The sequence below is a fragment of the Halopelagius fulvigenes genome (genome assembly GCF_042662625.1).
Lineage (GTDB): Archaea > Halobacteriota > Halobacteria > Halobacteriales > Haloferacaceae > Halopelagius > Halopelagius fulvigenes.
In genome coordinates this window covers 76,445-127,514 of record NZ_JBHSXH010000009.1, presented here as the reverse complement: position 1 = coordinate 127,514, position 51,070 = coordinate 76,445, and the positions used below count along the sequence as shown (strand labels likewise).

Annotated in this window: 55 protein-coding genes and 1 tRNA gene; 34 read left to right on the top strand and 22 right to left on the bottom strand. The window is 67.3% G+C overall.

Annotation, left to right across the window (positions count from 1 at the left end):
• Together ACFQEV_RS02890 and ACFQEV_RS02885 are read right to left on the bottom strand one after the other, a co-directional pair.
• The coding region (locus tag ACFQEV_RS02890; protein WP_379694510.1) for a DUF4960 domain-containing protein at positions 1–685 on the bottom strand (685 nt) is incomplete at its 3' end.
• A 224-nt stretch (positions 686–909) separates the two neighbouring features.
• Positions 910–1,338, bottom strand: coding sequence for an ester cyclase (locus tag ACFQEV_RS02885; protein ID WP_379692498.1), 429 nt, complete (start codon positions 1,336–1,338; stop codon positions 910–912).
• 176 nt (positions 1,339–1,514) lie between these two features.
• On the opposite strand from ACFQEV_RS02885, the gene ACFQEV_RS02880 reads away from it, so the two are divergent.
• The 4 genes from ACFQEV_RS02880 (at position 1,515) to ACFQEV_RS02865 (ending at position 4,157) form a co-directional block, all read left to right on the top strand.
• Complete coding sequence (locus ACFQEV_RS02880; RefSeq protein WP_379692497.1) at positions 1,515–2,591, top strand: aldo/keto reductase; 1,077 nt, start codon at positions 1,515–1,517, stop codon at positions 2,589–2,591.
• Between the two features lie 4 nt (positions 2,592–2,595).
• Positions 2,596–2,778 (top strand): hypothetical protein, encoded by a 183-nt coding sequence (locus ACFQEV_RS02875; RefSeq protein WP_379692495.1) that lies wholly within the window; start codon positions 2,596–2,598, stop codon positions 2,776–2,778.
• Between the two features lie 68 nt (positions 2,779–2,846).
• Complete coding sequence (locus tag ACFQEV_RS02870) at positions 2,847–3,638, top strand: GHMP family kinase ATP-binding protein (RefSeq protein WP_379692494.1); 792 nt, start codon at positions 2,847–2,849, stop codon at positions 3,636–3,638.
• 81 nt (positions 3,639–3,719) lie between these two features.
• On the top strand, positions 3,720–4,157 hold the full coding sequence (locus ACFQEV_RS02865) for an SHOCT domain-containing protein (RefSeq protein ID WP_379692492.1): 438 nt from the start codon (positions 3,720–3,722) through the stop codon (positions 4,155–4,157).
• 110 nt (positions 4,158–4,267) lie between these two features.
• Here the strand turns inward: ACFQEV_RS02865 and ACFQEV_RS02860 are convergent, their stop codons facing one another.
• Complete coding sequence (locus ACFQEV_RS02860; RefSeq protein ID WP_379692490.1) at positions 4,268–5,797, bottom strand: heme-binding protein; 1,530 nt, start codon at positions 5,795–5,797, stop codon at positions 4,268–4,270.
• 136 nt (positions 5,798–5,933) lie between these two features.
• On the opposite strand from ACFQEV_RS02860, the gene ACFQEV_RS02855 reads away from it, so the two are divergent.
• Positions 5,934–6,458 carry a PadR family transcriptional regulator gene (locus tag ACFQEV_RS02855; RefSeq protein ID WP_379692489.1) on the top strand — a complete coding sequence of 175 codons (525 nt, stop codon included), beginning with the start codon at positions 5,934–5,936 and terminating at the stop codon, positions 6,456–6,458.
• A 4-nt stretch (positions 6,459–6,462) separates the two neighbouring features.
• Here the strand turns inward: ACFQEV_RS02855 and ACFQEV_RS02850 are convergent, their stop codons facing one another.
• Entirely contained in the window at positions 6,463–8,277 is a 1,815-nt protein-coding gene (locus ACFQEV_RS02850) for a site-2 protease family protein (protein WP_379692487.1), read from the bottom strand.
• A 113-nt stretch (positions 8,278–8,390) separates the two neighbouring features.
• On the opposite strand from ACFQEV_RS02850, the gene ACFQEV_RS02845 reads away from it, so the two are divergent.
• A complete protein-coding gene (locus ACFQEV_RS02845; RefSeq protein ID WP_379692486.1) occupies positions 8,391–8,933 on the top strand; it encodes an LURP-one-related family protein in 543 nt (180 codons plus the stop codon).
• Between the two features lie 16 nt (positions 8,934–8,949).
• On the opposite strand, the gene lysS is transcribed toward ACFQEV_RS02845, so the two are convergent.
• Both lysS and pyrH read right to left on the bottom strand, forming a co-directional pair.
• A complete protein-coding gene (gene lysS / locus ACFQEV_RS02840) occupies positions 8,950–10,611 on the bottom strand; it encodes a lysine--tRNA ligase (protein WP_379692485.1) in 1,662 nt (553 codons plus the stop codon).
• Positions 10,612–11,331 (bottom strand): UMP kinase, encoded by a 720-nt coding sequence (gene pyrH, locus ACFQEV_RS02835; RefSeq protein ID WP_379692484.1) that lies wholly within the window; start codon positions 11,329–11,331, stop codon positions 10,612–10,614.
• Between the two features lie 166 nt (positions 11,332–11,497).
• On the opposite strand from pyrH, the gene ACFQEV_RS02830 reads away from it, so the two are divergent.
• The 3 genes from ACFQEV_RS02830 (at position 11,498) to ACFQEV_RS02820 (ending at position 14,192) form a co-directional block, all read left to right on the top strand.
• Positions 11,498–12,310 carry a molybdopterin synthase gene (locus ACFQEV_RS02830; RefSeq protein ID WP_379692482.1) on the top strand — a complete coding sequence of 271 codons (813 nt, stop codon included), beginning with the start codon at positions 11,498–11,500 and terminating at the stop codon, positions 12,308–12,310.
• Positions 12,311–12,622: 312 nt separating this feature from the next.
• Positions 12,623–12,886, top strand: a complete 264-nt coding sequence (locus ACFQEV_RS02825) for a DUF7123 family protein (protein ID WP_379692481.1) — start codon at positions 12,623–12,625, stop codon at positions 12,884–12,886.
• A 166-nt stretch (positions 12,887–13,052) separates the two neighbouring features.
• Entirely contained in the window at positions 13,053–14,192 is a 1,140-nt protein-coding gene (locus tag ACFQEV_RS02820) for a site-2 protease family protein (protein ID WP_379692480.1), read from the top strand.
• Between the two features lie 25 nt (positions 14,193–14,217).
• Here the strand turns inward: ACFQEV_RS02820 and thiL are convergent, their stop codons facing one another.
• Positions 14,218–15,105: a thiamine-phosphate kinase gene (gene thiL, locus ACFQEV_RS02815; RefSeq protein ID WP_379692479.1), complete on the bottom strand. Its 888-nt coding sequence runs from the start codon at positions 15,103–15,105 to the stop codon at positions 14,218–14,220.
• Between the two features lie 146 nt (positions 15,106–15,251).
• Between thiL and ACFQEV_RS02810 the strand changes: the two genes are divergently transcribed.
• From ACFQEV_RS02810 to ACFQEV_RS02765, 10 genes are all read left to right on the top strand, one after another.
• Positions 15,252–16,289 carry a lysylphosphatidylglycerol synthase transmembrane domain-containing protein gene (locus ACFQEV_RS02810; RefSeq protein ID WP_379692477.1) on the top strand — a complete coding sequence of 346 codons (1,038 nt, stop codon included), beginning with the start codon at positions 15,252–15,254 and terminating at the stop codon, positions 16,287–16,289.
• Between the two features lie 143 nt (positions 16,290–16,432).
• On the top strand, positions 16,433–16,705 hold the full coding sequence (locus ACFQEV_RS02805) for a HalOD1 output domain-containing protein (RefSeq protein WP_379692475.1): 273 nt from the start codon (positions 16,433–16,435) through the stop codon (positions 16,703–16,705).
• Between the two features lie 149 nt (positions 16,706–16,854).
• Positions 16,855–17,310 carry a 30S ribosomal protein S19e gene (locus tag ACFQEV_RS02800; protein WP_379692473.1) on the top strand — a complete coding sequence of 152 codons (456 nt, stop codon included), beginning with the start codon at positions 16,855–16,857 and terminating at the stop codon, positions 17,308–17,310.
• A gap of 109 nt (positions 17,311–17,419) precedes the next feature.
• Entirely contained in the window at positions 17,420–17,782 is a 363-nt protein-coding gene (locus tag ACFQEV_RS02795) for a DNA-binding protein (RefSeq protein ID WP_379692471.1), read from the top strand.
• A gap of 7 nt (positions 17,783–17,789) precedes the next feature.
• Complete coding sequence (locus tag ACFQEV_RS02790) at positions 17,790–18,380, top strand: DUF7411 family protein (protein WP_379692469.1); 591 nt, start codon at positions 17,790–17,792, stop codon at positions 18,378–18,380.
• A gap of 55 nt (positions 18,381–18,435) precedes the next feature.
• Positions 18,436–19,365 carry an EamA family transporter gene (locus ACFQEV_RS02785; RefSeq protein ID WP_379692467.1) on the top strand — a complete coding sequence of 310 codons (930 nt, stop codon included), beginning with the start codon at positions 18,436–18,438 and terminating at the stop codon, positions 19,363–19,365.
• An 89-nt stretch (positions 19,366–19,454) separates the two neighbouring features.
• Positions 19,455–19,631: a glycine zipper domain-containing protein gene (locus tag ACFQEV_RS02780; RefSeq protein WP_379692465.1), complete on the top strand. Its 177-nt coding sequence runs from the start codon at positions 19,455–19,457 to the stop codon at positions 19,629–19,631.
• Between the two features lie 78 nt (positions 19,632–19,709).
• Positions 19,710–20,909, top strand: coding sequence for an outer membrane protein assembly factor BamB family protein (locus tag ACFQEV_RS02775; RefSeq protein ID WP_379692463.1), 1,200 nt, complete (start codon positions 19,710–19,712; stop codon positions 20,907–20,909).
• 54 nt (positions 20,910–20,963) lie between these two features.
• The gene (gene hisS / locus ACFQEV_RS02770; protein ID WP_379692462.1) at positions 20,964–22,259 is read left to right on the top strand and encodes a histidine--tRNA ligase; all 1,296 of its coding nucleotides are present in this window, start codon (positions 20,964–20,966) and stop codon (positions 22,257–22,259) included.
• 59 nt (positions 22,260–22,318) lie between these two features.
• A complete protein-coding gene (locus ACFQEV_RS02765; RefSeq protein WP_379692461.1) occupies positions 22,319–23,746 on the top strand; it encodes a sulfatase-like hydrolase/transferase in 1,428 nt (475 codons plus the stop codon).
• A gap of 1 nt (position 23,747) precedes the next feature.
• On the opposite strand, the gene ACFQEV_RS02760 is transcribed toward ACFQEV_RS02765, so the two are convergent.
• Positions 23,748–25,202, bottom strand: a complete 1,455-nt coding sequence (locus tag ACFQEV_RS02760) for a sulfatase (RefSeq protein ID WP_379692459.1) — start codon at positions 25,200–25,202, stop codon at positions 23,748–23,750.
• Positions 25,203–25,379: 177 nt separating this feature from the next.
• On the opposite strand from ACFQEV_RS02760, the gene truA reads away from it, so the two are divergent.
• From truA to ACFQEV_RS02745, 3 genes are all read left to right on the top strand, one after another.
• Positions 25,380–26,198 carry a tRNA pseudouridine(38-40) synthase TruA gene (gene truA, locus ACFQEV_RS02755; protein ID WP_379692458.1) on the top strand — a complete coding sequence of 273 codons (819 nt, stop codon included), beginning with the start codon at positions 25,380–25,382 and terminating at the stop codon, positions 26,196–26,198.
• Between the two features lie 65 nt (positions 26,199–26,263).
• Positions 26,264–26,911 (top strand): HAD family hydrolase, encoded by a 648-nt coding sequence (locus ACFQEV_RS02750; protein WP_379692456.1) that lies wholly within the window; start codon positions 26,264–26,266, stop codon positions 26,909–26,911.
• Between the two features lie 32 nt (positions 26,912–26,943).
• Positions 26,944–27,192 carry a hypothetical protein gene (locus ACFQEV_RS02745; RefSeq protein ID WP_379692455.1) on the top strand — a complete coding sequence of 83 codons (249 nt, stop codon included), beginning with the start codon at positions 26,944–26,946 and terminating at the stop codon, positions 27,190–27,192.
• Between the two features lies 1 nt (position 27,193).
• Here ACFQEV_RS02745 and ACFQEV_RS02740 read toward each other — a convergent pair whose 3' ends face one another.
• Both ACFQEV_RS02740 and ACFQEV_RS02735 read right to left on the bottom strand, forming a co-directional pair.
• Positions 27,194–28,549 carry a M28 family peptidase gene (locus ACFQEV_RS02740; protein WP_379692453.1) on the bottom strand — a complete coding sequence of 452 codons (1,356 nt, stop codon included), beginning with the start codon at positions 28,547–28,549 and terminating at the stop codon, positions 27,194–27,196.
• A gap of 47 nt (positions 28,550–28,596) precedes the next feature.
• Positions 28,597–29,259 (bottom strand): RNA 2'-phosphotransferase, encoded by a 663-nt coding sequence (locus tag ACFQEV_RS02735; RefSeq protein WP_379692452.1) that lies wholly within the window; start codon positions 29,257–29,259, stop codon positions 28,597–28,599.
• Between the two features lie 112 nt (positions 29,260–29,371).
• Between ACFQEV_RS02735 and ACFQEV_RS19875 the strand changes: the two genes are divergently transcribed.
• The 3 genes from ACFQEV_RS19875 to pepF all read left to right on the top strand — a co-directional run bounded on the left by ACFQEV_RS19875 (position 29,372) and on the right by pepF (position 31,904).
• The gene (locus ACFQEV_RS19875; RefSeq protein WP_464391808.1) at positions 29,372–29,527 is read left to right on the top strand and encodes a DUF7563 family protein; all 156 of its coding nucleotides are present in this window, start codon (positions 29,372–29,374) and stop codon (positions 29,525–29,527) included.
• A gap of 152 nt (positions 29,528–29,679) precedes the next feature.
• Positions 29,680–29,886: a hypothetical protein gene (locus ACFQEV_RS02730; RefSeq protein ID WP_379692450.1), complete on the top strand. Its 207-nt coding sequence runs from the start codon at positions 29,680–29,682 to the stop codon at positions 29,884–29,886.
• A gap of 218 nt (positions 29,887–30,104) precedes the next feature.
• Positions 30,105–31,904 (top strand): oligoendopeptidase F, encoded by a 1,800-nt coding sequence (gene pepF / locus ACFQEV_RS02725; RefSeq protein WP_379692449.1) that lies wholly within the window; start codon positions 30,105–30,107, stop codon positions 31,902–31,904.
• Positions 31,905–32,099: 195 nt separating this feature from the next.
• On the opposite strand, the gene ACFQEV_RS02720 is transcribed toward pepF, so the two are convergent.
• The 3 genes from ACFQEV_RS02720 to ACFQEV_RS02710 all read right to left on the bottom strand — a co-directional run bounded on the left by ACFQEV_RS02720 (position 32,100) and on the right by ACFQEV_RS02710 (position 33,445).
• Positions 32,100–32,567 (bottom strand): hypothetical protein, encoded by a 468-nt coding sequence (locus ACFQEV_RS02720; RefSeq protein WP_379692448.1) that lies wholly within the window; start codon positions 32,565–32,567, stop codon positions 32,100–32,102.
• A 272-nt stretch (positions 32,568–32,839) separates the two neighbouring features.
• Positions 32,840–33,118, bottom strand: a complete 279-nt coding sequence (locus ACFQEV_RS02715; RefSeq protein WP_379692447.1) for a hypothetical protein — start codon at positions 33,116–33,118, stop codon at positions 32,840–32,842.
• Between the two features lie 253 nt (positions 33,119–33,371).
• A tRNA-Lys gene (locus ACFQEV_RS02710) sits at positions 33,372–33,445 on the bottom strand.
• 82 nt (positions 33,446–33,527) lie between these two features.
• Here ACFQEV_RS02710 and ACFQEV_RS02705 point away from each other — a divergent pair.
• Entirely contained in the window at positions 33,528–34,814 is a 1,287-nt protein-coding gene (locus ACFQEV_RS02705; protein WP_379692446.1) for a M20/M25/M40 family metallo-hydrolase, read from the top strand.
• Here the strand turns inward: ACFQEV_RS02705 and ACFQEV_RS02700 are convergent.
• Together ACFQEV_RS02700 and ACFQEV_RS02695 are read right to left on the bottom strand one after the other, a co-directional pair.
• Positions 34,799–35,491 carry a DUF7119 family protein gene (locus tag ACFQEV_RS02700; RefSeq protein ID WP_379692445.1) on the bottom strand — a complete coding sequence of 231 codons (693 nt, stop codon included), beginning with the start codon at positions 35,489–35,491 and terminating at the stop codon, positions 34,799–34,801. The genes ACFQEV_RS02705 and ACFQEV_RS02700 overlap by 16 nt on opposite strands.
• A 93-nt stretch (positions 35,492–35,584) precedes the next feature.
• Entirely contained in the window at positions 35,585–35,755 is a 171-nt protein-coding gene (locus ACFQEV_RS02695) for a hypothetical protein (protein WP_379692444.1), read from the bottom strand.
• Positions 35,756–36,068: 313 nt separating this feature from the next.
• On the opposite strand from ACFQEV_RS02695, the gene ACFQEV_RS02690 reads away from it, so the two are divergent.
• From ACFQEV_RS02690 to ACFQEV_RS02675, 4 genes are all read left to right on the top strand, one after another.
• The gene (locus tag ACFQEV_RS02690; protein WP_379692443.1) at positions 36,069–36,383 is read left to right on the top strand and encodes a DUF8134 family protein; all 315 of its coding nucleotides are present in this window, start codon (positions 36,069–36,071) and stop codon (positions 36,381–36,383) included.
• Between the two features lie 88 nt (positions 36,384–36,471).
• The gene (locus ACFQEV_RS02685) at positions 36,472–38,244 is read left to right on the top strand and encodes a nitrite/sulfite reductase (protein WP_379692442.1); all 1,773 of its coding nucleotides are present in this window, start codon (positions 36,472–36,474) and stop codon (positions 38,242–38,244) included.
• 182 nt (positions 38,245–38,426) lie between these two features.
• Positions 38,427–39,401 (top strand): phosphotransferase, encoded by a 975-nt coding sequence (locus tag ACFQEV_RS02680; protein WP_379692441.1) that lies wholly within the window; start codon positions 38,427–38,429, stop codon positions 39,399–39,401.
• A gap of 37 nt (positions 39,402–39,438) precedes the next feature.
• Complete coding sequence (locus ACFQEV_RS02675) at positions 39,439–39,726, top strand: DUF6360 family protein (protein ID WP_379692440.1); 288 nt, start codon at positions 39,439–39,441, stop codon at positions 39,724–39,726.
• A gap of 243 nt (positions 39,727–39,969) precedes the next feature.
• On the opposite strand, the gene ACFQEV_RS02670 is transcribed toward ACFQEV_RS02675, so the two are convergent.
• The 3 genes from ACFQEV_RS02670 to ACFQEV_RS02660 all read right to left on the bottom strand — a co-directional run bounded on the left by ACFQEV_RS02670 (position 39,970) and on the right by ACFQEV_RS02660 (position 42,073).
• Entirely contained in the window at positions 39,970–40,386 is a 417-nt protein-coding gene (locus tag ACFQEV_RS02670) for a hypothetical protein (protein ID WP_379692439.1), read from the bottom strand.
• Positions 40,387–40,458: 72 nt separating this feature from the next.
• Positions 40,459–40,656, bottom strand: a complete 198-nt coding sequence (locus tag ACFQEV_RS02665) for a CopZ family metallochaperone (protein WP_379692438.1) — start codon at positions 40,654–40,656, stop codon at positions 40,459–40,461.
• 118 nt (positions 40,657–40,774) lie between these two features.
• Positions 40,775–42,073 (bottom strand): PKD domain-containing protein, encoded by a 1,299-nt coding sequence (locus ACFQEV_RS02660; protein WP_379692437.1) that lies wholly within the window; start codon positions 42,071–42,073, stop codon positions 40,775–40,777.
• 243 nt (positions 42,074–42,316) lie between these two features.
• On the opposite strand from ACFQEV_RS02660, the gene ACFQEV_RS02655 reads away from it, so the two are divergent.
• From ACFQEV_RS02655 to ACFQEV_RS02645, 3 genes are all read left to right on the top strand, one after another.
• Positions 42,317–42,910: an AsnC family transcriptional regulator gene (locus ACFQEV_RS02655; RefSeq protein ID WP_379692436.1), complete on the top strand. Its 594-nt coding sequence runs from the start codon at positions 42,317–42,319 to the stop codon at positions 42,908–42,910.
• Between the two features lie 90 nt (positions 42,911–43,000).
• The gene (locus tag ACFQEV_RS02650; protein WP_379692435.1) at positions 43,001–45,613 is read left to right on the top strand and encodes a heavy metal translocating P-type ATPase; all 2,613 of its coding nucleotides are present in this window, start codon (positions 43,001–43,003) and stop codon (positions 45,611–45,613) included.
• Between the two features lies 1 nt (position 45,614).
• A complete protein-coding gene (locus tag ACFQEV_RS02645) occupies positions 45,615–45,800 on the top strand; it encodes a hypothetical protein (RefSeq protein ID WP_379692434.1) in 186 nt (61 codons plus the stop codon).
• 61 nt (positions 45,801–45,861) lie between these two features.
• On the opposite strand, the gene ACFQEV_RS02640 is transcribed toward ACFQEV_RS02645, so the two are convergent.
• From ACFQEV_RS02640 to ACFQEV_RS02625, 4 genes are read right to left on the bottom strand one after another with little or no spacing between them, the layout of a single operon-like run.
• Entirely contained in the window at positions 45,862–46,653 is a 792-nt protein-coding gene (locus ACFQEV_RS02640) for a DUF7260 family protein (RefSeq protein ID WP_379692433.1), read from the bottom strand.
• Positions 46,654–46,698: 45 nt separating this feature from the next.
• Complete coding sequence (locus tag ACFQEV_RS02635) at positions 46,699–47,892, bottom strand: ABC transporter substrate-binding protein (protein ID WP_379692432.1); 1,194 nt, start codon at positions 47,890–47,892, stop codon at positions 46,699–46,701.
• A 58-nt stretch (positions 47,893–47,950) separates the two neighbouring features.
• Entirely contained in the window at positions 47,951–48,766 is an 816-nt protein-coding gene (locus ACFQEV_RS02630) for an ABC transporter ATP-binding protein (protein ID WP_379692431.1), read from the bottom strand.
• A 56-nt stretch (positions 48,767–48,822) separates the two neighbouring features.
• Positions 48,823–49,932, bottom strand: a complete 1,110-nt coding sequence (locus ACFQEV_RS02625; RefSeq protein WP_379692429.1) for a FecCD family ABC transporter permease — start codon at positions 49,930–49,932, stop codon at positions 48,823–48,825.
• A 616-nt stretch (positions 49,933–50,548) separates the two neighbouring features.
• Here ACFQEV_RS02625 and ACFQEV_RS02620 point away from each other — a divergent pair.
• Positions 50,549–51,070 (top strand): FGGY family carbohydrate kinase (locus ACFQEV_RS02620; RefSeq protein WP_379692428.1); only part of this gene is annotated, 522 nt, incomplete at its 3' end.

Here is a 51,070-nt window from a genome sequence, read left to right as displayed (position 1 = left end):
GCGCGTCGCCGCCGAGGAGGGCGAGGGCGTTGCGGAGAATTCGTCGCTGCGCCTCCGCGGCCTCGAAGTCCCGCCCGGGGAGGAAGGCGACTTCCGAGCCGACGCCGTACGTATCACCTTCGCCGACGCGCCACGCGAACGCCGCCTTCTGCGCGACGTGGAACGCCTCGCCGCGAATCGTCGAGGCGAGTACGTCGCCGGCGGCCGGGAGTGACCCCTCGTACCGCGCGAACGGCCGCGCCGCCTCGGCCGGTTGGGTGTGGAGTTCGCGGAGGGGAAATCCCTCGAACAGGGGGTGGTCGTCGAACGTGCGCTTCTTGAGGAGTCCGCTCGGGTCCGCCGGCGTCTCGGCGCCGACGGCGTCCGGCGCGACGGGGTCGATGCCGAACGGTTCGACGGCCGAGAGGGCCCGGAGCGTCAGGAGGAGACCGTTTCCGGCCTCGAGAAACGCCGTCACGGCGTCGGCGCAGGCGGCCGCCTCGCCTCGAACCGGGTCGAACGGGCCGTCGCGGTGCCACCACGCGGCGTCGAACCGAGAGAGCGAGCGTTCGCCGGCGGCGACGTCTCCGAGCGCGACGCTCTCGACGGCGGCGACGGAGCGTTCGCACCACTCGCGGGCGGCGCGTTGTTCGTCCGTGAGTTCGTCCGCGTGCAGGAACGCGACGCGAACGGGGAGTTCGTCCATCGTCGCTGTCGTTCGAGGGGACGAGGTATTAACTCGTGGAATAGTACCCACCTTTTTGCGCCGAGTAGTCGCGCGGAGTGTGGCCCGAGGCAGGAAAAGCCGGTGCAAAAGGGCCGACGTCGAAGACGGCTCGGTCGGCGAACCGCTCACGGGTGCTCGGCGGTACTTCGGCGTACCGCTTCTCTCCCAAACCGCTCGACACAGCCGAAGTAGATACGAACGCTCTATGCGGGCAGTAGGTCGTGCCCGAGTTGGCTGAGCATGCCGAAGATGTCGAAGTTCGCCCACCGTTCGGCGACTTTCCCATCTTCGATACGGACGACGTTGATGCCCATGATGTCGATGCGGTTGCCGGTGGGTTCGATTCCCATGAACGAACCCTCGTGAGTTCCCGTCGCCCGTCCCCAGAACGCGACTAGGTCACCCTCGGCGATGTATCGGTCGACGGTGAAATCGAGGTTCGGGAACGCCCGGTGGTATCCCCGGATGAACTCCTTGAACTCCGAGAGCGGTTCCGCTCCGTCATCCGTCGGGTCGTGGTACACCTGACGTTCGGTGAGGATGTCGTCCATCGCTCCGACGTTCCCCTCGTTCCACACCACCTCGACGTAGCGGCGAGCGACTTCCTTCGGATCTGTGTTTTCGGTTGCCACGTCTATCGTACGCTCCGAGCGACGAAAAACATAGACGCAGATACCACCTGCACCGCGGCGATGTAATCGGCATCCGTGGCGGACCGTTCGAGATACGACTCGTACCGCGAGGTACGCTTCGCGCACCCGAGGCGCAAAAAGGTGGGCTAAAGTGACCCGAATACCAAGCACGCGATATGAACTACCGGACGCTGGGCGATTCGGACGTGGAGGTCAGCGAAGTCGGATTCGGCGCGTGGGTCGTCGGCACCGACTGGTGGGGCGACCGGTCGAAGCAGGACTCCATCGACCTGATTCACCACGCGATAGAGCGGGGCATCACCTACTTCGACACCGGCGACGTGTACGGCCACGGCCACAGCGAGGAAGTCGTCGGCGAGGCCATCGCGGAGTACCGCGACGACGTGACGCTGGCGACGAAGGTGGGCTACGACTTCTACAACAACCCGCAGGCGGGTCACGGCGAACTCCCGAAGGAGATTACCGGCGAGTGGATTCGCTCTGCGACCGAGAAGAGCCTCGAACGCCTCGACACCGACCACGTCGAACTGCTCCAACTCCACAACGCGAACGCGGACGAGGTGGACGAGGACGTGTTGGAGGCCCTCGACGAACTCCGCGAGGAGGGCCTCGTCGACGCCGTCGGCTGGGCGCTCGGCCCCTCCATCGGCTGGCTGGCCGAGGGCGACATGGCCATCGCAGAGGAGTTCGACTCCGTGCAGCTCGTCTGGAACCTCTTCGAACAGGAGGTCGGCAACCACTTCCTCGACACCATCGAGGAGACGGGCTCCTCGACGAGCCTCATCCCGCGCGTGCCGCACTCCTCGGGCCTCCTGAACGAACAGGTGACGCCCGAGACGGGCCACGACTTGGACGACCACCGCGGGTTCCGCCCCGACGCGTGGTACGAGACGGGCTGGGAGAAGATAGAGACGCTCCGCTTCTTGGAGCGAGACGGCGAGCGAACGATGGGGCAGGCCGCAATCGCGTACCTGCTGAGCCACAACGCCGTCGCCAGCGTCACGCCGACGTTCCACACGCGGGAGGACATCACCGAGTGGGCCGCCGCCTCGGAGGTGCCGAAACTCTCCGAGGAGGAGATGACCCGCGTCGCCGACCTGTACGAGGACAACTTCGGCATCGACCGCGACGACGGGATGGACGAACTCCGCTCGTCGGTCGGCGGCGACGACATCGAGGCGGCGGGCATCGACAAACAGCCCAGCGCGGGCCCGCGCAGTTCCGCCGACTGACGCCGTGAATCGAACGACGAAGGCGTTTCTCGCCCTGACGGCGGTCGGACACGCCGCCGCCGCGGCGTGGATTCGCCGCGACGCCCGCGCCCGCGACGCCGACGCGTCGCCGTGGGACCTGCTGACCGCCATCACCGGCCTCTTCGGTCTGGCAGGCTACCTCCGGTCGCGTCGCCGGGCGGACTGACACTTTTTATCCGAGAGCGCGGAACGTCCGCGTATGCTCTCGACCGACGCGCTCCGACGGAGGGGACCGTGACTGAACGCGCATACGCGCCCGGGAGCGTGACCGTCGTGTTCGTTCCGCAGGACGACCCCGAGGAGGGCTCTCTCGGCGTCAGTTTCGCCGTCGAGGACGGCGTGACCGCGACGGTCGAACCCGCCGCGGAGACGGTCGTCCGCCTCGACGGCGACCGAACCGACTTCGAACCCGTCGAACGCCTCCTGTCGCGTCTGAACGTCAGCGCCGCCGTCGAACTCGACGCCGCCGTCCCCGTCGGGCGGGGGTTCGGTGCCAGCGGTGCCGCCACGCTCGCGACCGCCCTCGCGGCGAACGAGGCGTTCGGCCTCGGTCGCTCCCGCGAGTCGTCGGTGCGGGCGGCCCACCGCGCCGAAGTCGCGGCGGGGACGGGCCTCGGCGACGTGTTCGTGCAGGACCGCGGCGGCGTCGTCTGGAACACCGGCGACGGCGTGCGGCGCGCGGAACCCGACGGCGAGACGGTCGCGTACGCGTCCTACGGCGGCATCTCCACCGTGTCCGTCCTCGGCGACAAGGAGGCGATAGCCGCCGTCGCCGCCGCGGGGCGGGAAGCGCTCTCGTCGTTCGACCCCGAAGCGCCCCTCCCGGAACTGTTCGATGCGGCGTGGCGGTTCGCCGACGAGAGCGGGTTGGCGACGGACGCCGTGCGTACCGCCGTCGCAGACGTCACCGCGGCGGGCGGGTCGGCGACGATGGCGATGGTCGGCGAGACGGTGCTGGCCGTCGGCGCGCCGGGCGTCCTCCCGAACCGGACGCGACTCACCGCTTCGGGCGCGGAACTCCGCTGAGTCGACTCTCCCGGCGTCAGCGGCGGCGATCGCGGCGGCGGGAGGCAAAGTTATTTTCGTCCGGTTGTCAATTAGCGCGGTATGTCCGCCCTCCGAAGCGCGAGCGAGTGGTTCTCCGTACAGGCAGAGACGTTGAAAGAGAATCCGGCGCTGCTCGGATTCGTCGTCGCCCTCTGGATGACGCTTTTGGTGCTGTTCTCCGGCGGGAATCCCGTGATGGCGTTTCTCATCCTCGCTCCGGTGTTCACGGCGATGGGGTACGGCGTAGACGCACTCATTCAGAGAGCGTTCGGGAACGACGCCGGCACCGCCCCGAGCAGAGGAGAGGAGTACGAAACCGGCTACGGGAACGAGTACGAGACGGCGGACGAGGGACGGGCGATAGCGCGTCTGCGCGAGCGGTACGCCGCCGGGGAGATAGGTCACGACGAGTTCGAACGCCGCCTCGAACGGTTGCTGGAGACGGAAGAACTCGCGGACGGGGCGTCGAGACGGCGCGAACGCGAGTACGAGTACTGAACCCCTTCGTTTCCATTCGAAACCGCTCGCCCGAGGGGCGTCTGACGTGCAGTGGTAACCGTGTCTGACCGAAGGAGAAAGAGCGGGGTTCGTTCGTGCGTCGGTCCGTCTCAGGCGAGGAACACGTGTCGGGGTCTGTCGGCCAACACGTCCCGACCCCACTGGACGGTGTCGCGGAACTCGTCGGACCGGAAGAACGCCATCGCGTCCTCGCGGGCGTCCCACTGGCTGGCGATGAACATGTCGTCTTCGTCTTCGACGTTCACCATCAGGTCGGTGTCTTGGTGGCCGTCCATCTCCTCCAGCAGGCCGCCGACGGTGCCGAACTTCTCGACGAACTCCTCGCGGTAGTCGGATTTGACCGTGTAGAACATCCCCATCGTCCCGAATCCGGACTCCTCGCCCGCGCGGGAGACGATGCCGGGGAGTTCCGAGAGGAACCCGGCGGCCGTCTCGGCGGCCGACTGGGTGTCCCAGATGCTCACGACGGCGCTTCGGTCGCGTTCGTTCGCCTCGTACACCGCCGTCTTGACGTGCGTGTCGTAGTGCTCGAAGTTGCCGCGGAGGCCCTCCACCTCCTCGAACAACTCGTCGGTGTCGGCCTCGGAGTAGAGCACCGTCGCGTAGACGTCCTCGCCGTGGGGCTTCCCGGCGTAGATGTTCAGGTCTTCGAGTTCGCCGCGGATGTCGCCGGACGTCCCGCCGTCCTCGCCGTGCGGGGCGTCGCCGTGGGCGCTTCCGCCGCCGCGGCCGTGGTGGCCGCCGCCGCCGTCACCGTGGTGCGCGGAGTCGCCGTGGGCGTGACCGTGCGCCTCGCCGTGCGCGCCGCCGTGTTCGCCGTGCGGGGAGTCGTGGTCGGCCGTCGGAACCGCCTCGCCCTCCAAGTACGCGCCGAGGTCCGCGGGCGGGAAGCGGCGGCCGACGTAGAACCGGCCGAACTCGCCGTACTTCGAGGAGACGTCGTCGAACCGCATGTCGTAGACGATGTTCTTCATCTCGACGGGGTCCTCGGCGAACAGGGTCACGCCCCACTCGAAGTCGTCGAATCCGACGGAGGAGGCGATGACCTGCTTTATCTTCCCGGCGTAGTCGCGGCCGGTGTCGCCGTGGTCGGACATCATCTCCGAACGCTCCTCGAAGGAGAGGTCGTACCAGTTGTACTCCTCGCCGCGGCGCTTCGACATCGGGTAGAACGCCACGTACTGGTCCTCGGGGATGTCGGGCTTCAGTTTCCCCTCGATGTAGTTGCGGAGGCCGGCGTCCACCTCCTCTTTGTCGCCCTCGAAGTACTCCTGTGAGACGTAGCCCGACACCTCCGTCACGGAGACGTACGAGGTCGGTTGCTCCGTGAACGCCGCCAGCGCCGTCCGTTCGAACTGGCGTTCGGCGCGCGAGAGGTCGTCGAGCGTCGGTCGGAGGTGGACGACGAGAAGGTCGGCCTTGTGACCGAGGACGGAGAAGACGGCCGACGCCCCCTCCTCGGCGTCCTCGACCGCCTCGTGCGTTCGGAGGTACGCGACGCCCTCTTCTATCGCGCGTTCCCGTTCGTGGGCGGGCGCGTCGCGCCACGCGTCCCAGTCGACGGTTCGGAAGTCGTGCAGGACGAACCAGCCCTCGTCGGTCGGTGGGGCCTCTGGCATACCGGTGAGTTGGAATCCCTCCCGTATGGGAGTTGCGAGTCGTCGCCGCGGTTCGAGAACCGCCCGAATCGGCGGCCGGCGGGCGAAACTGTCCGGACCGAAACTCTTTCACGCGGATAGTCGGAAACAACTTCCGATGCGGAAAAGCGGCCCGCCGAAAGGCCTCATCTCGTACTTAGTGCTGGAACTGCTGGAAGAGAAACCGCGGTACGGGTACGAGATACTCAAGGAGATAACCGAGATAAGCGGCGGTCACTGGGAACCGTCGTACGGGTCCGTCTACCCCATCCTCTACAAGTTCGAGGAGAAAGGCTGGGCCGAACGGGTCGAACGCGAGGAGGAGTCCGACCGCAAGTACTTCGAACTCACCGAGGCGGGCGAGGAGGAACTCGCGGAGAAACGCCGCGAGGCGGGCGGGAAAGCCAGCGAGTTCGCCGACATCATCCTCGGTTTCTACCACGTCTACGTCGGCTTCGCCACCGACGAGCGGTTCGAACTCGAACCGCCGGCGGACGGGTGGCGCTACGACGAGACGTTCAGTTCGTGGATAATCGAGCAGTTGATTCGCCACCACGAACGCGACTTCGGCGAGTTCGAGCGAATCGACGCGACGCCCGAGGAGTTCTACGACCGCGAGGGCGTCGAGGAAGACGGCGAGTAACCGGCTACCCGCCGAGGACCGTCGGCCCGAAGATGAGCACCAACAGCGACAGCAGCATCGTCACGCCGACGCTCGTGGTGATGGTTCTGACGAGGGGGTACGGTTCGTCCACGGGCAAGCGGGAGACGACGGCCTCGACGCTCGTCCGCAGGATGCGCCCGCCGTCGAGCGGATAGCCGGGGATGCAGTTGAACATGCCGAGCTGGAGGTTTATCCACGCCATCCAGAAGCAGACGTTGGCGAGCAGGAACACCCCGGTTCCGAGGAACCCGAGCGGTCCGGTCACCGCGTAGAAGTTGTAGACGTTCTGCGTGAAGCCCGGGAAGTTCGGGATGCCGAGGACGAGCGACGCCAACGGCAGGATGAGCGAGACGTACACCGCTCCGAGCGGCGAGTCCGCGACGCCGCCTGACAGCGACGCGGCGTCCGGGCCGCCGTCGCCGCCGAGGAGCGAGACGTACGTCCCCGCGGGGTACGACTGGACGCCGAAGTCGGTCAGGAGCAGTCCGCTCGTCCCGAACAGGTTCACGCCGAGGAAGCCGCCGCCGTCGCGGGGGTTCTCGCCCAGCGTCACGTCGTACGTGCTGAACGACCCGTCCTTGTACACCTCGACGGACACCGTCTCCCCCGGCGAGATGCCGTCTAAGACGCGCCCGAGCTCCGTCGAGGAGGTGACGCGCGTCCCGTCCACGGCGGTGATGACGAACGGTGCCGAGGGGACGCCGGCGTCGGCGACGGGGCCGTTCGAGGCGACGGACGTGACGTACGCGCCGACGGGAATCGTCACCGTACCGCGGGAGGTGGTCAGTTCGGCGAACCGGTCCCGACCGACCGCCTCGGAGAAGCCGCGTTGGGTGTACACCGGCGTCCCGTTGACCGCCTCGACGCGGATGGGTTCGTCGCCGCTGCCCACAGAGAGGTTCGCGGGGTTGCCCGCGACGGTGCCGGCGACGACGAGTGACCGTCGGACCGTCACGGTCCGCGTCTCGCGGTCGGCGGCGCTCTGTCCGCCGTTGAGTTCGACCTGCACCGACCGCGCGTCGGCGTTCAGAAGCGCTCTGTCGAGCGAACTCTGGTTGCTCACGGGCATCCCCCCGACGGCGGTGATTCGGTCGCCCTGCGAGATGCCGCCGGCGGCCGCGGCCGACCCGTCGTACGCCCCGGCGACGGCCATGCCGGGCGCGACGCCGATGGAGGCGATGACGGGGCCGAACAGCAGGGCGAACGCGACGATGGTGACGGCGAAGTTGTTCGTCACGCCCGCGGCGAACATCCGGGTTCGGCCGCCTCTGTCGGCGTTGCGTTGGCTCTCCTCGTCGGGTTCGACGAACGCGCCGAGGGGAAGCACCGTGAAGAGGAACACCCCCATCGACTCGATGTCGATGTCCTCGACGCGACAGAGGATGCCGTGGCCGCCCTCGTGGACGACGAGTCCGACGAGGAGGCCGAAGACGATTTCGGGGGCCACCGAAAGCGGCAGGAAGTCGTTGACGCCGGGGATGACGAGGAAGTTCTGCGGCTGATTGACCGCCGAGGGCGCGGGCGGGTTCTGGAGGATGAAGACGCCCTGCGCCAGGAGGAAGAAGAACATCCCGAACATGATGACGAGGGCGGCGCCGACGCCGACGTTGCTCCACGCCCGCCAGAAGCGCTTGGGCGTCGCGAGCCAGTCGATGAAGTCGCGACCGCGTTTCGTGTGTATCGTGGTGAACGGACCCTGTACCTTGACCGAGGAGGGGAGGAGACCGCGTCGTCGGAGGAAGAAAGCGGCGAACGAGTACGCCAGCAGGCCGACGAGAACCCACAGTAGCGTGTTCATCAGAGGAAGGGAAGTACGCGCCGGTGAAAGACGTTCGGATTGTCGGAGCGTTCCGAGTCGGCCCCCCGCCGTCCCAAGGAGTATATGACAGGGCGGAGGAGTACCCGACAGAGATGTTCGAAGGGACGCACTACGAGGTCAGACAGAAGTTCGGAATCAGCACGAAGTACCGCGTCTACGAGGACGGCCGGCCCATCCTCGAGTCAAAGAAGAAGAAACTCCGCCTGAAGGAGGACTTCCGCTTTACCGACGCCGACACCGGCGAGGAACGCTTCCGCGCGAAGGCCGACAGCGTCCTCGACATCGCCGCCGCCTACGACATCGTAGATTCGAAGACGGGCGAGCGAATCGGGTCGGTGAAGCGAAGCGCCATCTCGTTTGCGAAGCACGAGTACGCCCTCCTCGGCCCGGACGGGGAGACGGTGGCGTACATCCGCGAGGACAGCGTTCTGAAGGCCATCATCCGCCGGAACGTGACGACGTTCCTCCCCTTCACCTACAACGTGGAGGGGCCCTCGGGCGAGTCGTTGGGGTCAATTCACGAGTCGTTCTCCTTCCGGGACAAGTACCAGATAGACCTCACAGACACCGCGTCCGTGGACCCCCGACTCGTCGTCGTCGGCGCGGTGGTCGTGGACGCGATAGAGGAGAACTGAGGGAGAACGGGGCCGGTCAGGCTTCCCGGCGCAACCGTTTCACGACGAGGTCGCGGTCGAGTTCGCCGAGGAACTCACCGAGGCGCGGCCCCTGCGGTTGGTCGAAGAACAGGCGGTAGCCGGCCTCGAAGAACTCGCCGACGTCCACGTCGTGTCGCTTCGCCGCCTCGTATATCTCGCCCTGTATCTCCTCGCCGTCGTGACCCTCCTCGACGAACGCCGCCAGGTCCGCCAAGGCCGCCTCGACGTCGGCGTCGAACGCCACGTCGGGCAGGTCAGCCTGCAGACGGTAGTTGTACTGGTTGTCGAGGCGTTGCGCCCACGCGTGCGCGCGTTCGACACGTTCGAGAGCCTCCTCGACGGCCCACTCGGGGGTGTCATCGTCGAAGTAGCCCTCGTTCGTCGCCATCCGAATACGGAGGTCCCTGTCGTCGGTCATGCCGAGGACGGCCGCGAACGTGTAGGGGAGACGGACGCGTTCGTCGCGCACCTCGTCCACGACGAACGGGTACGCCCGGTCGGCGAGGGCGTCGAGGTTCTCGTCGTCCTCCTCGCCGAAGTAGATGCGCTCGAAGCGGTCGAACTCGTCCACCAGTTGGTCGAGACGGGAGATGTCGAAGTCCTTGGCCTTCTTCGGGTTGCGGACGAAGAAGTACCGGAGCACCTCCGGTTCGAGGAGTTCGAGGATCTCGTCGACGGTGACGATGTTCCCCTCCGAAGAGGAGAGGGGGTCGCCGTTGAGCGTGAACCACTCGTACACCATCGGCACCGGCGGTTCGATGCCGAGGACGTTGCGCGCGATGTCGTCGCCGGATGGCCACGACCCCTCGGCGTGGTCCTTGCCGAACGGTTCGAAGTCGACGCCGAGGACCTGCCACTGGCCGGGCCACTCGAACCGCCACGGCAGTTTCCCCTCGCGGAAGGAGGCGGTGCCCTCGTGGCCGCACCCCTCGATGTGGCGGTCGCCGGCGTCGATGCCGTCGCAGACGTACTCGACCGTCTCCGAGTCGAGGTCCACGCTCGTTATCGTCTGGGTCAGCGTGCCGCACTCCTCGCACTGCGCCATGAACGGGACGTACTCGTCGTCCACCTTGTCCTGATACTCGCTCAGCACCTCGCGCGCCTCGTCGGCGCGTTCGAGGACGCGGCGGACGACGGGGTCGAAGTCGCCGTTCTCGTACAGTTCGGTGTTCGACACCATCTCGATGGGGACGCCGATGAGTTCCGCGCTCTCTTCGAGGAGGTTGGTGAAGTGTTCGCCGTACGACCCGACTTCGCCGAAGGGGTCGGGGATGTCCGTGTAGGGCTTCCCGAGGTTCTGGCCGAGTGCGCCCGCGTTCACGTCGCCGAGTCCGACGATGTTCCACTCGTCGTCGGCGAGTTTCCGCGGGAGCTTCCGGAGGGCGTCCTTGTCGTCGGAGGTGAACACCTGTCGGACCTCGTGGCCGCGTTCGCGGAGGGCCTCCGCGACGAAGTAGCCGCGCATTATCTCGTTGAAGTGGCCGAGGTGGGGGACGCCCGACGGCGAGACGCCGCCCTTGACGACGATGGGGTCCTCCGGGTCGCGGGCCTCTATCCGGTCGGCTATCTCGTCGGCCCAGAAGGCGCGGTGCTCCGTCGCTTCGCTCTCGGCTTCGACGGACGGGAGTTCCTCGGACTCGGGGGTATCTTCGGTCATCTACTGCTGTGCCCAGTAGCTCGGTTCGTCGCCGACGCCCTCGGGGACGATGTTCGTCCCGTCGTGGTCGCCCGAGAGGACGGCGCGTTCGATTCGCCCGGGGTCGGTCCCGTCGAGGACGATGGTGCGAACCTTCGAGCGTTCGATGAGTTTGGCCGCCAGGAGGTCCACGGGCGCGGACGCCCCCGCGTCGCGACTCATCGGCGCGATGACGTCTACGAGCTCTGACGCGGAGAGTTCGTCGTACTTCTCCGCGCCGTCGTCGGCGCTCGGGTCCGAACTGTAGACGCCGTTGACGCTGGTTCCGTAGACGAGGAGGTCGGCGTCGACGTACTCCGCGAGGGCCGCCGCGACGGCGTCCGTCGTCTGTCCGGGCATGACGCCGCCCATGACGGAGATGTCCCCGCGGCGGATGGCGTCGCCCGCCTCCTCGTAGTCGTGCGCGACCTTGGGGTCCACCCGCGGGCCGAGTGCCGCGATGAGCAGGCGGGCGTTGATCCGCGTCACGTCGATGCCGATCTGGTCGAGTTGGACCTCGTTGGCTCCGAGGTCCCGCGCCGCGCCGATGTAGTCGCGCGCGACGCCGCCGCCGCCGACGACGGCACCGATCTCGCAGCCCTCGCGGGCGAGGTTCTCGACGACGGACGCGTGCCCCTCGACGCGTCTCGCGTCGAGTTCCGGCGCGAGTACGCTCCCGCCGATAGAAATGACGACTCTCATTGCCCCGTCGTTGCCACGAACCGGTCTTAAGGGTTATCAAGTCCGCGACGGACTGACGCCGCGACTCACCCGTCCCTCGCCCGACCTATCGCGGAGCGAGGCGCTTCGCGCCCGAAGCGGACCCGCGGAGCAACACTAAAGCCCGTCGCAGACCGCCGTTTCGGATATGCACCTACTCGGAGTCGTCGGGCCGGGGGCGACGGCGCTGTGCGAACGAGTCGCACCCCTGCTCGACGGGCGCGTTGCGACGGTGGAATCGCTCTCGGACGTGTCGGGCGGGGACGCGGCGGAGTCGGTGCCGTCGCTCGACTCCCCGTCGGATGGCGACGCCGCCTACGGACTCGGCGCGGACGGGTCGTGGGTCGCCGCGGGCGACGGGAAGACGCTCGACGACGTCCTTGACGAGTTGGCCGCGACGTACGACTACGCGCTCCTGTCGGGGTTCCCCGACGCCGGCGCGCCCACGGTGGCACTCGGCGGGGCGGAGGCCGGCGACGCCGAACTCGAAGCCGAGGACGCCGAGTCGGTCGACCTCGACGCCGTCGCTGAACTCGCGGAGGCGGGCGAACCGCACGTCACCCTCGAACGCCTCGTCGAACGGGCGAAGGCGTCGCCGCGGGCCGAGTACGCCGGCGCCATCGCCACGTTCACCGGGCGCGTCCGCGCGAAGGACGACGAGGACGACGCGCGAACCGTCCGGCTGGAGTTCGAGAAGTACGACGGCGTCGCCGAGGAGCGAATGGCGAGCATCGAGTCCGAACTGGAGGCGCGCGACGGCGTCGAGGAAGTCCTCCTGTTCCACCGAACCGGCGTCGTCGAGGACGGCGAGGACATCGTCTTCGTCGTCGTCCTCGCCGGGCACCGCGGGGAGGCGTTCCGCGCGGTGGAGGACGGGATCAACCGCTTGAAGGACGAAGTTCCGCTGTTCAAGAAGGAGACCACCGTCGAGGACGACTTCTGGGTCCACGACCGGGCGTGAAACGTCCGCGTACGCGTCCGCCGCGCGTCTGACGGCGATGGCGACCCGAGCCCGAACGGGGACAAAACCAGCAAGAAATACCGTCTTAACGCCACCTAACCGGCAATATCTTCCGCTTCACGGATCCAATGTTTTCATCCGTTACTCAAAAGAACAAATCGTTTATATCGGTTTCTAAAACGTCTAATCGGTTTCTGAAGCGTCGTGAAACGTGCATTTTTCGCTATTTAGGGGTGAAAGCGGTCGAATTCCCACTAACGTTCCTTTCTTTATATACTCTCCCGGAAGCATGGAGGAAGTGAGGTCACACAGATGAGCGCAACCGCAAACCCCTCCACCGAGTCCGCAAGCGAGAACGTCTCGAAAGAAGACCGTCTGAAGCAGTACCTCGTCGAGAAGGCGCAGGACGGCGAGCTGTACTTCAAGTCGAAGTTCATCGCGGACGAGGTCGGTCTCTCGCCCAAGGAGATCGGCGCCCTGATGGTCAAGCTCCGCGAGTCCGCGACGGAGCTGACCATCGAGAAGTGGTCGTACACGAGCGCGACCACGTGGCGCATCGAACCGAACCACGCCTGAGCGGGCGCGTTCGTCGCTGAACGACCGCCGCCCGAGTGTCCCCGCGACTCCTTCCGCCGTTCCGACCGCCGCGCGTCGGCGGGGCCTCCCCCGCCCGCCGACGACGAGCGGTCACGACACCCGCTGTCACGGGATTTATACCGACGTGCGACATACTTGTGTAGCGATGGAATCCGTCGATTCGGCGGAGGCCCCGCCGGTCGAGGCCCTCCAGTCGGTGTTTCACCTCCACGAGACGCGCCGGGACGGTGACCGCATCCTCTACTACGGCGAATCGCTTGTCCCGGAGCGAATGCTCGTCCGCGAGGTGTGGCCCGTCTTCAGGCGCGCCGGATACGAAGTGCAGGTCACCTCGACCGCCTCCGGCAGGGAGGACGTGATCGTCGCCCGACCCGTCTCCGAGGGCGTCGAGGGCGTCCCGTGGAAGAACGTCGGCCTCTTCCTCGCCACCGTCGTCTCGACGATGCTCGTGGGCGCGCTAACGTGGTACTACATCCCCCTCTCGGAGGTGATGGCGAACCCGCTGGTCGTCCTCCGGGCGTGGCCGTTCACCGCCGCCGTCCTCGGCGTGTTGGCGACGCACGAACTCGGCCACTACGTCGTGGGACGGTACCACGGGGTGGACATCTCGCTCCCCTATCTCATCCCATTCGTCTTCCCGTTCGGGACGCTCGGGGCGATAATCCAGATGCGCGGGCAGATGCCCGACCGGGAGGCCCTCTTCGACATCGGCGTCGCCGGCCCGTTGGCCGGTCTGGTCGCGACGGTCATCGTCACCGCGGTCGGCCTCTCCCTGCCGCCGATGACCATCCCGTCGTGGGCGGTGCAGGAGGGCGGCGAGGTCATCGTCTTCAACAACCCGCCGCTTTTGAACATCATCGCGGAGATACTCGGCCGACCGACCGAGTACACCGACCCGACGGTCACCGTCCACCCGGTCATCATCGGCGGGTGGGTCGGGATGTTCTTCACCGTCCTGAACCTGCTCCCCGTCGGGCAACTCGACGGCGGCCACATCGTCCGCGCGATGGTCGGCGAGGCGCAGGAACGCGTCGCGGCGTTCGTCCCCCTCGTCCTGTTCGGCCTCTCGGGGTACCTCTACTACGGACTCGGAAACAACCTCAGCGAGTCCGTCGGCCTGTGGGCGTTCTGGGGGCTGTTCTCGACGGTCATCGCGTTCAAGGGCCCCGCCGACCCCATCGACGAGTCGCCGATAGGGCCAGCCCGCATGGCGCTCGGTCTCCTCACGTTCGCGCTGGGAGCGCTCTGTTTCCTCCTCGTGCCCATCGAAGTGATGACCGTCTGAAGGGGCGGGGGCTCCGTCTCGGACTCTACCCGTTCGACGCGTGGGTGTATCCCTCGTCGGGGACCGGTTCGCCGTCCGCGACGATTCCCTCGGCCGTCACCTCGCCGACGACGGTGACCGGGACGGGGGCCGACGCCCGAACCGCCGAGAGGTCCGACTCGGGGACGGTGAACACGAGTTCGAAGTCCTCGCCGAAGTACGCCGCCATCTCCCTCTCGTCGCCGTCGCCCCCGGCGTAGTCGGCGACGGCGTCGTGGACGGGGAGACTGTCCCACGACACGTCGAACCCGCAGTCGGACGCCTCCGCGAGTTGGTGGAGCGAACGCGCGAGTCCGTCGCTCGAATCCATCATCGCCGTCGCGTGCGGCGCGACCGCGACGCCCGAGGCGACCCGCGGGGGGAACCGAAAGAGGTCGTTCCCGCGTTCGACGTCGCCCGCCTCGAACGCGCGGAGTCCGGCGGCGCTTCGGCCGAGAGCGCCGGTGACGCAGACCACCTCGCCAGACGACGCCCCGGACCGGAGGACCGCACCGTCGTCGCTCACGTCGCCGAGGGCCGTCGTGGCGACGGTGAACTCGTCGTGGGTGTCCAAGTCGCCGCCGACGTACTCCGCGCCGACGGACTCGCAGACGTCGCGCGCGCCGCCGACGAACGCGCGGAGTTCGTCCTCGTCGAGTGCGGGCGCGCCGTAGGCCGCAACCGCTGCCGTGGCCGCCGCGCCCATTGCCGCCACGTCCGAGAGCGACGCGCCGACGGCGCGCCACCCGGCGGTGTACCGCGTCGTCCCCGCCGGGAAGTCGGTGGACTCGTGGAGCATGTCCGTCGTCACCACCTGCGCGCCGACGACGGCGGCGTCGTCGCCCGCGCCGGGGAGGTCCACCGCGAGCGCTCGGAGCGCCGTTCGTTCGTCCATGCTCACTGTCTCGTCCCGACGGCGAAAAAACCACCCCGTCGCGCCGGTCCGCGCTGCGGCGTCGGTCCGGCTCCGGATCCCGTCGTACCCGTCGGCCGTCGGTCACTTTCGATGGCTTGATGCCGCGGACGGCCGACGGTCGGGATATGGCCCGCGAGAACCTCCGCGCCACCGTACTGGGATTTCTCGGCGCGTTCGCGGTGTTCGCGGTGCTGTTTTACTACGCCGGCGTGGACGACCTGATCGGCACCCTCCAACGGGCCGACCCCATGTACGTCGCACTCGTCGTCGCCACCACGCTCGGTTGGTTGGCGGCGTGGAGCGTCGCGCTTCGGACGGTGTTGGGCGTCCTCGGCGTCGAGATGTCGTTCGCGAAGTCGTTCTTCATCTTCAACGGGGCGATGTTCTCGAACAACATCACCCCGTTCGGGCAGGCGGGCGGCGAACCGGTCACCGCCTACCTCATCACCCGCACCGCCGACGCGGAGTACGAGACGAGCCTCGCGGCCATCGCCAGCGTGGACACGCTCAACTTCGTCCCCTCCATCACCATCGCCCTCATGGGCGCTATCTACTACGCGACGGAGGTCACCCTCGGGACGAACCGCGACCTCGCGCTGGCTATCGTGGCCGTCGTCGCCCTCGCGGTGACCGTCCCCACCATCGGCTACCTCGCGTGGCAGCGGCGGTACGAACTGGAGACGCGAATCGTCAGGAGCCTGACGCCGCGCATCCAGTGGGTCACGGAGCGCGTCCCGCGCATCACCCCTCCAACGAGGGAGGGCATCGAGAAGCGCATCAACGGCTTCTTCCGCGCCATCGAACGCATCGCGACGAACCCGCGCGGATTGGCGCTGGCGCTCGGGATGTCCGCCTTCGGGTGGTCCTTCCAGATGCTCGGCCTCTGGCTCTCGTTCAGGGCCATCGGAATCAACATCCCGCTGTCTATCGCCCTGTTCGTCGTCCCCATCGGCGCGATAGCGGGCGTGACGCCGCTTCCGGGCGGAGCGGGCGGCATCGAGAGCGTCCTCGTTCTGCTCCTGCTCGCGGCCCCCCTCCCGAACGTCACGAACTCCATCGCCGTCGCCGCCGTCGTCATCTTCCGCGGCGCGGTGTACTGGATCCCCATCCTCATCGGCGGCACCGTGATGGCGTGGGTGAGCGCTCGCGCGAACGGGGCGTAGCGAGTCGCACCCGCCCCGGGGTCCGTCCGTGCGCCGGGGCCGAACCCGTCGGTTCGGCCCGCCGGCCGTATCACGGACGGGAGAAGTCGAAAAACCGCACGGCAACCACTCCTATGTGCGTGGATACGAGATACAACTACGAGATGAGTAATTGGTCTGATAGTGGCGAGACGCGAAGACGGCTCGATACGGACGCGGAGAATCCCGGAGTGGAAGTCGTCAAAGTCGTCGCCGACTTGGAGGGGGTCCACCCGACCGAGTTGACGACCGCCTACGACCGCGTGGACGGCGTCCTCGACCACCTCTTCTCGAATCCGCCGTCGCCGGAGGCTCGGATGCGGGTCCAGTTCCGCTACGAAGGGTACCGCATCACCGTCGAACAGAACGGGAACGCGACGTTCGAGAAGATGGAGTAAGCGGGGGATAGCCGCGACGCGCGGGACGCGCCGAGGCGCGGAACGGTCGCCTCGAACCCGTCTGGTGACGCGTCGAGGCGAGAGGCCGCATCGGTCGCGTACCGCCCGAATACGATGGCTTTAAACGACGCCGTCCGGAACGAGTACCCATGGTAACCATCTATGACGTTCCGGCGGACGCCCTCATCGAGGACGTCGCCGAACGACTCGAAGAACGCATCGAGGAACCCGAGTGGATGGCCTTCGTCAAGACGGGGCAGACGCGGGAACTCCCGCCGCAACAGGACGACTTCTGGTACGTCCGCGCCGCGTCGCTCCTCCGCAAGGTCGCCACCGACGGTCCCGTCGGCATCGACCGCCTCTCGACGGAATACGGCGGCCGAAAGAAGGGTTCGACCCGCTACCGCGTCGCCGGCAAGCACTCCGACACGGGCAGCAAGAAGGTCATCCGCACCATCCTCCAGCAGTTAGAGGAGGAGGGTCTGGTCAACACCGCGAAGGGTCGCGGCCGCGTCATCACCGACGACGGTCGTAGCTTCCTCGACAACGCCGCAGCAGAGGTCTTCGAGTCGCTCGACCGCCCGGAACTCGAACGCTACGCCTGAGTCGACCGTCGAATTCTGCTTTCGGTAACTGTCACCCCTAGCGGCAGCGTCACGTCGCCTGTCAGACCTGTCCGTAATCGTTTTCAGATGCGCGACGGAATCGTACGATATGAGCGGAAATCCCGACGAGGACGAACGGCTGCAGAAGCTGCGAGAGGAGAAGATGCAGGAGTTGCAGGAACAGGCGGGACAGCAGGGCGGCGGCCGGGACGAAGCCGCACAGGAGGCGGCGCGCGAACGCGCCGAGGCGCAACAGGACGCCCTCCTCAAGCAGTACCTCACCGACGGCGCTCGGCAGCGTCTCAACGCCGTCGAGATGTCGAAGCCGGAGTTCGCGGAGAAGGTCAAGAAACAGGTGACCGCCCTCGCACAGAGCGGTCGCATCCAGGGCCGCATCGACGAGGACCAGATGAAGAGCCTCCTCAAGGAGCTTCAGCCTGACTCGAAGAGCTTCAACATCCGTCGACGCTGACGCGAACGTGGATTTAGCGCTCCTCTACAGCGGCGGGAAGGACTCGACGCTCGCCGCCCTACTGCTCGATTCTTTCTACGACGTGACGCTCGTCACCGGTCGGTTCGGCGTCACCGACGACTGGAAGCACGCCCGCGACGCCGCCGACAGACTCGGCTACGACTTCGACACCGTGGAGTTGGACCGCGCCGTCGCCGAGGACGCCGCCGACCTGATGGTCGAGGACGGCTACCCGAGAAACGGCATCCAGCGCGTCCACGAACACGCCCTCGAACGGGTCGCCGAGTTGGACGTGGCCGCCGTCGCCGACGGGACGCGCCGGGACGACAGGGTGCCGACCGTCTCCCGCGCGCAGGCGCAGAGCCTCGAAGACAGACACGACGTCGACTACCTCTCTCCGCTCGTCGGGTTCGGCCGCCACGCCGTCGACAAACTCGTCGAGGAGAAACTCGACGTGGAGTCGGGGCCCTCCGAGCGCATCCCCAAGGGCGACTACGAGGGGGAACTCCGCGCGTTGCTCGCGGAGCGACACGGTCAGGAGACCATCTCGACGGTGTTTCCGGACCACGAGCAGACGTACGTCCGCGGGCTGAAGTGACGGTTCGAAGCGAAACCCGAACGACTCTTACGCCGAGGCTGTCACCGACTCCGTAATGGTCGCTCTCGAACCCGGTATCGTCTACTCTCTCGTCGCCGCCGTCGTCTGGGGGACGTACATCTTCCTTCTGAAGCAGTACTTCGGCGGCTATCCGGGGGCCGTCGTCACCGTCGTCGTCAACGCCTTCGCCATCCTCTGGTACCTGCCCGTCACCGTGATGGAGACGGACCCCGCCGCCGTCCCGACGCTCGGTGAGTTGGGCCTCTACGGCGTCGCCGTCGTCGCCGGAACGGCCGCCCTCGTCGGCATCGCGTTCGTCCTGTTCTTGGAGGCCCTCGCCGACGGCGACGTCTCCTACGTCGCGCCGATCAACAAGCTCGCGCCCGTCTTCGTCCTCCCCATCGAGGTCATCCTCCTGAACCAGTTCCTCGGCCCCCTCCAGATCACGGGCGTCCTCGTGGCGACGCTCGCCGTCTACGTCGCCAACTACCGGGGCGGCGCGCTCTCGGACCCCCTCCGGCGAGCCGTCCACTCTCGGCCCGCGCAGCTGGCACTCGCGAGCGCCGCCTGTTACGCCGCGAGCGACGTGGGCAAGCGCGTCGCGCTTCAGGAACTCGCCATCCCGACGGCCGCCTGGGTGCCCGTCCTGTTCGCCGGCGCGGGACTGGCCGTCCTCCCCGTCGCCCTCCGGCGGTGGACGAGCGTTCGCGGCGCACTTCCGAAGTTCGCCGCCGCGGGCGCGGTCGTCGCCGTCGGCGAACACGTCACCTCGACGGCGTTCGCCCTCGTCCCCGCCAGCGTCGCCTCGCCCATCGTCAACACCCAAGCCATCGTCGCCGTGATTCTCGGCGGCGTCGTCTTACGCGAGCGTCACTTCGGCATCCGACTCGTCGCGGCGGTACTCGCCGTCGCCGGCGTCTCGCTCATCGCCGTCGGCGGCGACTTCCGCTCCGTCGGCGACGTGGTGGCCGCGCTTCCCTTCTGAGGGCCCGTCGAGCGCTCGCCGACGAACGGCGGCGAGAGCGCGAGCGTCCGGGAGAATAAGTTTATCTCCCGACACGACGAACGACTAGCATGTCGAGTGAAACATCGGAGAGCGGTCGTCGGGACGCGATGGGGAAGGGTATGGCGGTCGGCCTCGCCGTCGGGGTCGCGATCGGCGTCGCGATGGAGAATCTGGCGATCGGAATCGCCGTCGGGCTGGCTCTCGGACCCGCGTTCGGAGCCGGGTGGCCGAAGCGGGAACGCTAACCGACGGAAGCGTCCGAGCGGTACGGCGGTTCGTCCCGTCGGGAAGACTTATCACCTATTCGTAACGACTCCCGGTCGATGCCCTCCAGACGCACGTTTCTCCGCGCAGTCGGCGGTACGGCGACCATCGGCGGCGTCGGTTCCCTCCTCTCGGGTCGCCGACTCCCGGGGACCTGTCGGCCGCGAAGAGAACCGACGTGGGAACGCTCCGGGCGCAGTTGGACGACGCCCGCCTTCGGACCGGACGCTCTCTTCCTCGGCGAGTGGTTCGGGGCGACCGGAATCCGGGGGACCGCCCGACTCGTCGCCCTCAACTCGTGGGAGGGAAGCGCGGCGTGGGCGCGGACGGTGACCGGCGCGGGGTGGGGACGGCCCGCGGTCACCGACGACGCCGTCTACGCCGGCACCGGAAACAAGTCCGTCCACGCCTTCGACCCGGTCACCGGCGACACCCTGTGGGTGTGGGACGGAAGCGAGGAGGACACCATCGGCGGCGGCGCGTGGGCGCGCCCCGCAGTCGCGGACGGCACCGTCTTCGTCGCCGTCTCGACCGCCCGCGCCGACGACTCCGACCCCCCAGACGATACCGACTACGACCACCGCGTCGTCGCCCTCAACGCCCGCGAGGGGACGGTTCGCTGGACCGCCGACACGGACCGGTCCGTCTTCTCGGACCCGGCGGTCGTCGCGGGGACCCTCGTCGTCGCCGCCGAGTCGGGGACGGTGTACGGTCTTGACCCGGCCGACGGTTCGGAGCGATGGGTCGTCTCCCGGGACGCCGTCGTCGGGCAACCGGTCGTCGCGGGCGGCGAATCCGTCGTCGCCCTCGACGCGAAGACGGGCGAGGCGGCGTGGACGGCGACGCCGCCGGGGACGCCGACGGCACTCGACGCGACGGAGGACAGACTGTTCCTCGGCGACGACGAGGGCAACGCCGTCTCGTACGGCCTCCGCGACGGACGAGAGCGGTGGCGGTTCCGCGCGGAGGCACCGGTCGGCGGAATCGCCGGACTGCGTTCCGAGACGGACCAGACGGACTCCGCCCGCGCCGACGAGGTGTCCGTCGAAGCCCGCGTCGCGGACCACATCGGGTACGTCTACGCTGTGACCGACGCGGGGACCCGGACCGACCGATTCCACATCTCCGAGAGCGGTTCCGACGACCGGTGCGGGTGGGATCCGTCGCGTCGGTGGGTGAACGGCGCGACGGCGCGCGGCGATTCGTTGTACGTCTCGACCGAGTGGAGCGTCGAGCGGTTCGAAATCGACGGCGACTGACGCGGCGAATCCTCGTTCAACAGTTTCAAGCGCGACACTCCCGAACCGCGGCACATGTACGACCGACTCAAGGGCTTTCGAGACTTCTACCCCGAGGAGATGTCGGCCCGGCGGCAGGTGTTCGACACGGTGGAGGACGCCGCCGCGCGCTACGGGTTCCGCGAGATCGGGACGCCGACGCTCGAACGGACGCAGATGTACGTCGACAAGAGCGGCGAGGAGATCGTCGAGGAACTGTACGCCTTCGAGGACAAGGGCGGCCGCGAGGTGTCTATGACGCCGGAGTTGACGCCCACCGTCGCCCGGATGGTCGTCGCCAAACAGCAGGAACTGTCGAAGCCGATCAAGTGGTACTCGACGCGACCGTTCTGGCGCTTCGAGCAGGTCCAACAGGGTCGGTTCCGCGAGTTCTACCAGACGAACGTGGACATCTTCGGCTCCGAAGCGCCGGAGGCGGACGCGGAAGTCCTCGCGTTCGCCGCCGACGCCCTCACCTCCTTGGGTCTGGAGGCCGACGACTTCGAGTTCCGCGTCTCCCACCGCGACATCCTCGGCGGCCTCCTCGACGCCTTCGAGGGCGACGTGGACACCCGCGACGCCATCCGCGCCGTGGACAAGCGCGCGAAAGTCGAGGAGGAGGAGTACCTCGGTCTGCTCTCGGACGCCGGCCTCTCGTACGGCGACGCCCAGCAGTTCGACGACCTCATCGCGACCGGCGACTTGGACGCCATCGCGGAGTTCGGCGGCGACGACGTGGAGTCGGCCGTCGAGAACCTGCGGGCGGTCCTCTCGGCCGCCGACGACTTCGGCGCGGGCGAGTACTGCGAGGTGTCCCTGACGACGGCCCGCGGTCTCGATTACTACACGGGCGTCGTCTTCGAGTGCTTCGACTCCACCGGCGACGTGTCGCGGGCGGCGTTCGGCGGCGGCCGGTACGACGACCTGATAGAGTCCTTCGGCGGCCAATCGACGCCCGCCGTCGGCGTCGCACTCGGCGACGCGACCCTCCAACTGCTCTGTCAACGCGCCGGCGTCTGGCCCGAGGAGGCCCTCTCGACGGACTACTACGTCCTCCAGATCGGCGACACCCGCGAAGTCGCCGCCGACATCGTCCGCGAACTCCGCGCGGCGGGCAACGTCGTCGAGACGGACGTCTCCGGGCGGAGTTTCGGCGCGCAGATGGGCTACGCCGACTCCATCAACGCCGAGACGGTCGTCATCGTCGGCGAGCAGGACTTAGAGAACGGCGAGGTGACGATAAAGGAGATGTCGTCGGGCGACCAGACCACCGTCCCCGTCGACGACTTCCCCGGCGACGACGACGCGCCGACGTACGAGGACTACAAGTAACCGGACAGGGGAGGCGACCGGCCGTCAGACCTACTGTCGGCCGGAATCGCCTCCCTACGATGACGGACACGAGGCCCAACGTCCTGTTTCTGTTCGCAGACCAAGAGCGGGCGGACCTCGTCGCCCCCGACGGACTGCCGGTCGAGACGCCCAACATCGACCGACTCCGCGAGTCGGGGACGTGGTTCGACCGCGCGTACACGCCGACGAGCATCTGCACGAGCGCTCGCGCGTCGGTCCTGACGGGGGTGTACCCCCACGCCCACGGCATGCTGAACAACAGCCACGAGGCCGACGCGATTCGGAAAGACCTACCCGAGGGCCTGTCGACGTTCGGCGAGTTACTCGCCGACGCGGGGTACGAGAACAGTTACGTCGGCAAGTGGCACGTCGGACAGCACCGCGGCCCCGAGTCGTTCGGCTTCGAGTACTTCGGCGGGAGCGACAAGCACCACGACAACTTAGACGACCGGTACCGCCGCTACCGCGAATCGCTCGACGTGGGCGACGAGGAGATAACGGACCGGGTGTACGCCGAGTTCGACGGCGAGGAGATGCTCGTGAGCGGTACCACGTCGCTCCCGCCGGAGGCGACGCGGACGTACTTCCTCGCGGACCTCACCGTGGACGCGATAGCGCGACGGGCCGGGGGCGACGATGCCCCCTTCTTCCACCGGACGGACTTCCTCGGCCCCCACCACCCCTACGTGATCCCCGAACCGTACGCGTCGATGTACGACCCCGACGACATCGACCCGTGGCCGACGTACGCCGAGACGTTCGAGGGGAAACCGCGGGCGCACGACGAGTACCGGCGCTACCGCGGCGTCGAGGGGTTCGACTGGGAGACGTGGGCCGAACTCGTCGCGAAGTACTTCGGCTTCGTGACGTTCATCGACGACCAGATCGGGCGGATACTCGACGCCCTCTCGGAGGCGGGGTTGGACGAGGAGACGATAGTGGTCCACGCCGCCGACCACGGCGACTTCACCGGGTCCCACCGCCAGTTCAACAAGGGGCCCCTGATGTACGAGCAGACGTACCGAATCCCGCTTCTCGTCCGCGACCCGACGGCGGAGACGGTGTCGGAGTCGGACGCGTTCGTCGGCCTCCACGACCTGATGCCGACGTTCCTCTCGTGGGGCGACGCGGACGTTCCCGACGACATCCACGCGCGGAGTCTCGTCCCCCTCCTCTCGGGTGACCGCCCCGAGGGGCGGCCCGACTCGGCGTACGCGCAGTACCACGGCGACGAGTTCGGCCTCTACTCCCAGCGGATGGTCCGCACCGACCGCTACAAGTTCGTCTACAACGGCCCGGACACGAACGAACTGTACGACCTGCGGGAGGACCCGCACGAGCTGCGGAACCTCGCGGACCACCCCCACTACGCGGACGTTCGGCGCGAGATGCAGGACCGACTGGTCGAGTGGATGGACGCGGTGGACGACCCCCTCTCGGGGTGGGTTCCGAAGACGTTCCGGTGAACTACAGGTAGCCGAGGTCCGAGAGTCGTTCGCGCGTCGAGTCCGTCATCGACACCTCGCCGCTCGCCTCGGCGTGGTCGAACGACTCGACCCACCGGTCGAGGCGGTCCGAGAGCCGTCTCGTCCGCTCCCGGTTCTCCGCCGCGCGGTTCCGCGCCCCCGACGAGTCGCCCGCGCCGCCGACGCGGACGTACCGCTCGGACCCGTCGGACCCGCGGACGTACTTCTCCTCCGCGGTCCGTATCGCCCGCAGCGACCGGTCGAACGACCGCACCCGGTCGGGAATCTCGTCGAATCGCTCGGCCAGCGATTCGGGCGACGGTTGCGGGGCGAGGTACTCGGCGAAGACGGCGCGGCGGGGGGACGCGTCCGCGTCGGGGTGGAGCGACCGGCCCTGCGACTGCCGACGCAGGGTCGGGTCGTCAACGCCCGCCGCGTCGAGGAGCGTGGGCGCTAAATCGAGCGTCTGGACGAGTTCCTCCCGGCGACCGCCGCCGTCGAACGGGCCGCCGCGGAGTATCATCGGCACGTGCAACAGCGTGTCGCGGAGGTTGTACTGGTGGCCGAAGAAGCCGTGGTCGCCGACGTTCTCGCCGTGGTCGCCGAGGGCGACGAATACCGTGTCCTCCCACTCGCCCGCGGCGGCGAGCGTCTCGCGGAGGCGACCGAGTTGGGCGTCGAGGTAGGCCAGAGAGCCCCGATAGAGCGCTTCGAGCATCTCGAACTCGCGGTCGGACAGCGAGTACTCGCCCACGTCGTACGCTCTCGGGTCCTGCCGGAGCGACATCGCGTCCTCGTACGTCGCCCCCGGCGGGAGGTACGGTTCGGCGTACTCCCGCGGCGGGCGGTACTCGGTGTGCGGTTCGATGAAGTTGAGAAACAGGAAGAAGGGCGACTCCTCGCGCCGCCGAAGCCACGACTCCAGCCACGCCGTCGCGCGTTTCGCGCCGTCGCCCGGCGCGAGTTCGTCGTAGAGGAGGTTCGCCGCGTTGACCACCGGGTTCCCGTCGAACAGTCGGTCGCCGGCGGCGCGCAGTTTCGCCATCGGGTGTTCCGCCCGCGTGACGGTTCCGAGGTCCGTCTCCGACTGGATGTACTGCCAGCCCTTCCGAAACGTCCGAAACCCGCGGTCGAACCCGAACTCGGCCGTCACCCACGTGTTGTTCGAGACGCCGACCGTCTCGTACCCGGCGTCGCGGAACGCCTCCGCGAGCGTTCGGAGCGAACCGTCGAGGTAGGTGTGTCCGCCGTGCGCCCCGTGTCGAGAGGGGTAGGTTCCGGTGAACATCGACGCGTGCGAGGGGAGCGTCCACGGCGCGACGGAGAAGGCGTTCGCGAACTCGGTTCCCGACGCCGCGACGTCCGCGAGCGTCGGCATCGGCGAGGACGACACGGGTACCGTGTCCCGGCCCCGAACCGTGTCGAGGACGGCGACGACGACGTTCGGCCCGTTCATCCCCGACGCACCTCCGTCGGGTCGGCGGGGTCGGATGCGCCGCCCGGGACGAGACGCATCTCGGTAGACATAAGCAACCGTGAGGTTACGGCCCTCGGATTTTGGCTTTCGGGCTGTATATACCACCCGCGGCGACGAACCGCGGACGATAAGTCGAGAGCGCGGCCACCACCGGACGTGCGCGCGTTCCGCCTCGCCTACGACGGTCGGCCGTTCCACGGCTTCCAGCGGCAGCCGTCGGTTCCGACCGTCGAGAACGCCCTCCTCTCGACCCTCGCCGCCCTCGGCGTCACCGACGAGGAGGAGGTGCCACCGGGGTACGCCGCCGCCGGACGGACCGACGCGGGCGTCTCCGCACTCGCGCAGACAGTGGCGTTCGACTGTCCCAAGTGGTGTTCGCCGCGGGCGCTGAACAGTCGCCTCCCCGGGAGCGTCAGGGCGTGGGCGGCCGCCGACGCCCCCGACGGCTTCCACGCGACCCACGACGCCGTCCGCAGGTCGTACGTCTACGACCTCTACGCGCCCGAACTCGACGACGACGGCGCGCGCGCTGCGGCGGACGCCCTCTCGGGCGAACGCGACTTCCACAACCTCACGCCGGACGAGACGGGGACGAGACGCGACCTCTCGCTGTCGGTCGAACGCGACGGCGACTTCCTCGTCGTCCGGGCGACGGCCGGCGGGTTCGCCCGCGAACTCGTCCGCAGACTCGTCTCCGTCGTCCGCGGCGTCGGAAGCGGTGACCTCGCTCCCTCGGACGTGGACCGCCTCCTCGGCCCCGAGAGCGTCGAGGGGCCGGACGGAATCCCGCCCGCGCCGCCGGAACCCCTCGTCCTCGTCGAGGCGACGTACCCCGAGTTGACGTTCGAACGGGACCCCGACGCGGCGGCGAGTGCCGCCGAGGTGTTCGAGGGGCGGCGACGCGACGGCCTCGTGCGGGCGCGCGTCGCCGAGCGCATCCGAGAGGGCGTGGACGGAGGTACGCAATCTCGGTAGCCCTCACGAGTCGAACACAGACATCATAGCAACGACGACGGTGGTCCGCGCCCAGTGTCCGCCGTATGAGTTACGACGCGGTCATCTTCGACGACGACGGCGTGTTGGCGGTGCCGACGGCCACCGACGTGCGCCGCCGCGCGGTCCGGTCGGCGTTCGCTGAGTTCGCTGTCGAACCGACCACGGAGGGCGTAGACAGCGTCGTCCACGGGAGCATCGCCCGCATCCGGCGCGTCTGCGACGTTCACGGCCTCGACTACGAGACGTTCTGGGAGCGACACGAGGCGGCGGCCGCCGCAGCCCACATCGAGGCGATGGAACGCGGTCGAAAGGCGCTCTACGACGACGTGTCCGCGCTCTCGAAGCTCGACCAGTCGCTGGCCGTCGTGGGGGACACCCAACGCGAGGCGGTCGAACACCTCGTCGAACGGTTCGACCTCGGGGGCCTGTTCGAGGTGACGTACGGGCGCGAACCGTCCGTTGAGGGGTTCAGACGGCGCAAGCCGTCGCCGCACTACCTCGCTCACGCCGTCGAGAAACTGGGCGCGGAGAACGTCCTCTACGTCGGAGACAGCAACGTGGACGTTCTGGCCGCGCGTCGCGCGGGCGTCGACTCCGCGTTCGTCCGCCGACCCCACCGCACCGACTACGAACTCGCCGCGGACCCGACGTACGAGGTGCAGTCGCTTCGAGAGGTCGTCTCCGTCTGTTAACGTTTATATTCATCTTTGTCTATAAGTCAATGATGCTCGAAAGTCCCTCCAGCAAGGAAGACGCACCCTACGATGCGGCGATGGAGTTCACCGTCGGCGCCGCACTCTTCGGCCTGATAGCGGGCGGCGGGTCGATGTTCGGGTCGAACCTAGGTGTCGTCGGCGTGGTCATCTCGTTGGTCGCCACCCTCGTCGGCGTCTACGTCGGCGGCGTCCGCGTCGCGCGCGGCATCGGAATCGTCGTCGAGGCGTTCGCTCGCGCCCCGTCGAACCGGGAGTGAGTCACGCCCACTCGTCGGGCCAGAGGTTCGCCGCCCGCATCCCCGCCTCGAAGTCCTCGGCGCGGAACGCCGCCGCGAGCGTATCGGTGTCGAGTCGCGGCACCTCCGCCTCCCCGGCGAGTTCCCGGACCAAGAGGGCGGTCAGCATCGCGTGTTCGCGGACGTTCCGGTCGTCCACCTTGTCGCGGGTGTCGGCGTGGGTGTGACCCCACCCGCGCCCGCGTTCGCCGCTATCGCTGTGGAGTTGCAGGGCGGGGACGCCCGCGCGGACGAACGGCCACTGATCGCTGAACGGGTGCGGTTCCGGCTTTATCCGGATCGGATGCCGCGTTCGGTCGGACACCCGGCGGGCGACGCGTTCGGTGGCGTCGGAGGTGTGCGTCATCGCCACCAAGTCGCGGAACCGACCCGCGCCGTCCACGTTGACGACGGCCTTCAGTCGGTCGCGGTCGAGTTCTTCCGCGAGGCGTTCGGAACCGAGTAGTCCGGTCTCCTCGCATCCAACGGCGGCGACGCGGACGCCGAGGGGGAGGTCCATCGCCGCGAGGATTCGCGCCGCGACGACGACGGTGGCGATGCCGCATCCGTTGTCTAGCGCGCCCTCCGCGATGTCGTGGGCGTCGTAGTGGGCGACCAAGAGGAGTTCCTCGTCGGTGTCGGGGCCGACGCGCCCGACGACGTTCCGACTCTCGTCGGGCGTCGTCTCCGCTTCGACGGTCAGGCGCGCCGTCGCGCCCCGGTCGGCGTAGTCGGTCAACCACGCGCCGGACTCCTTGCTGACGCCGACGGCGGGGGCGGCGGCCTCCTCGCCGAACGTCAGCGAACCGGTCGGAGGGAGTTGGCCGGGGACGTGGTTGACGAAGACGAACGCCTCCGCGCCGGACTCGACGGCGTAGCCGAACTTCTCCATCCGGTGGACGAACCGCCCGCCCGAGGGCGTGGTGGTCGACGCGACGGCTATCTTACCCTCGACGTCCGCCTCGTCTATCTCGTCGGGCGTCCCGTGGCCCACGTCCGCGAGTTCGGCCGTCACGTCGCCCGACGGCGAGTACGGCAGGGCGACGGCGTCGAACGTTCGTTCGTCGGGCGCGGTCAGTTCGAGCGACGACCCGCCTCGGTGCCACGCGTTCATCTCGAACGGTCGCTCTCGCACGTCCGCGACGCCGGCGTCGCGGAACGCCTCGGCGACGAGTTCCGCCGCGCGCCGTTCGCCGTCGCTCCCGGCCATCCGGTTTCCGATGCTCGTCAGTCGGGTGAGAAACTCCCACGCTACGTCGTCGGTCCACGCCCGGCCGAGGGCCGCCGCCTCCGCCTCCGCTTGCGCATCCGCATCCGCCGGTGAGTCGCGTCGGTCCATACCGCGGCGTCGTCCGTCGCACCGATAGGGGTTGCGGGGGATTGGGGTTACTCGCCGTCCGAGAGCACCGTGAGGAACGTTGGCGGGACTCGTTCGGTCGTGTACACCGCCCTCCCGCGCTTCCGCACCTCACGTCCGGAGTCGCGGAGACCCGCGGCGTTCACGCGGAGGACCGCCGGATCCGAGGCGTGGCGCGACCCGACCTCTCGGGCCTCCTCGACGGACTCCGAGAGGTGTACTTCCCGCCGATTCATCGGTTTCAACCCCTCCTCGCGGATGGCCTCCAGATTTCGCGGCGCGGTGCCGTGGTAGAGGACGTCCGGAATCGGATCGTCCTCGTCGCCGGCGTTTCCGTCCGCGTCCGCGTCGAGGTCGACGTCGATGGAGTGGCCGTACGCGGCCCTGACGCGCCCCCCGTCGCGTTCGAATCGCCCCTTCGGATCCGCGGCGATGACGCCGCGGAGTGCCTCCTCGTCCGCCCAGTCGTACTTCCGTTCGACCGCCGAAAGCAGGTCGGCGAACTCGGCCCATCCAGCCTCGGAGACGTTGACACCCGCGTCGTCCGGGAAGTGCCGAAGCGCACCGCTGACGAACTTCGAGAGTCGAGTTCGACGCTCCGAGGAGAGGACGACGCGCCCGCCGACGCCGCAGGCGGGACACGCATCTCCGTCGAAGAAACCGTGGTCTCGACAGCGACGAATCGCGCTCATCGTCGGAAGCGACGGGACGGGCGCTAAAGAGCCTGATGACGGTCGAACGGGTCGTATCGACTCCCTACTAGCCCTAAATATTATTCTCTACGAACACGAACCTGGGGGAACGATGCCGGAATGTGAAAACTGTGGTTCGTTCGTCACCGCGGAGTACGTCCGAGTTTTCGCCCCGGACGAGATGGACAATCCCCGTGTGTGTCCGAACTGCGAAGACAAAGTCAGAGACGGAGCGGACGTGCGCGAGGCGCGCGCGACGCGGCACTAATCGAATCCGGTACTCGCTACCTGATCGACGGTTCTTCCCCTAGCTGAGGGTGCGTCTCCGGCGGGAGACGAGTCGTCGGACGCGTCGAAGGCACCCTTCCTCGGTTCGTGCGACTCCCGGCGGAGACGCATCCGGAGCCGACTTCAGTCCTCTTGCTCGCCTCCGCCGCCTTCGCCGCCCTCTCCGCCTTCTCCGCCTTCTCCGCCGCCCTCTCCGCCTTCTCCGCCTTCTCCGCCGCCTTCTCCGCCTTCTCCGCCGCCCTCCCCGCCTTCGCCACCTTCGCCACCTTCTCCACCTTCTCCACCTTCTCCGCCGCCGCCGAGTCCCGAACACCCGGCGAGGGCGAGAGCGAGCGCTGATGCGGCGCCTGTAACGACTCGTCGTCTGGTCGGACTGCGGGCCATGGGCGACCCTTCGGGCGTCCGGATGAAGTACTCTGTGCGCGTTCGACGGACAGTCACGTTCTCGAACCGCTCTCGCCGTCGCCTCCTCGAACGCCCGGCGGCGCGACGGAGGCGAACGCGCCGCCGCACCGGAATAGGCAAGGCTTACCAAGACACCGACGGTGGGGAGACGTATGAGTTCGGTTCCCGAGCGGAGCGAAATCGAGCGAGAGTACAAGTGGGACGTCGAGGACATCTACGCCAGCGACGACGAGTGGGAGGCGGCGTTCGAGGACGTCAGAGAGCGTCTCGACGACCTCTCGGCCTACGAGGGCCGCGTCACCGAGAGCCCCGAAACCCTGCTCGAACTGCTCGAACTGCAGGAGGACATCATGCGCGACGTGTCGAAGGTGGCGAACTACGCCAGCCTCCGGAGCGCGGAGGACACCCGAAATCAGGAGTACCAAGCGCTCTCGACGAAAGCGCAGTCGCTGGCGTCGCAGGCGTCCTCGGCGGCCAGCTTCGTCGAACCGGAACTGCAGGAACTCGACGAGTCCGACGTCGAGGCGTTCGTCGAGGAGGTGCCCGAACTGGCCGAGTACGAGCACTTCTTCGATGACGTCCTCCGCATGAAGCCCCACACTCGCTCCGCCGAAGTCGAGGAACTCCTCGCGGAGTTGGGCGAGGTGGCGGGCGCGTCGAGCGACATCTACAACATGCTCTCGAACGCGGACATGACGTTCCCCACCGTCGAGAGCCCCGAGGGCGAGGAGATCGAGATATCGCAGGGCAACTTCATGAAGCTCCAGAAGCACTCGAACCGCGAGTTCCGCCGCGAGGTGTACGAGCAGTTCTACGACGAGTGGGAGGACGTGCGCAACTCCGTCGGGACGGCGCTGAAGAACAGCGTCAAGAAGGACGTGAAGTACGCCAGAGCGCGGAACTACGACACCGCCCGCGAAGCCGCCCTCGACGGCCCGAACGTCCCCGTCGAGGTGTACGACAACCTGCTCGGAACCGTCCGCGACAACCTCGATTACCTCCACCGCCACGCCGAACTGAAGCGGGAGGCACTCGACGTCGAAGACCTCCAGATGTGGGACCTCTACATGTCGCTGACGGGCGAGGAGGGTCCCGAAATCACCTACGAGGAGGCGAAGGAGTACATCGTCGAGGCCGTCGCGCCCCTCGGCGAGGAGTACCAAGAACGCCTCGCGGAGGGCTTGGAGTCCCGCTGGGTGGACGTCTACGAGAATCGCGGCAAGCGCGCGGGCGCGTTCTCCTCGGGGACGTACGACACCCAACCGTTCATCATGATGAACTACCAGGACGACATCGCCTCGATGTTCACCTTGGCCCACGAACTCGGCCACTCGATGCACTCGGAGTTGGCGAAGGAGGAGCAACCCTGGCAGTACGCCGACTACGAGATCTTCGTCGCCGAAGTCGCCTCGACGGTCAACGAGACGCTCCTGACGCACTACCTCCTGGAGAACGCCGAGGACGACGAACTCCGCACGCACGTCTTAGACGAGTACCTCGAACGGTTCCGTTCGACGCTGTACCGCCAGACGATGTTCGCGGACTTCGAACTGCGGATGCACGAGATAAGCGAGGAGGGCGGCGCGCTCACGCCGGACCGACTCGACGAGATGTACGGCGACCTGAAGGCGGAGTTCTACGACCCCGCCGAGACGGACGACCGAATCGCCCGCGAGTGGATGCGCATCCCGCACTTCTACTACAACTACTACGTCTACCAGTACTCGACGGGCATCTCGGCGGCCGTCGCCATCGTCGAACGCATCCTCGAAGAAGGCGAGGACGCCGCCGCGGACTACCGCGAGGCACTCGCCCTCGGCGGGTCGAAGTACCCCATCGAGGTGTTGGAGACGGCGGGCGTGGACATGGCGTCTCCCGAACCCATCGAGTCCGCCCTGTCGGTGTACGGCGAGTACTTAGACGAGATAGCCGAGTTGCTGGACCTCGAATAGTAACGGCACGGCGGTCTTCCTCTTTTTAGGGCACTCAGAACGGGATACGCCTCTCACGGAGACCTCGTTTATTTCGTCCGACCGGTGCCGAACCGACCGCTACGTCGGCGTGCGAAGAGAACAGTAGTTCAGCTCCCTTTATCTCGGCATATTTCCGGCGTCACTGAGACTATTCCGGCCTCTCGGGCCGATCCGCTATCTGACTTTCGTATACGTCAGGTCGAAATCGTGCTCCCATTCAGTACCATCCTCTGACTTCTCCCACGTACCGGTGATTGTATCGCCGTCGTCGCTGAGTGCCCCAGTAAAACGCTGTGAGAACCCCGGTGCCTCCCGCCAGAGTTCCCACTTGCCGTCGCTCAGAGCCATTTGATACACGCGAAAGACACCGCGAGCATCCGAATAGAGCATCGTAAACTGCTCGTTTGAATCGTCTACTCCGATAATCGAGACGGTGGGGAGCGGTGAGTTTTCACCTATTTCGGTGGTCATTTCAGACGTGTTCCCTGCCTCTCCGCGATACGCAAGGAAGGCCCCGTCCTCTATCCATTCGAACCTCGCACGTGCACCCGTATGCGTCTGGCCATTGATCGACATTCCCATCTCCCATTCCCCAACGAACGCGTCTAACCGTTCGAGTAGTGGATTCGATTCGGCGGTCATCGTACGATGTATAGCTGACAACTGCTTAACGATAGCTCGCTCGCAGGCCCGATGGTACATCGATCACCTCCGTCGAGCGATTCGATTAGCGCCCACATCGAGCGCTGAACCGACGACTGATACGCGCCCCGTATTCGATACGACAGTCGAAACCGGTCACCCGTGAGGATTTCAACGGAGCCGACAGCGTGAGTTCAGCCGTGCCCTTCTCGTTTCAGCCCCGGCACTGCCGCGGTATCGTCGCTAACGACCGAGCAGATAGGCGCGAACACTCACCGCTCGTGCCGCCCTTTGTAGAGGTAGACGACGACGAAGACGGGAACCGCGGCGATGATGGCGTAGTGCCACTCGCCCGCGAACGCCGGCGGCGCGAGGAAGACGACGGCGACGAGGTAGCCGAGCAGTGCCCCCAGGACGGACCACCCGTCGGAGTCGCGGAGGTACTCCACGACCGCGCCGATCATCGTGAGAAGCACGACGGCGGTGAGCATGATGACTATCTCGTCGAGCGACGACATGAACCCGTGGCCGGAGTCGAAGAAACTCGGCATCTACGCCTGTCTCTCGGCGTCTGCGGTTCGGTTCGCGGGACGGTGCGCGCGACGGTAGTCCGTGACCATAGCGGCGGTACGACCGGCGGCCGGTTGACGGTTCTGCCCGGTGCGCCGAGTTCGGTCGTCGGTGAACGATGAGAACGGGCCGGGAGGGACGTTGAACCTCACTCGCTCCGCTCACTTCGTTCGCGTCGCTCCCTAGTTCAAGTCCTCCGTGGCGTTTTCACTGCTCATTTCGTTCGCAGGAAAACGGGCCGGGAGGGACTTGAACCCCCGACCGTCTGGTTAAAAGCCAGACGCTCTGCCGAACTGAGCTACCGGCCCTCGTCGTGACCTTACTGGTGGGCAGTCATAAGCGTTTACTCTCGTCCTGCACGCTCTTTGTCCTCCGCCGCGTCGTGCGACTATGAGCGAACACTCCGCCCCGGCGGATACCGAACTCGGGTCGTTCGTGGACCGACTCCTCCGGTTCGACACCACCGGGGGCGACGAACTCGAAGCCCAACGGTGGCTGAAACGGCAGTTGGACGCCTTCGGCTTCGAGACGTACGAGTGGACCGCCGACGCCGAACGACTGGCCGACCACCCGTCGTTCCCGGACGACCCCGCCGAAATCGACGCTTCGGGGAGACCGAGTGTCGCGGGCGTGTTCGAGTTCGGCACCCCCGAGGCCGGGCCGACGCTCGTCTTGAACGGCCACGTGGACGTGGTTCCCGCCGACGCGGAGAACTGGACTGCGGACCCGTTCGACCCCGTCTGGTCCGAGGACGGCGGGGAGACGACGCTCACCGCCCGCGGCGCGGCGGACATGAAGTCGGCGGTGGGCGCGTGCGTGTTCGCGGCGCGCGACCTGAAGGCGCGGGTCGAAACGGGTGAGGCAGAACTCGACGGCCGAATCGTCGTCGAGAGCGTCGTCGGCGAGGAGGAGGGCGGCATCGGCGCGGCGGCGGCCGCACTCGACGACCCGTACCCGTTCGACCGCGACGCCGCCATCGTCGCGGAACCGACCGAACGGCGCGTCGTCACCGCCACGGAGGGGACGGTGATGAAGCGCCTCCGAATCCGCGGCCGATCGGCCCACGCGGCGACGCGGTGGCGCGGCGAGGACGTGCTTCCGCACTTCGAGCGGATACGCGCGGCCTTTTTCGAACTCGAAGCCGAACGCGGGGAGACCGTCGAACACCCCCTCTACGAGGAGTACCCGGTTCCGTGGCCGATATGCGTCGGGCGGGTCGAGGCGGGCGCGTGGGCGTCCAGCGTCGCGGGAACGCTGACGGCGGAGTGGCGTCTCGGCGTCGCGCCGGGCGAAACCGTCGCGGAGGTGGAAGACGCCTTCGAGGAGCGACTGGACGAAGTCGCGGCGGCCGACGAGTGGTTGCGCGAGCACCCGCCGACGTTCGAGCGGTTCTCGATTCAGTTCGAACCCGCCGAGATCGACGCCGACGAACCGGTGGTTCGGGCGCTTCGGGACGCGATGGCGGCGACCGGACACGGGGACACCGACCCGACGGACGCGACGTACGGCGCGGACTCGCGTCACTACGTCGCGGCGGGCATCCCGACGGTGCTGTACGGACCGGGGACCGTCGAACAGGCGCACTTCCCCGACGAGACGATTTCGTGGGCGGAGGTGGAGACGGTGCGCGAGACGCTGACCGAGGCGGCCGCGAACTTCCTTCAGCCGAAGAAGTAGTCGTCCAACACCTCGGCGACCAAGTCGCCGGGCGTGCGGTTCTCTATCGACGCGCGCCGCCGGAGTTCGCGGTACACGTCCGGCGGGAGCGACAGTTCGAGTCGGCCGAGTTGGACGTCCCGGTCGGCCAACGCCTCGGCGACGGGCCGACCGTCGTTCACCTCGCTCGCGACCTGTCGAACCTCCCGGACGGTCAGGTCGCCGTCGATGACCGCCCACGCGATGTCGAACCGGTCGGGACCGGGGACGCGGGCGATGTGCTTCGCCGCCGTCGGCGCGATGTGGCCGCGGGCGACGTGCCGGCGGATACCCTGCGGCAGGTCGTGGACCCGGGCCCACTTGCGGATGAACGACACCGAAACGTCGCCGCCGGCGCGTTCGGCCGCCTCCTTGTACGACCCGACGCCGCGGACGAGGGCCGCACACGCCGCCGCGCCGCGGAGCATGTACACGTTGTCCTCCGCGCCGACGGTGTTCTCGGAGAACGCCCGAACAGTCTCGGCGGCGAGTGAGACGCTCTCGGGGTCGTCCGGGTCGAAGCCGACGGCTTCGTGCGCCCTGTGCCCGGTGATGGCGGGGTCCGCTCGGACGACGGGTTCGCCGACCGGTTCCTCCCTGTCGGCCGGTAGCGCGGGCTCGTCCCCCGAATCGGCCGGCGGCCTGTTATCGTCCGTCATCGTCTGGGTTCGAGTAACGAATCGGTCACCAAAAGCCTCCCCGTCTGTTGCGAACGTTGCGCAAAACCCGAGAGACGCAGAAGGGTCGGAGAGTCAGTCGTCGCGGTTCTCGGAGAGGTGCTCCCAGACTTCGGTGCAGCCCGCACCGTCGTCGAGGGACTTGAGGTGGTCGTAGTCGTTCTCGACCGCCTCCGAGTCGGCGTCGGCGGCCGGTTCTTCGTCGTCTATCTCGTCGCCGTCCGTCTCGATACGGGTCCGAGTCATCGCTCGGCCTCCGTGTCGAGGTCGTACAGTTCCGGCGCGACGTCGGCCGATGCGTGCTGGCGACGCCCCGTGTCTGTGTCGTGACGGTCGGTCATCGAACCACCCTTCGGTTGCCACACGGTTAAAGCGCGCTTCCTCTGTAATGTGTACCTGCACTCCCGACTACCGGAATCAGTTGCCCCTTTCTCATACGCGACAGATCGGGGATAATCGCCAGCCTCCGGCCGGATTGTCACGAACCCTCTCGTCGTCAACCGGGACGGGGATTGCTCGCGCCGTCAAAGTAGGGTGTCTCGGGCGCGTACGAGTAGGTATGACAGTCGCTCTTCGCGTCCTCGACGACGGCGCGTGGGTCTCCGTGAACGACGACCGCAAGGTGAGCGTGAGCGAACTGTGGCGGTTCGTGGACTCGGATTTCTGCCGATGCGAACTCCCCGATATGGTCGTCGAGGGCATCGTCGAGGTCGGCGTGGACGGCCGGACCATCGAAGCGCGCGTGTACGGCCAGTGCATCGCTTGCGGCGAGAAGGGGACGACCGGATGGGTACCGGTCGGCAAGATTCTCGACGGCGAATTCGTCGATATCGACCGCGAGGGAGTGCTCAAACCCACCGGAGTCGAGAATTAGGCAGTATTTTCCTGTATTTGGAAGCACCGGGAAGGGTTGACGGCACGCGTCGGTCTTTGAGTGTCCACACGAATGTAGACGTAGACAAATGCCTACGGACGTCGAACGCTGGAAGTCAGAGGTGTATGGGAACGAGATACGCGAACACCTGTTCAGGTTCGCGGAGGAGGGGTGGGACGCCATCCCCGACGACGAACACGACGCGTGGTTCGAGCGGTTCAAGTGGTGGGGCCTGTACCACCAGCGGAACGGGCAGGAGTCATACTTCATGATGCGCATCGGGACGCCGAACGGCGTCCTCGAACCGGGGCAACTGCGCGTCGTCGGCGAGATAGCCGAGGAGTACGCGACCGGACCGGGCACGAACCCCATCTTCGGCGACGCCTACGCCGACTTCACGACCCGACAGTCCATCCAACTGCACTGGATAAACATCGAGGACGTGCCGGACATCTTCGAGAAACTGGAGGAGAACGGCATGTCCACCCAGCAGGCCTGCGGTGACTCCTGGCGGAACATCGTCGGCAACCCCGTCGCGGGCAAGGACGCCGAGGAGGTCATCGATGCGTGGCCCGTCATCCACGAACTCAACGAGGAGTTCAAGGGCAACGACGACCACTCGAACCTCCCGCGGAAGTGGAAGGTGTCGGTCACCGGGTCGCCCGACGGGTCCGGGCAGGGCGACATCAACGACCTCGCCTTCGAACCGGCGTACAAGGAGATAGACGGCGAGGAAGTCGTCGGCTTCAACGTCCGGGTCGGCGGCGGCCTCGCCCGCAACGAGGAGCGCTTCGCCCGCGACATCGACGTGTGGGTCGCAGAGGAGAACGTCCCCGAGGTGGCCGGCGGCCTCTCCGCTCTCTTCCGCGAGTACGGCGACCGCGAGGACCGCTACAACGCCCGCATCAAGTTCCTCGTCGACGAGTGGGGCCCCGAGAAGGTCCGCGACGTCCTCCAAGAGGAGTTCGTGGACTTCGAGCTCCACACCGCCGGACGCGACGTCCGCGAGGAGTACACGTACAACGCCGGCAACGGCGGCCGCAACGACCTCATCGGCGTCCACGAGCAGAAGGACGGCAACTACTTCGTCGGCCTCAACGTCCTCGTCGGCCGGATGGGCGCCGAGGACGTCCTCAAACTCGCCGACCTCGCCGAGGAGTACGGCTCCGGCGAGGTCCGACTCACGCAGCGTCAGAACGTCATCGTCACCGACGTGCCCGAGGAGGACCTCGACGCGTTCCTCGAAGAGGACCTGCTCGAACACTACTCGCCCGACCCCTCGCCGTTCATGCGCGGGTCCGTCGCCTGCACGGGCACGGAGTTCTGCTCGCTCTCCATCGTGGAGACGAAGAACCGGCAGGTGCGCTACGCTCGCTGGCTGAAGGAGAACGCCGAACTCCCCGAGGGCACCGACGAGTTCCACATCCACCTCTCGGGCTGCACCGCCTCCTGCGCGCAGCCGCAGATTGCCGACGTGAGCCTCCGTGGCATGAAGACCCGGAAGGACGGCGAAGCGGTCGAAGCCCTCGACATCGGTCTGGGCGGCGGCCTCGGCGAGGAACCGCAGTTCGCCCAGTGGGTCACCCAACGCGTCCCCGTGGACGAGGTTCCCGGCGCCATCAAGAACCTCCTCGAGAACTTCGACGAGGCGCGCGAGGACGGCGAGTCCTTCCGCGAGTTCGTCTCCCGCACGGACGAGGACGACCTGGCCGAACTCGTCGAACCCGAGGAGACCGACTACGAGGACCCGATGATGCACAACACGAAGATGACGTGGTACCCGTACGCCGAGGACGACGACATGGCGTCCAGTCCCGCCCCGGCGTACCCCGACGACACGCCGATGCCGTCCGACGACTGAGGCGCGTCCGCGTCTAGTCGGCCCCTCTCTTCTCTCCTCTCGCCACCGCCCCCAGCCTCGTCTCCGTCCGCTTCGTCGCCCCCGTCGCGTCACCGCCGCGCCCGAACGGACGGCCGGTTTTATCGTAGCCCGACCAATACGTCCGTGCGGACTTCGGTCCTCGTTCGTCACACGACCGCAGCATGTCACCGAAAGACGCCGTTCGAGACGCCCTCCAATCGCACGACTCCGCCGCGACCGTCGGGAGAGAACTCCACGCCGTCCCGCCGCACGCGGTCTACGAGGTGACGTTCGACGGGCGGCGCGCCGTCTGTAAGGTCGCGCGGGGGCCGACCGCCGACCCCGCGAAGGAGGCGGCCGTCCTCCGGTACGTCGCCGCCGAGACGCCCGTGCCCGTCCCGCGCGTTCTCGCGTCGGGAGACGACCACTTCGTCACGGAGTGGTGCGACGACGTGCCCGCGGACCCTCCGCTCACGGAGGCGCGGGTTCTAGCGATGGGGCGCGGACTAGCCGCCCTCCACCGATCGGCGGCCGAGGACTTCCGAGCGACCGGCCGCGTCCGCGCCGGACCGGAGGGCGTGACGCACTCGAACGACGACCGGTGGAGCGAGACGCTCTGTGAGGTACTGAGCGACCGGGCGTCGTACCTCGACGCTGTCGGATACGGCGACGTCGCCCGCGAAGTTCGGTCGGTCGTCCGCGAGAACGCCGAGCGACTCGATGCGGTCGAAGATTCGACGCTCCTGCACGGGAACTACCTCCCGGACCACGTCGGCGTCGCGGGGAGCGAGGTAACCCGCGTCATTGACTTCGAGCACGCGCTCGTGGGGCCCGGCGAGTGGGACTACCTCCGGACGGTCGTTCCGGTGTTCGGCATCGACCCGACGCCGACGGACGGCGTCTCCCCCGCCGCGTTCCGGAACGCGTACGAGTCCATTCGACCCCTCCCGCGGGGGTTCGAACGGCGGCGACCGCTGTATCACCTCGTGAACGCGGCGTCGTACCTGCGAGCGCTACACGTTCAGCGCTCGCACCTCGACGCCCACGTCGGCGGCGTCGAGCCCGCAGACCCCCTCGACGCCGAGGCAGTCGCCCGACGAGCGTACGACCTCTGTACGTTCGTCCGCGACGCACTCGACGACCGGGAGGGCGGGTGACGGTACGCCTTTGAGTGTCGGTCGCGTTCTCACGCGTATGCCCAACAGGCTCCTTCGGGTCAACGCGTACACGACGTTCGACATGCTGGACGCCGAGGCGGTCGGACACGACTTCACCGACGAGGCGTTCGCGGTGCTGAACGTGACCGCGCCGCGCGAGAACCCCGACCACGTGAAACTCGAACTCGAACTCGACAACAGCCAGTTGGAGAACCTCCCGGCGCACGCCGACCGCGTGACGCTCAGCGCCGCCGAAGCGCGGAAACTCTCCTCAGAGTTGGAGAAGTACGCGAACCGCGTCGAGGCGGCTCAGAGCGACGACTGACGGGGGTTGAGGGAATCGAGAGCGGAAAACGAAAAACGACCGAAGAGGGAGCGTCGAACCCTCGCCGGGGGAGCACTCGGAACGTCGGTTCGAAACGGTCCGGCGAGGGAGGTGGATACCTCTTCGACGCGGCGACCGGCCGTGGCGTTGCGGAGACGAGTCTAGTTCGTGTACGCGCCGCGCATGACCCGCGTCACCGACGGGCCGAGTCCGGCGGGTCGAGGGGCGAACGCCGAGTCGGCGTCACTCCTCGGCGTCGCCGCCGGCGCGTTCCCGCCACCGCGCCTGCTGTTGCCGTTCCGTCACGTGGTCGAGACCGTCCACCAGTTCGTCGCGGACCGCGGACTCGAACGACTCGACGTCGCGCAGGAACGACTTGCGGAACGAGGTGACGAGTTCGTACGTCCACTGGTCTTCGACCGCGCCCGCCGGGAGGTGGTCGTCGCGGAGGCCGTTCGCCCACTCCTCGTGGCCCGCCTCGCGCAGTTCGTCCTCGGCGTCGGCCAGGCGGTTCATCGCGTGACCTATCTGATGGTGGAACGTCAACAGCGACCCGTACCCCTTGTAGATGTGTTCGAGGCCGAGTTGCAGGTCGTGAAGCGCTCTTCGCTCCGCCTCGCTGATGTCCGGGTCCGGCGCGTTCGGAGGAACGTCGCTCATACTCCCGTCCAAGGAGTGCGGTGGCATAGGCGCGACGGCCGGGGGACTCGATAAAAAGAGCGTCGCGGGACCTTACGCCGAGGCGTCGTATCCGGCGTCTTCGACGGCGGCGACGAGTTCGTCCTCGTCGGCGTCGCCCTCGACGGTGGCGGACTCGCTCTCGCGGTCCGCGGTTGCGGACTCGACGCCGCCGACGCCCGAAAGCGCCTCTTCGACTGTCTGTTCGCAGTGCTCGCAGGTCATGCCTTCGACGGTGATGTTCCGACTCATCTCGTTCGAACGTACCCGCCGTACGCTTAATGCGCTTTCTCTTCAGAATCGAAAGTAGAATCCCGAGCCGACCGAACGTTCGAAAGCGACGGTCGGCCCGAAAAACGGAACCTGCGCGTCAGTTCTCGGTGAACTGGTCGTGGTAGTGCCGTTCCACGTCGAGTCGTTGCTCGCGGGTCAGGTTCCCGAGTTCGCTGTCGTAGAGGTACCGAGCGAACTGATCGCGGGTGCGGACGTGCGCGAGTTCCTGATCCTCGGCGAACGGTTGCCGGTCGTACATCTCGGTTATCTTCGCGGCGGAGTCGGGACTCAGTTCGGAGAAGTTGTAGCCCCACTCGGCCTGCGCGAGTTCGTCGCGCGAGTACGCCGCGTTCTCGCCCGTGTCGTCGAACTGCGCGTCGAACGCCTCTTGGACGTCGACGCGAGCGTCGAAGCCGAGTTCCTCGAAGCTCGCGTTGTAGCGGTCGCGCGCGATTTCGTCGCGCGAACGGACCTCGGCGGGGTCCCACTCGCCGGACGGTTGGCGGAGGTACAGTTCCTCGACGGCGGCGGCGTCCGCCGTCCCGAGGGCGTCGAAGTCGGACCCGAAGACGGCCCGCGACAGTTCGTCGCGCGAGTACGTCGCGGACGCGTTCGCGTCCGAGGAGTCCGAGGAGTTAGACGCCGTCGTCTCCTCGGATTCGTCCTCTGCGGACCCGTCGGCGGAGGTGTCGGCCGTCTCGTCCTCGTACTCGGTAGAGCGAACGGTGATGGTGACGTTGGCCGTATCGGTCGCGCCGCGGGCGTCCGTCACGGTCACGCGGAACGTCACGTCCGTCCAGACGGCCACGTCGGGCGAGACGACGGACGCGGTGGCGGTGTCGTTGCGCACCCACTCGGCGTCCGGACCGGACACCTGCGTCCACGTGTAGTTCAGTTCGTCGCCGTCGGCGTCGCGGGACGCGGCGGCGTCGAGTTCTACCCGCGTCCGTTCGTGGACCATCCCGTCAGCGCTTACTGCGGCGACGGGCGCGGTGTTGTTCTCGACGGACGCGTTCTCGGCCGACGCGTTCTCGGCCGACGCGTTCGCCGACGACTCGGCGTCGGTCGCGTTCGTCTCCGAGGAGTCGGTCGCGTTCGCCGCGGAGTCGGCCGTCGCCGCCTCGGTTCCCGTCGGCGCCGCGGTCGATTCGGTCCCCGTCGAGTCGGTCCCGGCGGAGTCCTCTTCGGACGACGCCTCGGTCGTTGTTCGGTCGGTCGATGCGGTCGATGTCGCAGTCTGTTCGGACGACGATGCACCGGTCGTCACGGCCTCCACGGACGACGCGACGTCGTCCGTCGATGGGACGCCGATGTCGGCGCCGACGCCGCCGACGAAGGCGGCGGTGGCGACGACGCCGACGCTTGCGACGACGGCGATGAGCGTTTGGTACTTCATAGTGTAGAGCCTCGCACCTCGGAGTTTCGTCGGATGGGGAACCCTTCGTTATGCGGCGACGAGCGAACGGGTAGGTGAGAGATAACTTCAGTTACGAGATACAGTATTCTCGTCGGGAAGGTAGCTCGGAGGCGTTAATCCGGGTCAAACTCCGCACAACCGAACGTGAGGCGTCGGGAGACTTCGGATTGCAAAGTCTCCGGGGTCGAAACGTTATTCGTGCCGAAGCGACCACACGGGGCCGTGAGCAGTCTCGACGAGACGGACATGGAGATTCTCGAACTCCTGTCCGAGGACGCGCGGCGGCCGTACAGCGACATCTCCGAGCGAGTGGGACTCTCCGCGCCCGCCGTCTCGGACCGAATCGACCGCCTCCGGGAGTCGGGGGTCGTGAGGCGATTCACCGTGGACGTGGACCGGTCGCAACTCCGCGCCGGCGTCCCCGTCCTCGTCCGCCTCGAACTCCGACCCGAGGAACTCTCCGACGCGAAAGACGCCGTACAGGGCGCGGACGCCGTCGAACACGTCTTCACCACCGTCGAGGGCGACGTGGTGTTCCACGGCCGGTTCCGCGCCGACGCCGTCAGGACGCAGTTGGACGAACTCGTGGACCTCTCGCGCGTCGAGGACTACGAGGTGACCCTCCTCTCGGACGCCGAGTGGACGCCGAACGTCCGCGGCACGGAGTTCGCCCTCTCCTGCGCGGAGTGCGGCAACACCGTCACCGACGAGGGCGAGTCCGCCCGGTTCGGCGGCGAACGGTACCACTTCTGCTGTCCCTCCTGTCTCGCCCGGTTTGAAGACAAGTACGAACGCCTCGAAGCGGGCGCCGAGTAGACCTTCGATTCCTAAGTTTTGTCGCCGTCTAACCCTGGTTAGATAAGGGGAAACCGAGGTAAGTGAGGGGTGCGTAAGAGTATGTGAGTGATGAGTACCACAACAGCCCACCTCGACGTGCGCGGGATGTCCTGCGCTAACTGTTCGCAGACGGTTAGCGAAGCCCTCCGGTCGCTCGACGGCGTCGAGGAGGCGAACGTCAACTTCGCCACCGACGAGGGGAGCGTCACGTACGACCCCGAGCGGGTGTCCCTCGCGGACGTCTACGACGCCGTCGAGGAGGCGGGGTACGACCCCGTCGAAGCGACGGCCACGATAGGAATCGCCGACATGTCGTGCGCCAACTGCGCGGACGCGAACCGCGAGGCGTTGGAGTCCACGCCGGGCGTCGTCCGCGCGGACGTGAACTACGCCACCGACGAGGCGAGCGTCGTCTACAACCCGGCGGACGCCTCCAAAGAGGACCTCTACGACGCCGTCGAATCGGCCGGCTACACGCCGGTCCGCGAGGACGACGGCGACGAGGGCGACGGCTCCGACGCGCGCGACGCCGCCCGGAACGCCGAGATGCGTCGGCAGAAGCGCCTGACGCTGTTCGGCGCGGCGCTCTCCGTCCCCTTGTTGGCGATGCTCGTCCTCGAACTGTTCGCCTCGGGCGTCCTCCCCGAGACGATTCCGGGCACCGACCTCCCGTTCGGGTGGGTGGCGTTCGCCCTGGCGACGCCCGTACAGGTCGTCCTCGGCCGCGAGTTCTACGAGAACTCCTACAAGGCGGTCGTGAAGAACCGCACCGCGAACATGGACGTGCTCATCGCCCTCGGGTCCTCGACGGCGTACCTCTACTCCGTCGTCGCCCTGTTGGGCGTCCTCCCGAACGCCGGCCTCTACTTCGACACGGCGGCGCTCATCTTGGTGTTCATCACCCTCGGGAACTACCTCGAAGCGCGTTCGAAGGGGCAGGCCTCCGACGCCCTCCGGAAACTGCTGGAGATGGAGGCCGACACGGCCACCCTCGTCGAGGAGGACGGCACCGAACGCGAGGTGCCCCTCGAAGACGTGGAGGTGGGCGACCGCCTGAAGGTCCGCCCCGGCGAGAAGATACCCACCGACGGCGTCGTCGCGGACGGCGAGTCCGCGGTGGACGAGTCGATGGTGACCGGCGAGTCCGTCCCCGTCTCCAAATCCGAGGGCGACGAAGTCGTCGGGTCGACCGTCAACCAGAACGGCGTCCTCGTCGTGGAGGCGACGAAGGTGGGCGAGGACACCGCCATCCAGCAGATAGTCGAGACGGTGAAGGAGGCCCAGTCGCGCCAGCCCGAGATTCAGAACTTCGCGGACCGCATCTCGGCGTACTTCGTCCCCGCGGTCATCGCCAACGCCCTGTTCTGGGGCGGCGTCTGGTTCGCCTTCCCGGAGGCGTTGGCGACGTTCGTGAACGGCCTGCCCCTCTGGGACGTGGTGGTCGGCGGCCCCGCCGCGGCGGGCGGCCCCGTCTCGAACTTCGAGTTCGCCGTCCTCGTGTTCGCGTCGTCGGTGCTCATCGCCTGCCCCTGCGCCCTCGGACTGGCGACGCCCGCCGCGACGATGGTCGGCACGTCCATCGGCGCGCAGAACGGCGTCCTGTTCAAGGGCGGCGACATCCTCGAACGCGTCCGCGACGTGGACACCGTCGTCTTCGACAAGACGGGTACGCTGACGAAGGGCGAGATGTCCCTGACCGACGTGGTCGTCGTCGAACCCGCCGCGGACGGCGGGAAAGCGGCCGCGGACGGCGGGCAGTTAACCGACGAACGCCCCGAACGCACCGAGGAGTCGGTCCTGCGCCTCGCCGCCGCCGCCGAGAGCGGAAGCGAACACCCCCTCGCCGAGGCCATCGTCGAGGGCGCGCGCGAACGCGGCATCGACGTGACGGACCCCGAGTCGTTCGAGAACGTCCCCGGACACGGCGTCCACGCCACCGTCGAGGGCCGGGAGGTTCTCGTCGGCAACCGCAAGTTGCTCTCCGACGAGGGCATCGACCCCGCGCCCGCGGAGGACGAACTCCGCCGACTCGAAGGCGAGGGGAAGACGGCGATGCTCGTCGCCGCCGACGGCGAACTCGTCGGCGTCGTCGCCGACGCGGACACCCTCAAGGAGTCCTCGGCGGACGCCGTGGCCGCCCTCCGCGAACGCGGCATCGACGTGCGGATGATAACCGGCGACAACGAGCGAACCGCCCGCGCCGTCGCCGAGCGAGTCGGAATCGACCCCGAGAGCGTCCGCGCCGGCGTCCTCCCCGAGGACAAGGCCGACGCGGTGGAGGAGATACAGTCCGACGGCAGTCGGGCGATGATGGTCGGCGACGGCGTCAACGACGCCCCGGCCCTCGCCACCGCGTTCGTCGGCGTCGCCATCGGGTCCGGCACCGACGTCGCCATCGAGGCGGCCGACGTGACGCTGATGCGCGACGACCCGCGCGACGTGGTGAAGGCCATCCGCGTCTCGGAGGGGACGCTGTCGAAGATTCGGCAGAACCTCTTCTGGGCGCTGGGGTACAACGCGGCGATGATTCCGCTGGCCTCCCTCGGACTGCTCCAACCCGTGCTGGCCGCGGTGGCGATGGCGTTCTCGTCGGTGTCGGTGCTGACCAACAGCATGCTGTTCCGGCGGTACGCGCCGGACCACGACTACCGACTGCTCGGCTTCCTCCGCGGAGGGAACTGACGTGGGCGACGACTGCACCTACTGCGGGTGCGACGTGACGGTTCACGACCCCGTCTACGTGGAGGAGACGGACGCGGACGGACGTCGCGTCCCCGCGGGGCGGTTCTGCAGCTACGGCTGTCTGGCGGCGCACGTCGAAGCGGAGGGACTCGCCGCCGGGACGACCTGTCGGGTCGAACTCGACTGACCGGCGGCGCGGGAGGGCGACGAGGAGAGACGGACCCGCCGAACGAGACGCGGCGTCGCCCTCAGTACTCGTCTCTCAGCGCGTCGTGAACGGCGTCTCGCTTCTTCTCGCACCGCGCCGTGAGTTCGCCGACGGAGGACAGCACCGGGTACGTCACCTCGCGGTCCGAGGAGAGGTACTCGACGACGGCGTCGTGGCGGATGCCGGCTTTCAGCCCCGTCGCGGAGACGTGCCGAAGCGTCTCCTGTCTCCGGTCGGCGACGCCTTCGAGGCCGGATTCGACGGCGTCGATTCGGTCGCGCATCGAAAGCAGTTCCTCGGTGTCCGCGAGGATGAGCGTCGCCTCGTCCGTGGGCGGAAGCCGCCTCCTCGCCGCCTTGAGGTCGTCTATCGCCGAATCGAGCGAGTCCCGTTCGCGTTCGAGGACGCGAACCATCACCGTGTTCTCCGCGAGGCGTTGCTCTGTGTGTTCGAGGACGGCGCGCTTCAGTTGCGGCGTGAACCGGTTGCCGCCGCCCTCCGCGGCGAGGGCCACCGCGACTTCCTCCGTCAACTCGGCGGCGATGGTCTCGTGGACCGACGGGTTTCCGTCGTCGCTCTCGGTGACGTGCGGTTGGACCAACTCGGCGAACGCCCGACGGACGGTTCGACAGGCGTCGTCTCCCGCCGCCGAACTGGCGGCCGTCCACCCGGCGGGGCCGCCGGCGGCCCCGCCGTCGTCCATCGTCGTCGCGGGCGTGGTCTCGACGCAGTTCTTGAACCGTCTGAACGCGTCTCGCTGCTTCGAGACCGCACGGTGTTCGTCGCGGGCGTCGCGTCGCGCGGAGAGCGGAGGTTCGAGTGCGTCCGACATGGTCAGTTGCTCCCAGATTCGGGGCGGGCGGCCACGGGTGCGGCGTCAGATATCCCCGTTGACGATGGAGGCGACCCGTTCGCGGTCAAACAGTTCGCCCTCCACGTCGTACAGTTGTTTGGCGGCGCGTTCCGTGAGGACGAGGTTCGTGATGGGGCCCTGATAGAGGGGGCCGCCGCGGTAGACGTCGCCGTTCTTGACCGCGGTGAGCGCGCTCGCCGTCTCGTGGTCCTTCATGAACGAGACGACGGTGTTCTGGAACTCCTTGGCCGTCTTGGCCTCCTGTCCGCGGAGGAGGAGGACGTCAGGGTCGACCTCCAGAAGCGTCTCGTAGTCGATTTCGCCGCGCGAGGAGTGGAAGTCCTTCACGTCCGTCTCCGCGAGGGCGTCGCGGACGTTCAGGTCGCGCCACTGCTTGAAGCTCGTCCCCTCGCTGATGACGTACGGCAGGAACGTCTCGGGTTGGTCGCCGGAGGCCCAGAGGACGGCCACCCTCGGGCGTTCGGACTTCGAGGACGGCACGACGTCGGAGAGACCCGTCTGGAACTCCTCGTGGAGGGAGGCGAACGCCTCGTAGCGGTCGGTCCGTTGGAACACCTGCGCGAGTTTCTCGAACGCCTCGTACAGCGAGTAGTACCTGTAGTCCTCGTGCCACGTGTACCCCCGCGAGAAGATGCTGTTGCCGAAGAACGGCGCGACGTTTTTCGCTATCTCGTCGACGTCCGCCTGCTTCCAGCCCTTGTAGCGGTTCAGAAGGAAGTTCGGGTCGATGACGTGCAGGTCGCCGTCGAGTTGGTAGAACACCTCCTTGCTGACGCCGTCGGAGTAGAGCGACACCATATCGCTCTTGTCGACGGAGACGTCGGGAATCTCGTCGTAGTACTGGGTGTGGTACCGGGACGTCATCCAGACGCCCTTCGGCGGTTCGACGCCGAGGGCGACGCCCATGTCGGCCCAACTGCCGTTGTTCGCCACCCACGTCTTCGGGGGTTGGTCGAACGAGACTTCGCCCACGGGTTCCATCGAGACGGAGTAGGAGGAACTCGACCCCGTCGTCTCCGACTCGGTTCCCGTCCCCGTCTCCGTGGCCGACTCGGTCGCAGACGCCTCCGTCCCCGTCTCGGTCGAACCGGAGCCGCTTCCCCCCATACAGCCGGCGAGAAGACCGCTCGTAGCCAGTAGTCCGCTCGCCTTCAGCACGTTACGCCGGGTCCGACGCGGTGCGCCGTCGTTTGTCATTACGTTTTAGGCCGACCTAAAACCACAAGAGTGTTACGATGTGGACGGGAGAATCGGCTCACAGCGACCGTTTCGGGACGATTTCGGGGTCGGGCGTGTGGGAGACGGCGGCGTCGACGTTGAACACGTCCGCGAGGAGTTCCTCGGTCACTACTTCGCGCGGCGGCCCCCAGTCGTACACCTCGCCGTCGCACATGGCGACGAGGTAGTCGGCGAACCGGGCCGCCTGCGCGATGTCGTGGAGGACGACGGCGACGGTGACGCCGCGTTCCTCGTTCAACTGCCGGACCGTCTCCATCACGCGGAGTTGGTGGTGTAAATCGAGGTAGGTCGTCGGTTCGTCCAAGAGGAGCACGTCCGTGTCCTGCGCGAGGACCATGGCTATCCACGCCAACTGCTTTTGCCCCCCGCTGAGGTTCCCCACCTGCTTGTCGCGGAGGTGGTCCACGCCCGCCAGATCGAGCGCGCGTTCGACGGCGCGTTCGTCCTCGTCGGACACCTGCTGGAAGAAGTTCCGGTGGGGGTAGCGGCCGTGGTAGACTAAATCCTCCACGGTGAGCGACCCGGGCGACTCGTTCTCCTGCGAGAGCATGCCCAGCTCGCGGGCGAACTCCTTGTCGCCGTACTCGTGGAGTCGCTTCCCGTCGAGGGTGACGACGCCGCCGTCCGGGTCGAGATGGTTCGAGAGCGCCTTCAGGAGCGTGCTCTTCCCGCTCCCGTTCGGCCCGACGAGCGCGGTTATCTCGCCGCGCGGCACGTCGATTCGGTCGCACTCGACGACCGGTCCGTCGCTCGTCGGGTACGACAGCGTGAGGTTCTCTCCGACGAGCGCGCTGTCCGTCTCCTCGCTTCCGTCCCGTGCGGTTCGTTGCATGGTATCAGTCTGTTCGGCCGGTCGCGTCCGTTCTGTGGTGTCGTTTACCTTGCTCATCAGATGTCACCCAGGTTCTGCTGTCTCCGCATCAGATAGAGGAAGTACGGCCCGCCGACGAGGCCGGTGACGACGCCCACGGGCAACTGAACCGGGTCCAACGCCAGTCGCGCGCCGACGTCCGCGACCACCATCAGCGCCGGTCCGGCGAAGACGCACCCGACCATCAGGCGCTTGTAGTCGCTCCCGACGAGGTTCCGCACGAGGTGCGGCACGATGAGGCCGACGAAGCCGACGATGCCGGCGACGGCGATGGCGGCGCTGGCCGCGAGGATGGCGACGCCCGAGAGGAGAAAGCGCGTCCGTTCGACGGACATCCCGAGCGACTGCGCCGTCTGTTCGCCGAGCAGGAGAACGTTCAACTGCCGGGCGGCGACCACCGAAAGCGAGAGCGCGACGGCCGTTGAGGGAAGCGCGAGACGGACCTGCTCCCAGTCGACGCCGGTCAGCGAGCCGGTGGTCCACGCGATGGCGCTCTGGACGATGGCGAGGTCGTCGGCGAAGAAGAACATCGCCGTCTGCATCGACTGAAACAGCGTGCTGACGATGACGCCGGCGAGGACGAGGCGGACCGGACTCGTCCCGCCCTTCCACGCGATGGTGTAGACCAGGAGGAACGCCAGCGCGCCGCCGCCCGCCGCGATGAGCGGGAGGAACGGCGCGAGGCCGCTGAAGACGACGAGCGTCAGGAGAATCGCGAGCCCCGCACCCGACGAGACGCCGAGGATGTACGGGCTCGCAAGCTCGTTTCGGGTGACCGCTTGGAAGATAGCACCCGAAACCGAGAGGTTCGCGCCGACGAGGATTGCGACGAGGACGCGCGGCAGTCGGATGTTCCAGACGATGAGGCTCTCTCGCCCCATCTCCGGAAGCTCCGTTCCGAAGAGGAACGCCGACCACGCGTCCACGTTGAAGAGAACAGCCGGGTTCAGCACGGCCCGCCACGCTTGGGTGAGCGACATCGTGTACGTGCCGAAGCTCACCTGCACGAGACCGCCGAGAACGACGACGACGACGCTGGCGACGCAGAGGCCGACGAGCGACCCGTCGATCCATCCGACGCCCCGACGAAGCCGCGACCAGATACCCAACCGCGTAGATTCACTCATCGGACGTTGTTTAGGGTTACCTAAACCATACGTATATGCGTTACTCTTCGGCGCGAGAAGCCGGAAAACGAGGGCACGAGCCGCCGACTCCGTACGCAACGGCGGATACACGGCGTTCGTCCCGGCCGGACGGCGGCCGCGAGGATTTCGAACGCGCGCGACGAACCCGTTCGTCGCTCCGCCGGGGCGGCGTGCGGTCGTCTATCGGATAGGTCCCCCGACACATAATTCGTTCGGCGGAATCGACGCAGCGTCGCCTCGGACTGGCGTCCGTCGCGCTTCTCCCCGAATCGGGGGCCCTCACTCGCCCTCTGTCGGTGCTCTCTGAGTCGCAGATGTTGTGAACCGGTGGTGCGCCGTGCGAGTAAAGAATAGTCTAACGAGCGAAAAATTAGCTATAGACGAGACGGGACGCCGGTCGCCGAGCCGAACTCGGCGCGGCGGGCGTCACGGACCGATTCGCCGTTTCATCGGATAAAGCGCCCGAAGAACCGCGTTTCGATCGCTCTCGTTCGTCGGTGAACCGTGAACTGATGGTAAGGTTTATAATTATCTTAGTGTATTGTTATCGGTAGTGCGGCGCTCTCGGTAAAGTAGCGTCGCGGGACCGAGAACGATGAGTGAAGAACGATACATCGGCGCCATCGACCAGGGGACGACCGGAACCCGGTTCATGGTCTTCGACCACGACGGACAGGTAGTAGCGAACGCGTACCAGAAACACGAACAGGTGTATCCGGAACCCGGCTGGGTGGAACACAAGCCGCAGGAGATCTGGGAGAACACGAAGGAGGTCATCGACGCGGCGCTCGCCGAGGCCGGGATCGGCTCCGACCAGTTGGACGCCATCGGCATCACGAACCAGCGCGAGACGACGCTCATCTGGGACCGCGAGTCGGGCAAGCCCATCCACAACGCCATCGTCTGGCAGGACCGACGCACCACCGACCGCGTCGAGAAACTCCAAGAGGAGGGCAAAGAGGGGTGGATCCGTGAGAAGACCGGTCTCGAACCGGACGCGTACTTCTCGGCGACGAAGGCCGAGTGGCTGCTGGACAACACCGACCAGATCAAGCTCCAGCGGATGCGCCCCGACGACGTCCGCGAGAGAGCCGAACAGGGCGAGTTGATGTTCGGT

Excerpts from the sequence above, each read along its gene's own strand:
- ACFQEV_RS02880 (WP_379692497.1), top strand. The coding sequence starts at position 1,515 with ATGAACTACCGGACGCTGGGCGATTCGGACGTGGAGGTCAGCGAAGTC.
- ACFQEV_RS02865 (WP_379692492.1), top strand. The coding sequence starts at position 3,720 with ATGTCCGCCCTCCGAAGCGCGAGCGAGTGGTTCTCCGTACAGGCAGAG.
- ACFQEV_RS02860 (WP_379692490.1), bottom strand. The coding sequence starts at position 5,797 with ATGCCAGAGGCCCCACCGACCGACGAGGGCTGGTTCGTCCTGCACGAC.
- ACFQEV_RS02855 (WP_379692489.1), top strand. The coding sequence starts at position 5,934 with ATGCGGAAAAGCGGCCCGCCGAAAGGCCTCATCTCGTACTTAGTGCTG.
- ACFQEV_RS02850 (WP_379692487.1), bottom strand. The coding sequence starts at position 8,277 with ATGAACACGCTACTGTGGGTTCTCGTCGGCCTGCTGGCGTACTCGTTC.
- ACFQEV_RS02845 (WP_379692486.1), top strand. The coding sequence starts at position 8,391 with ATGTTCGAAGGGACGCACTACGAGGTCAGACAGAAGTTCGGAATCAGC.
- lysS (WP_379692485.1), bottom strand. The coding sequence starts at position 10,611 with ATGACCGAAGATACCCCCGAGTCCGAGGAACTCCCGTCCGTCGAAGCC.
- pyrH (WP_379692484.1), bottom strand. The coding sequence starts at position 11,331 with ATGAGAGTCGTCATTTCTATCGGCGGGAGCGTACTCGCGCCGGAACTC.
- ACFQEV_RS02830 (WP_379692482.1), top strand. The coding sequence starts at position 11,498 with ATGCACCTACTCGGAGTCGTCGGGCCGGGGGCGACGGCGCTGTGCGAA.
- ACFQEV_RS02825 (WP_379692481.1), top strand. The coding sequence starts at position 12,623 with ATGAGCGCAACCGCAAACCCCTCCACCGAGTCCGCAAGCGAGAACGTC.
- ACFQEV_RS02820 (WP_379692480.1), top strand. The coding sequence starts at position 13,053 with ATGGAATCCGTCGATTCGGCGGAGGCCCCGCCGGTCGAGGCCCTCCAG.
- thiL (WP_379692479.1), bottom strand. The coding sequence starts at position 15,105 with ATGGACGAACGAACGGCGCTCCGAGCGCTCGCGGTGGACCTCCCCGGC.
- ACFQEV_RS02810 (WP_379692477.1), top strand. The coding sequence starts at position 15,252 with ATGGCCCGCGAGAACCTCCGCGCCACCGTACTGGGATTTCTCGGCGCG.
- ACFQEV_RS02805 (WP_379692475.1), top strand. The coding sequence starts at position 16,433 with ATGAGTAATTGGTCTGATAGTGGCGAGACGCGAAGACGGCTCGATACG.
- ACFQEV_RS02800 (WP_379692473.1), top strand. The coding sequence starts at position 16,855 with ATGGTAACCATCTATGACGTTCCGGCGGACGCCCTCATCGAGGACGTC.
- ACFQEV_RS02795 (WP_379692471.1), top strand. The coding sequence starts at position 17,420 with ATGAGCGGAAATCCCGACGAGGACGAACGGCTGCAGAAGCTGCGAGAG.
- ACFQEV_RS02785 (WP_379692467.1), top strand. The coding sequence starts at position 18,436 with ATGGTCGCTCTCGAACCCGGTATCGTCTACTCTCTCGTCGCCGCCGTC.
- ACFQEV_RS02780 (WP_379692465.1), top strand. The coding sequence starts at position 19,455 with ATGTCGAGTGAAACATCGGAGAGCGGTCGTCGGGACGCGATGGGGAAG.
- ACFQEV_RS02775 (WP_379692463.1), top strand. The coding sequence starts at position 19,710 with ATGCCCTCCAGACGCACGTTTCTCCGCGCAGTCGGCGGTACGGCGACC.
- hisS (WP_379692462.1), top strand. The coding sequence starts at position 20,964 with ATGTACGACCGACTCAAGGGCTTTCGAGACTTCTACCCCGAGGAGATG.
- ACFQEV_RS02765 (WP_379692461.1), top strand. The coding sequence starts at position 22,319 with ATGACGGACACGAGGCCCAACGTCCTGTTTCTGTTCGCAGACCAAGAG.
- ACFQEV_RS02760 (WP_379692459.1), bottom strand. The coding sequence starts at position 25,202 with ATGAACGGGCCGAACGTCGTCGTCGCCGTCCTCGACACGGTTCGGGGC.
- ACFQEV_RS02750 (WP_379692456.1), top strand. The coding sequence starts at position 26,264 with ATGAGTTACGACGCGGTCATCTTCGACGACGACGGCGTGTTGGCGGTG.
- ACFQEV_RS02745 (WP_379692455.1), top strand. The coding sequence starts at position 26,944 with ATGCTCGAAAGTCCCTCCAGCAAGGAAGACGCACCCTACGATGCGGCG.
- ACFQEV_RS02740 (WP_379692453.1), bottom strand. The coding sequence starts at position 28,549 with ATGGACCGACGCGACTCACCGGCGGATGCGGATGCGCAAGCGGAGGCG.
- ACFQEV_RS02735 (WP_379692452.1), bottom strand. The coding sequence starts at position 29,259 with ATGAGCGCGATTCGTCGCTGTCGAGACCACGGTTTCTTCGACGGAGAT.
- ACFQEV_RS19875 (WP_464391808.1), top strand. The coding sequence starts at position 29,372 with ATGCCGGAATGTGAAAACTGTGGTTCGTTCGTCACCGCGGAGTACGTC.
- pepF (WP_379692449.1), top strand. The coding sequence starts at position 30,105 with ATGAGTTCGGTTCCCGAGCGGAGCGAAATCGAGCGAGAGTACAAGTGG.
- ACFQEV_RS02720 (WP_379692448.1), bottom strand. The coding sequence starts at position 32,567 with ATGACCGCCGAATCGAATCCACTACTCGAACGGTTAGACGCGTTCGTT.
- ACFQEV_RS02715 (WP_379692447.1), bottom strand. The coding sequence starts at position 33,118 with ATGCCGAGTTTCTTCGACTCCGGCCACGGGTTCATGTCGTCGCTCGAC.
- ACFQEV_RS02705 (WP_379692446.1), top strand. The coding sequence starts at position 33,528 with ATGAGCGAACACTCCGCCCCGGCGGATACCGAACTCGGGTCGTTCGTG.
- ACFQEV_RS02700 (WP_379692445.1), bottom strand. The coding sequence starts at position 35,491 with ATGACGGACGATAACAGGCCGCCGGCCGATTCGGGGGACGAGCCCGCG.
- ACFQEV_RS02695 (WP_379692444.1), bottom strand. The coding sequence starts at position 35,755 with ATGACTCGGACCCGTATCGAGACGGACGGCGACGAGATAGACGACGAA.
- ACFQEV_RS02690 (WP_379692443.1), top strand. The coding sequence starts at position 36,069 with ATGACAGTCGCTCTTCGCGTCCTCGACGACGGCGCGTGGGTCTCCGTG.
- ACFQEV_RS02685 (WP_379692442.1), top strand. The coding sequence starts at position 36,472 with ATGCCTACGGACGTCGAACGCTGGAAGTCAGAGGTGTATGGGAACGAG.
- ACFQEV_RS02680 (WP_379692441.1), top strand. The coding sequence starts at position 38,427 with ATGTCACCGAAAGACGCCGTTCGAGACGCCCTCCAATCGCACGACTCC.
- ACFQEV_RS02675 (WP_379692440.1), top strand. The coding sequence starts at position 39,439 with ATGCCCAACAGGCTCCTTCGGGTCAACGCGTACACGACGTTCGACATG.
- ACFQEV_RS02670 (WP_379692439.1), bottom strand. The coding sequence starts at position 40,386 with ATGAGCGACGTTCCTCCGAACGCGCCGGACCCGGACATCAGCGAGGCG.
- ACFQEV_RS02665 (WP_379692438.1), bottom strand. The coding sequence starts at position 40,656 with ATGAGTCGGAACATCACCGTCGAAGGCATGACCTGCGAGCACTGCGAA.
- ACFQEV_RS02660 (WP_379692437.1), bottom strand. The coding sequence starts at position 42,073 with ATGAAGTACCAAACGCTCATCGCCGTCGTCGCAAGCGTCGGCGTCGTC.
- ACFQEV_RS02650 (WP_379692435.1), top strand. The coding sequence starts at position 43,001 with ATGAGTACCACAACAGCCCACCTCGACGTGCGCGGGATGTCCTGCGCT.
- ACFQEV_RS02640 (WP_379692433.1), bottom strand. The coding sequence starts at position 46,653 with ATGTCGGACGCACTCGAACCTCCGCTCTCCGCGCGACGCGACGCCCGC.
- ACFQEV_RS02635 (WP_379692432.1), bottom strand. The coding sequence starts at position 47,892 with ATGACAAACGACGGCGCACCGCGTCGGACCCGGCGTAACGTGCTGAAG.
- ACFQEV_RS02630 (WP_379692431.1), bottom strand. The coding sequence starts at position 48,766 with ATGCAACGAACCGCACGGGACGGAAGCGAGGAGACGGACAGCGCGCTC.
- ACFQEV_RS02625 (WP_379692429.1), bottom strand. The coding sequence starts at position 49,932 with ATGAGTGAATCTACGCGGTTGGGTATCTGGTCGCGGCTTCGTCGGGGC.